This is a genomic window from Mesorhizobium sp. B2-8-9 (genome assembly GCF_006439475.1).
Lineage (GTDB): Bacteria > Pseudomonadota > Alphaproteobacteria > Rhizobiales > Rhizobiaceae > Mesorhizobium.
The window spans coordinates 1-54,855 of record NZ_VFTQ01000002.1 but is presented as its reverse complement, the minus strand read 5'-3'; the positions used below and the strand labels follow the sequence as shown (position 1 = coordinate 54,855).

57 protein-coding genes (1 of these 57 only partly in view) are annotated in these 54,855 nt (G+C 64.1%); 34 read left to right on the top strand and 23 right to left on the bottom strand.

Annotation, left to right across the window (positions count from 1 at the left end):
- Together FJ423_RS34570 and FJ423_RS02615 are read right to left on the bottom strand one after the other, a co-directional pair.
- Positions 1-40 carry the beginning of an alpha/beta fold hydrolase gene (locus FJ423_RS34570; RefSeq protein ID WP_140838963.1) on the bottom strand. 1,769 nt of this gene lie to the left of the window's left edge, so 40 of the gene's 1,809 nt are visible here — the first part of the coding sequence; the start codon lies at positions 38-40; its stop codon lies beyond the left edge, outside the window.
- Positions 33-620: an amino acid synthesis family protein gene (locus FJ423_RS02615; RefSeq protein ID WP_140838961.1), complete on the bottom strand. Its 588-nt coding sequence runs from the start codon at positions 618-620 to the stop codon at positions 33-35. The genes FJ423_RS34570 and FJ423_RS02615 overlap by 8 nt, the downstream gene beginning before the upstream one ends.
- Positions 621-759: 139 nt before the next feature.
- On the opposite strand from FJ423_RS02615, the gene FJ423_RS02610 reads away from it, so the two are divergent.
- Entirely contained in the window at positions 760-1,434 is a 675-nt protein-coding gene (locus FJ423_RS02610; RefSeq protein WP_140838959.1) for a GntR family transcriptional regulator, read from the top strand.
- Between the two features lie 15 nt (positions 1,435-1,449).
- On the opposite strand, the gene FJ423_RS02605 is transcribed toward FJ423_RS02610, so the two are convergent.
- Positions 1,450-2,481, bottom strand: coding sequence for a hydroxyacid dehydrogenase (locus tag FJ423_RS02605; RefSeq protein WP_140838957.1), 1,032 nt, complete (start codon positions 2,479-2,481; stop codon positions 1,450-1,452).
- Positions 2,482-2,625: 144 nt separating this feature from the next.
- On the opposite strand from FJ423_RS02605, the gene FJ423_RS02600 reads away from it, so the two are divergent.
- The 5 genes from FJ423_RS02600 (at position 2,626) to FJ423_RS02580 (ending at position 7,492) form a co-directional block, all read left to right on the top strand.
- A complete protein-coding gene (locus FJ423_RS02600) occupies positions 2,626-3,702 on the top strand; it encodes a LacI family DNA-binding transcriptional regulator (protein WP_140838955.1) in 1,077 nt (358 codons plus the stop codon).
- Between the two features lie 60 nt (positions 3,703-3,762).
- Positions 3,763-4,752: a substrate-binding domain-containing protein gene (locus tag FJ423_RS02595; protein ID WP_140838953.1), complete on the top strand. Its 990-nt coding sequence runs from the start codon at positions 3,763-3,765 to the stop codon at positions 4,750-4,752.
- Positions 4,753-4,876: 124 nt separating this feature from the next.
- Entirely contained in the window at positions 4,877-5,863 is a 987-nt protein-coding gene (locus FJ423_RS02590) for an ABC transporter permease (RefSeq protein WP_140838951.1), read from the top strand.
- Positions 5,860-6,636: an ATP-binding cassette domain-containing protein gene (locus FJ423_RS02585; protein WP_140546490.1), complete on the top strand. Its 777-nt coding sequence runs from the start codon at positions 5,860-5,862 to the stop codon at positions 6,634-6,636. Before FJ423_RS02590 ends, FJ423_RS02585 begins: the two co-directional genes overlap by 4 nt.
- A gap of 1 nt (position 6,637) precedes the next feature.
- Positions 6,638-7,492 (top strand): sugar phosphate isomerase/epimerase family protein, encoded by an 855-nt coding sequence (locus FJ423_RS02580; protein ID WP_140838949.1) that lies wholly within the window; start codon positions 6,638-6,640, stop codon positions 7,490-7,492.
- Between the two features lie 116 nt (positions 7,493-7,608).
- Here the strand turns inward: FJ423_RS02580 and FJ423_RS02575 are convergent, their stop codons facing one another.
- The 3 genes from FJ423_RS02575 to FJ423_RS02565 all read right to left on the bottom strand — a co-directional run bounded on the left by FJ423_RS02575 (position 7,609) and on the right by FJ423_RS02565 (position 9,124).
- Positions 7,609-7,851, bottom strand: coding sequence for a hypothetical protein (locus tag FJ423_RS02575; protein WP_140838947.1), 243 nt, complete (start codon positions 7,849-7,851; stop codon positions 7,609-7,611).
- Between the two features lie 140 nt (positions 7,852-7,991).
- Positions 7,992-8,297 carry a hypothetical protein gene (locus FJ423_RS02570; protein WP_140838945.1) on the bottom strand — a complete coding sequence of 102 codons (306 nt, stop codon included), beginning with the start codon at positions 8,295-8,297 and terminating at the stop codon, positions 7,992-7,994.
- A gap of 29 nt (positions 8,298-8,326) precedes the next feature.
- Positions 8,327-9,124: a hypothetical protein gene (locus FJ423_RS02565; RefSeq protein ID WP_140838943.1), complete on the bottom strand. Its 798-nt coding sequence runs from the start codon at positions 9,122-9,124 to the stop codon at positions 8,327-8,329.
- Between the two features lie 216 nt (positions 9,125-9,340).
- On the opposite strand from FJ423_RS02565, the gene pcaD reads away from it, so the two are divergent.
- Genes pcaD through pobA form a run of 6 tightly spaced genes read left to right on the top strand, consistent with a single transcriptional unit; the run spans position 9,341 to position 14,139 of the window.
- Complete coding sequence (pcaD, locus tag FJ423_RS02560) at positions 9,341-10,153, top strand: 3-oxoadipate enol-lactonase (RefSeq protein WP_140838941.1); 813 nt, start codon at positions 9,341-9,343, stop codon at positions 10,151-10,153.
- Positions 10,146-10,544 carry a 4-carboxymuconolactone decarboxylase gene (gene pcaC / locus FJ423_RS02555; RefSeq protein ID WP_140838939.1) on the top strand — a complete coding sequence of 133 codons (399 nt, stop codon included), beginning with the start codon at positions 10,146-10,148 and terminating at the stop codon, positions 10,542-10,544. The genes pcaD and pcaC overlap by 8 nt, the downstream gene beginning before the upstream one ends.
- A complete protein-coding gene (pcaH, locus tag FJ423_RS02550; RefSeq protein WP_140838937.1) occupies positions 10,537-11,289 on the top strand; it encodes a protocatechuate 3,4-dioxygenase subunit beta in 753 nt (250 codons plus the stop codon). The genes pcaC and pcaH overlap by 8 nt, the downstream gene beginning before the upstream one ends.
- Positions 11,289-11,903, top strand: a complete 615-nt coding sequence (pcaG, locus tag FJ423_RS02545) for a protocatechuate 3,4-dioxygenase subunit alpha (protein ID WP_140838935.1) — start codon at positions 11,289-11,291, stop codon at positions 11,901-11,903. The genes pcaH and pcaG overlap by 1 nt, the downstream gene beginning before the upstream one ends.
- Before the next feature lie 11 nt (positions 11,904-11,914).
- Positions 11,915-12,967 (top strand): 3-carboxy-cis,cis-muconate cycloisomerase, encoded by a 1,053-nt coding sequence (locus FJ423_RS02540; protein ID WP_140838933.1) that lies wholly within the window; start codon positions 11,915-11,917, stop codon positions 12,965-12,967.
- Positions 12,967-14,139 carry a 4-hydroxybenzoate 3-monooxygenase gene (gene pobA, locus FJ423_RS02535; RefSeq protein WP_140838931.1) on the top strand — a complete coding sequence of 391 codons (1,173 nt, stop codon included), beginning with the start codon at positions 12,967-12,969 and terminating at the stop codon, positions 14,137-14,139. The genes FJ423_RS02540 and pobA overlap by 1 nt, the downstream gene beginning before the upstream one ends.
- A 13-nt stretch (positions 14,140-14,152) precedes the next feature.
- Here the strand turns inward: pobA and pcaF are convergent, their stop codons facing one another.
- From pcaF to FJ423_RS02520, 3 genes are read right to left on the bottom strand one after another with little or no spacing between them, the layout of a single operon-like run.
- The gene (pcaF, locus tag FJ423_RS02530) at positions 14,153-15,358 is read right to left on the bottom strand and encodes a 3-oxoadipyl-CoA thiolase (RefSeq protein ID WP_140838929.1); all 1,206 of its coding nucleotides are present in this window, start codon (positions 15,356-15,358) and stop codon (positions 14,153-14,155) included.
- Positions 15,359-16,162 carry a CoA-transferase subunit beta gene (locus FJ423_RS02525; RefSeq protein ID WP_140838927.1) on the bottom strand — a complete coding sequence of 268 codons (804 nt, stop codon included), beginning with the start codon at positions 16,160-16,162 and terminating at the stop codon, positions 15,359-15,361.
- A complete protein-coding gene (locus FJ423_RS02520; RefSeq protein ID WP_140839488.1) occupies positions 16,159-17,016 on the bottom strand; it encodes a CoA transferase subunit A in 858 nt (285 codons plus the stop codon). The genes FJ423_RS02525 and FJ423_RS02520 overlap by 4 nt, the downstream gene beginning before the upstream one ends.
- 102 nt (positions 17,017-17,118) lie before the next feature.
- Between FJ423_RS02520 and FJ423_RS02515 the strand changes: the two genes are divergently transcribed.
- The 13 genes from FJ423_RS02515 (at position 17,119) to FJ423_RS02455 (ending at position 29,039) form a co-directional block, all read left to right on the top strand.
- Entirely contained in the window at positions 17,119-17,889 is a 771-nt protein-coding gene (locus FJ423_RS02515; RefSeq protein WP_140838925.1) for an IclR family transcriptional regulator C-terminal domain-containing protein, read from the top strand.
- Positions 17,890-18,032: 143 nt separating this feature from the next.
- Entirely contained in the window at positions 18,033-18,758 is a 726-nt protein-coding gene (locus FJ423_RS02510) for a GntR family transcriptional regulator (RefSeq protein ID WP_140838923.1), read from the top strand.
- A 2-nt stretch (positions 18,759-18,760) separates the two neighbouring features.
- Positions 18,761-19,789, top strand: a complete 1,029-nt coding sequence (locus FJ423_RS02505; RefSeq protein ID WP_140838921.1) for an ADP-ribosylglycohydrolase family protein — start codon at positions 18,761-18,763, stop codon at positions 19,787-19,789.
- A complete protein-coding gene (locus FJ423_RS02500) occupies positions 19,789-20,763 on the top strand; it encodes a PfkB family carbohydrate kinase (protein WP_140838919.1) in 975 nt (324 codons plus the stop codon). Before FJ423_RS02505 ends, FJ423_RS02500 begins: the two co-directional genes overlap by 1 nt.
- A 39-nt stretch (positions 20,764-20,802) precedes the next feature.
- Positions 20,803-21,867 carry an ABC transporter substrate-binding protein gene (locus FJ423_RS02495; protein ID WP_140838917.1) on the top strand — a complete coding sequence of 355 codons (1,065 nt, stop codon included), beginning with the start codon at positions 20,803-20,805 and terminating at the stop codon, positions 21,865-21,867.
- Between the two features lie 26 nt (positions 21,868-21,893).
- Positions 21,894-22,763 (top strand): ABC transporter permease, encoded by an 870-nt coding sequence (locus FJ423_RS02490; RefSeq protein WP_140838915.1) that lies wholly within the window; start codon positions 21,894-21,896, stop codon positions 22,761-22,763.
- Positions 22,763-23,551, top strand: a complete 789-nt coding sequence (locus FJ423_RS02485; protein WP_140838913.1) for an ABC transporter permease — start codon at positions 22,763-22,765, stop codon at positions 23,549-23,551. Before FJ423_RS02490 ends, FJ423_RS02485 begins: the two co-directional genes overlap by 1 nt.
- The gene (locus FJ423_RS02480) at positions 23,551-24,615 is read left to right on the top strand and encodes an ABC transporter ATP-binding protein (protein ID WP_140838911.1); all 1,065 of its coding nucleotides are present in this window, start codon (positions 23,551-23,553) and stop codon (positions 24,613-24,615) included. Before FJ423_RS02485 ends, FJ423_RS02480 begins: the two co-directional genes overlap by 1 nt.
- Before the next feature lie 77 nt (positions 24,616-24,692).
- Positions 24,693-25,781, top strand: coding sequence for a Gfo/Idh/MocA family oxidoreductase (locus FJ423_RS02475; RefSeq protein ID WP_140838909.1), 1,089 nt, complete (start codon positions 24,693-24,695; stop codon positions 25,779-25,781).
- Between the two features lie 50 nt (positions 25,782-25,831).
- Positions 25,832-26,746 (top strand): sugar phosphate isomerase/epimerase, encoded by a 915-nt coding sequence (locus FJ423_RS02470; protein ID WP_140838907.1) that lies wholly within the window; start codon positions 25,832-25,834, stop codon positions 26,744-26,746.
- 24 nt (positions 26,747-26,770) lie between these two features.
- Entirely contained in the window at positions 26,771-27,862 is a 1,092-nt protein-coding gene (locus FJ423_RS02465) for a fatty acid desaturase family protein (protein ID WP_140839486.1), read from the top strand.
- A 29-nt stretch (positions 27,863-27,891) separates the two neighbouring features.
- Positions 27,892-28,206 carry a MocE family 2Fe-2S type ferredoxin gene (locus FJ423_RS02460; protein ID WP_140838905.1) on the top strand — a complete coding sequence of 105 codons (315 nt, stop codon included), beginning with the start codon at positions 27,892-27,894 and terminating at the stop codon, positions 28,204-28,206.
- Positions 28,207-28,235: 29 nt separating this feature from the next.
- Positions 28,236-29,039, top strand: a complete 804-nt coding sequence (locus FJ423_RS02455) for a 3-methyl-2-oxobutanoate hydroxymethyltransferase (protein WP_140838903.1) — start codon at positions 28,236-28,238, stop codon at positions 29,037-29,039.
- Between the two features lie 18 nt (positions 29,040-29,057).
- Here the strand turns inward: FJ423_RS02455 and hutH are convergent, their stop codons facing one another.
- Together hutH and FJ423_RS02445 are read right to left on the bottom strand one after the other, a co-directional pair.
- Positions 29,058-30,554 carry a histidine ammonia-lyase gene (hutH, locus tag FJ423_RS02450; protein ID WP_140838901.1) on the bottom strand — a complete coding sequence of 499 codons (1,497 nt, stop codon included), beginning with the start codon at positions 30,552-30,554 and terminating at the stop codon, positions 29,058-29,060.
- Entirely contained in the window at positions 30,551-31,552 is a 1,002-nt protein-coding gene (locus FJ423_RS02445; protein WP_140838899.1) for an ornithine cyclodeaminase family protein, read from the bottom strand. The genes hutH and FJ423_RS02445 overlap by 4 nt, the downstream gene beginning before the upstream one ends.
- Before the next feature lie 443 nt (positions 31,553-31,995).
- Between FJ423_RS02445 and FJ423_RS02440 the strand changes: the two genes are divergently transcribed.
- From FJ423_RS02440 to FJ423_RS02415, 6 genes are all read left to right on the top strand, one after another.
- Positions 31,996-32,982 (top strand): ABC transporter permease, encoded by a 987-nt coding sequence (locus tag FJ423_RS02440; RefSeq protein WP_140838897.1) that lies wholly within the window; start codon positions 31,996-31,998, stop codon positions 32,980-32,982.
- A gap of 88 nt (positions 32,983-33,070) precedes the next feature.
- Positions 33,071-34,096, top strand: a complete 1,026-nt coding sequence (locus FJ423_RS02435) for a sugar ABC transporter substrate-binding protein (protein WP_140838895.1) — start codon at positions 33,071-33,073, stop codon at positions 34,094-34,096.
- 81 nt (positions 34,097-34,177) lie between these two features.
- Positions 34,178-36,301, top strand: a complete 2,124-nt coding sequence (locus FJ423_RS02430) for an SMP-30/gluconolactonase/LRE family protein (protein ID WP_140838893.1) — start codon at positions 34,178-34,180, stop codon at positions 36,299-36,301.
- On the top strand, positions 36,298-37,353 hold the full coding sequence (locus FJ423_RS02425) for a hypothetical protein (RefSeq protein ID WP_140838891.1): 1,056 nt from the start codon (positions 36,298-36,300) through the stop codon (positions 37,351-37,353). The genes FJ423_RS02430 and FJ423_RS02425 overlap by 4 nt, the downstream gene beginning before the upstream one ends.
- Positions 37,353-38,849 (top strand): sugar ABC transporter ATP-binding protein, encoded by a 1,497-nt coding sequence (locus FJ423_RS02420; protein ID WP_140838888.1) that lies wholly within the window; start codon positions 37,353-37,355, stop codon positions 38,847-38,849. The genes FJ423_RS02425 and FJ423_RS02420 overlap by 1 nt, the downstream gene beginning before the upstream one ends.
- 379 nt (positions 38,850-39,228) lie before the next feature.
- Complete coding sequence (locus FJ423_RS02415; protein ID WP_140838886.1) at positions 39,229-39,636, top strand: carboxymuconolactone decarboxylase family protein; 408 nt, start codon at positions 39,229-39,231, stop codon at positions 39,634-39,636.
- A gap of 171 nt (positions 39,637-39,807) precedes the next feature.
- On the opposite strand, the gene FJ423_RS02410 is transcribed toward FJ423_RS02415, so the two are convergent.
- The 11 genes from FJ423_RS02410 to FJ423_RS02360 all read right to left on the bottom strand — a co-directional run bounded on the left by FJ423_RS02410 (position 39,808) and on the right by FJ423_RS02360 (position 50,161).
- Positions 39,808-40,695, bottom strand: coding sequence for an amidohydrolase (locus tag FJ423_RS02410; RefSeq protein ID WP_181174698.1), 888 nt, complete (start codon positions 40,693-40,695; stop codon positions 39,808-39,810).
- On the bottom strand, positions 40,695-41,813 hold the full coding sequence (locus FJ423_RS02405) for a VWA domain-containing protein (RefSeq protein ID WP_246680062.1): 1,119 nt from the start codon (positions 41,811-41,813) through the stop codon (positions 40,695-40,697). Before FJ423_RS02405 ends, FJ423_RS02410 begins: the two co-directional genes overlap by 1 nt.
- Positions 41,814-41,962: 149 nt before the next feature.
- On the bottom strand, positions 41,963-42,844 hold the full coding sequence (locus FJ423_RS02400) for a MoxR family ATPase (protein ID WP_140838882.1): 882 nt from the start codon (positions 42,842-42,844) through the stop codon (positions 41,963-41,965).
- A 6-nt stretch (positions 42,845-42,850) separates the two neighbouring features.
- Entirely contained in the window at positions 42,851-43,855 is a 1,005-nt protein-coding gene (locus FJ423_RS34565) for a molybdopterin cofactor-binding domain-containing protein (protein WP_140838880.1), read from the bottom strand.
- Between the two features lies 1 nt (position 43,856).
- On the bottom strand, positions 43,857-45,224 hold the full coding sequence (locus tag FJ423_RS34560) for a xanthine dehydrogenase family protein molybdopterin-binding subunit (RefSeq protein ID WP_140838878.1): 1,368 nt from the start codon (positions 45,222-45,224) through the stop codon (positions 43,857-43,859).
- A gap of 11 nt (positions 45,225-45,235) precedes the next feature.
- Positions 45,236-45,718, bottom strand: coding sequence for a (2Fe-2S)-binding protein (locus tag FJ423_RS02385; protein WP_140838876.1), 483 nt, complete (start codon positions 45,716-45,718; stop codon positions 45,236-45,238).
- 58 nt (positions 45,719-45,776) lie between these two features.
- Positions 45,777-46,571, bottom strand: coding sequence for an FAD binding domain-containing protein (locus FJ423_RS02380; RefSeq protein WP_140838874.1), 795 nt, complete (start codon positions 46,569-46,571; stop codon positions 45,777-45,779).
- 12 nt (positions 46,572-46,583) lie between these two features.
- Positions 46,584-47,027 carry an SRPBCC family protein gene (locus FJ423_RS02375; RefSeq protein WP_140838872.1) on the bottom strand — a complete coding sequence of 148 codons (444 nt, stop codon included), beginning with the start codon at positions 47,025-47,027 and terminating at the stop codon, positions 46,584-46,586.
- 331 nt (positions 47,028-47,358) lie between these two features.
- Complete coding sequence (locus FJ423_RS02370) at positions 47,359-48,186, bottom strand: AraC family transcriptional regulator (RefSeq protein WP_140838870.1); 828 nt, start codon at positions 48,184-48,186, stop codon at positions 47,359-47,361.
- A gap of 190 nt (positions 48,187-48,376) precedes the next feature.
- Complete coding sequence (locus FJ423_RS02365; protein ID WP_140838868.1) at positions 48,377-49,375, bottom strand: ABC transporter permease; 999 nt, start codon at positions 49,373-49,375, stop codon at positions 48,377-48,379.
- Positions 49,376-49,417: 42 nt separating this feature from the next.
- Positions 49,418-50,161, bottom strand: coding sequence for an ATP-binding cassette domain-containing protein (locus FJ423_RS02360; protein ID WP_095768909.1), 744 nt, complete (start codon positions 50,159-50,161; stop codon positions 49,418-49,420).
- A gap of 450 nt (positions 50,162-50,611) precedes the next feature.
- Between FJ423_RS02360 and FJ423_RS02355 the strand changes: the two genes are divergently transcribed.
- Positions 50,612-51,601 (top strand): sugar-binding protein, encoded by a 990-nt coding sequence (locus tag FJ423_RS02355; protein ID WP_140838867.1) that lies wholly within the window; start codon positions 50,612-50,614, stop codon positions 51,599-51,601.
- Between the two features lie 84 nt (positions 51,602-51,685).
- Here the strand turns inward: FJ423_RS02355 and FJ423_RS02350 are convergent, their stop codons facing one another.
- Positions 51,686-52,747 carry an NAD(P)-dependent oxidoreductase gene (locus tag FJ423_RS02350; protein WP_281408942.1) on the bottom strand — a complete coding sequence of 354 codons (1,062 nt, stop codon included), beginning with the start codon at positions 52,745-52,747 and terminating at the stop codon, positions 51,686-51,688.
- 26 nt (positions 52,748-52,773) lie between these two features.
- On the opposite strand from FJ423_RS02350, the gene FJ423_RS02345 reads away from it, so the two are divergent.
- Together FJ423_RS02345 and FJ423_RS02340 are read left to right on the top strand one after the other, a co-directional pair.
- Positions 52,774-53,670, top strand: a complete 897-nt coding sequence (locus FJ423_RS02345) for an NAD(P)-dependent oxidoreductase (RefSeq protein WP_140838863.1) — start codon at positions 52,774-52,776, stop codon at positions 53,668-53,670.
- Between the two features lie 101 nt (positions 53,671-53,771).
- On the top strand, positions 53,772-54,548 hold the full coding sequence (locus FJ423_RS02340) for a FadR/GntR family transcriptional regulator (RefSeq protein ID WP_140838861.1): 777 nt from the start codon (positions 53,772-53,774) through the stop codon (positions 54,546-54,548).
- Positions 54,549-54,855: the final 307 nt, after the last annotated feature.

Sequence of the window (54,855 nt, the reverse complement as noted above, 5' to 3'; positions counted from 1 at the left end):
CGTCGGGCGCCTTGCTGCGGATCGTCGCGGCGTCAGCCATGCAGATCTCCGAGCTCCTTCAGATCCTGGTAGCGGTCGCCGATCCGGTGATGCGGGCGGCCGCCGATGGACGCGCCGAGCGCCACCACCAGCTCGTCCGGCGCGGGCGCGTCGCCGATCTGGAAATGCACGGTCAGGTAATGCGAGCGGCGGCCTTCGTCGTTCTTGTCCATCAGCGGGATCATGATCGGCGTGTTCGGACCGCCACGCAGATTGGTGAAGGCGAGATAGGTCTTGGCGCCGACGGCCCGGCGATAGTGATTGCCGAAATGCAGCGTGTGGATCAGCGCCGACGCATGCTCGACCTCACCCGACGTGCCGCAAATGGCGGCCTTGCCGTAGCCTTCGATGACCTCGCCCGAGCCTGCCGCGCCGATAATCTCATTGGTCAGCGTTTCGCCGAGCACCGGCGCGAAAACGCGGATCTCGGGGGAGAGGTCCTCGATGAAGCCGCGGCCTGCCCATGGGTTGGTGAGCACCGCGGCGACGCCGATCAGACGCAGCGGCCGCGGGGCCGTCTTGCCGCCCTCGATCAGGGTGTTCTCGGTATAGGTGACGATCTTGCGGATGGCCGGCTGCATGAAATTCCTCAGGATGGGAGCCGCTCGGGGCCCATCGATTTCTGTATCGTCTTATGGTATACCATGCTATGGAGTGCCATGCGTCTTGTCAATCGGTCATGGAATCGGTTTTTGTGACGAGGCTAAGGATTCAGGAAAAATGGCTGACACGCTTCGCATAGACCGCTCCGCCAAAACGTTGAGGACGCTGGCGCTGGAGCGCATGCGCGAGGCGATCATGGATTTCCATTTCCAGCCCGGCGAAAGGCTGGTCGAGCGGCCGCTGTGCGACCAGCTCGGGGTCAGCCGTTCGGTCGTGCGCGAGGTGCTGCGGCAGTTGGAGGCCGAAGGCCTGGTGCAGATGATACCTGGACATGGGCCGGCCGTGGCGAAGCCTGATCTTGGCCGGACCGACGAGATCTACGAGTTGCGCGCGCTGCTGGAGGGCATTGCGGCGAAGGCCTGCGCCACATCGGCCACCGACGGTCAGATCGCGCTGCTCGATGCGGCGCTGGCAAAGCTGCTCGAGGCGTGGGCGTCGGGCGTGCCGGCCGAGGTGATGCGGGCGACGGCGAGCTTCTATGAGGTGCTCTTTGAAGCCGCCGACAAGCGCATAGCTTGGGAGATCGTCACCGGTCTCAACGTCCGCATCAACCAGCTGCGTTCGATGACAATCCTGTCGCAGAACCGCCGCGAGCCGGCGATCGCCGAAATGCAGGCGATCATGGATGCGATCCGTTCGCGCAAGCCGGAAGCGGCGGAGGCGGCGGCGCGGCGGCATGTGGAGACGGCCTGGCAAATCGCGCGCGACGCGCTTCGGCTCGGGACGCTTTAGGCAGCCTGCTCGAAACTAATTCCTGTCGACCGGCTTGGAGCGCATGCGCGAAACCGTCTCGCGCTCGGCGCGCTTGGAGCGCAGCGGCGGCAGGCCGCGGTCGATGAGGTCCATGTCCTCCAGCACCATGTCGCCCATGCGCTTGAAGGCGACGTCGAGCGCGCCGGCGCGATGCGCCGAACGCAGGAAGCCGGGCAGGGTGCGGACGGGATGGTCCTTGGCCAGCGGCTCCTCCGGGAAGACGTCGCTCGCGGCGACGATGTGGCCGCTCTTCACCGCTTGCATCAATGCCGGGAAATCGACGACGCCGGCGCGGCTGAGCAGGATGAAGGCCGCTCCCTTGCGCATCCTGGCAAAGGCGTCGGCGCCCAGGAAACCCTCATTCTCGCTGGTGACGGAAGCGACGACGAAGACGAAATCGCTTTGCGACAGCACCTCGTCCAGCGAGGCCGGCTCGACGCCATTGTCGATCAGGATCGATGGCGGCAGCCATGGATCAAAAACTTTCGTGCGGGTGCGGAAGCCGGTCAGCAGGCGGTTGAGTGCGCGGCCGAGATCGCCGAAGCCGATGATGCCCACATCCGCGCCGGAAAGCAGGCGCGCCGCCTGGTTGCCGTCGCCGCCCCACAACTCCTTGCCCTGCCGGAAAGCGAGGTCGGCGTCGACGATGTTTCTGGCGAGGTTCAGCGCCATGGCAAGGCCGAGTTCCGCGACCGGCTCGGCAAAGACCAGGCCGGTGGTGACGACATGGATGCCGCGCGCAAACAGCGTCTCATAAGGCATGTTGTTGAGCAGGTTGGTTTCTACGTTGAAGATGCAGCGCAGCGCCTTCAGCTTCTCCAGCGTCTCAGCTGAAATCGGCGGCTGACCGATGATAAAACGCGCCTCGGCCAGGGTTTCGGCGGGCAGGGCGGCAACGCCTTCCGGGGTGGTCTCGACAATGCGATAGTGTTTGCGCAGGCGCGCCAGCTGCGGCGGCGTGAAGATGAGCTCCAATGTGCGCGGTTCGGGCGCGCTGATGACCAGCGGCAAGGCTTTGTCGGGCATGTTTTTCCTCCGGGCGCGATTGGATCGCGTCAACCACGCATTCAAGTCTTACTCCCGATGAAACGATTTACAAGAACGAAAAATCGATTTATCGATTACGATAGCGAGGCAGAAAATCAGCTGCCTGCCCTCGGGAGGAGGTCAATGGCACAACACCAAACCCGGCAGCGGCGTCCGTCGATCCACGACGTGGCAAGCCATGCCGGCGTGTCCGCGGCCACCGTCTCCAAGGTGCTGGCCGGCGTCACCACGGTCAAGCCGGAAAACGCGCAGCGTGTGTTCGATGCCGTCGAGCATCTGGGCTATCGCGTCGATCCTTTAGCCTCCGATATGCGCAGGGCCAAGCGCCGCATCATCGGCGCCATCATGCCCGAATTCGAGAGCGAGTTCTTCGGCCAGATGGTGACCGAGCTCGAAGGCCTTGCCGAACAGCGCGGCTACACGTTGGTCGCCGCATCGAGCCGTGAATCGGAGGCGCGCGAGAAGGAAATCCTTGCCCGCATGCATGACTGGCGCGTTGCCGGCGTCGTGCTGGCGCCTGTGCGCAACGAGCATGGTCCGGCGGCCGCCTTCATGAAAGCCCACGGCATGACCGGCGTGCTGATCGACCGCGTCTTGTCCGACGACGCGTTCGACACCGTCTCGGCCGACAGCGCCTCCGCCAGCGCCGAAGTGGCGCGGATGCTGGTCGGCAATGGGCACAGTCATATACTGGTCATCGGCCTTGCGGAGCAGGCGGCGACGGTGCGCGCGCGCCTGGAAGGTTTTCGCAGCCAGGCGCTGGCGCTCAACCCATCGGTGCGCATCGACGTCATCACCTCGGAAGTCAGCGTCGAGCCGCTGCGATCCTCGCTGCGCGATTACTTTGCCAGGGGAGAGCGGCCGACCGCCGTCTATTCGCTGCTTTTGAAGGGCACGCTCGTCGCGCTGTCCGAGTTCCGCCGGCGTGGCTGGCATTGCCCGAACGACATCTCGCTGGTCGGCTTCGACGATGCCGAATGGATGCAGGTGACATGGCCGGCCATCGCCGCCGTGGTGCAGCCGGTGCACCGGATCGCCAGCGAGGCGATGAATCTTTTGTTTCGCAGGGTCGAGGGTGATGTGGGACCACCCACGGCGCGGCTCGAGCCCTGCCAAGTGTTGATGCGGGAATCCGTTGGCTCGCCAGGCAGCGGTCCGCATTCCGGGGGAGGAGACCGACAACAGCCCCCATTGTCGTGAGCGGAAGCATGCGCCGGCCCTGGCCGTGGCATCCGGCGCCAAGGATCAACGGAGGATAGAATGATATTGCATTTCCCAAGGATTAATCGATTTACCCTTGCCGTCGGCGTCGCGCTTGCGTTTTCCGCGGTCGGCGTTGCCAAGGCCGAGGACGGCGAATATGGCGTGCTGATGAAGACACTGGCCAACCCGTTCTGGGGCGCGATGGCGCAGGGCGTCGCGGACGGCGCCAAGGAAGCCGGGGTTAAGTACTTCCAGCAGGCGGCCGAGAGCGATCAGGCAGCCGAACCGCAGCTGAACCTCTGCAACACCATGCTCGAGCGCAAGCCGGTGGCAATGATCACCGCCGCCATCAACTCAACCAACCTCCTGCCTTGCCTGAAGTCGGCGCAGGATGCCGGGATCAAGATCGTCGACCTCGACAACAATCTCGACCAGGCGGTGCTCGACAAGGAAGGCGTCAAGGTCACCTTCCATATCGGCTCCGACAACATCGCCGCCGGCGCGCAGGGCGCGGAGTATCTCGCCAACAAGCTCGGCAAGGACGCCAAGGGTCCGGTGCTGGTGATCGAAGGCCTGTCCGGCAACATCACCGGCGAGAAGCGTGCCAAGGGTTTTGCCGACAAGCTGAAGGAGCTGGCGCCCGGCCTCGAAATCGTCGCTTCGCTGCCGGGCGACTGGGACCGCGGCAAGGCCGCTTCGATCGCCACCGACACGCTGACGGCACATCCCGATCTCGTCGCCATCTTCTGCGCCAATGACGGCATGGCGCTAGGTGCAGTGGAATCGGTCTATGCGGCGGGCAAGGGTTCGCAGGTGACGATCATCGGCGTCGACGGCAATGTCGATGCGGTGAAATCGATCAAGGAAGGCCGCCTCAATGCCTCGGTGGCGCAGCTTCCCTATCTGGTCGGCAAGCAGGCGGTGGAGAACGTCAAGAAGGCGCTCGGCGGCGAGAAGGTTCCGGAAAGCATTGCCGTGCCGACTTTGGTGCTGACCAAGGACGTGCTCGACGCCGGCAAGGAACCGATGCTGCAATATGTGAAGTGAGGAAGGAAGGGAGTAGGGGAGTAAGGCAGTAGGGGAGTAGGGGAGCGCGGTTTGTGCTTCGCCCATCTTTCCCTACTCCCCTACTAACCTACTCCCCTACTGCCTTACCCGAAGGGTAGAAAACATGGCTTCTGAACAGCCCGGCTTCTGGGCTCGGGTGCTGCGCGCATCCGTCGAAAGGCTCCACATCCGGCTGGAGTCGCTGGTGGTGCTTCTGGCGCTGAGCACGGCGATGGCGCTCCTGTCGCCCTATTTCCTGTCGCTCAGCAATTTCCTCAACATCCTGCTCGCGACCTCGACGATCGGCGTGCTGGCGATCGCCGCCACTTTCGTCATCGGTGCCGGCGGGCTCGACCTGTCGCTGGGCTCGGTCATGGGGCTTGCGGGCGTCGCAGGCGCTTTCGTGGCGGTCAATCTCGGCTGGCCGTCGGTCTTCGCAGTGATCGCCTGCATCTTGGCCGGCGGGATCGCCGGCTACATCAACGGCCAGCTGGTCACCCGCGCCTTCGTGCCGGCCTTCATCGTCACGCTCGGCATGCTGGGCTTGGCGCGCGGTCTGGCGCTGGTCATCTCGAAGGGCAGGGCGATCTACGGCCTGCCGCCCGAGATCGTCTATATCGGGCAGGGGCGGCCGTTCGGCGTCCCTATGCCGGTGATCATCCTGGTGCTGACGGCCATCGTCGCGCATGCGGTGCTCGCCTATACGCGTTTCGGCCGCCACACGCTGGCGCTGGGCGATAGCGAAGGTGCAGCACGAGCCGCGGGCATCCGCGTCGAGCATCACCGCCGCATCATCTACACGCTGTCGGGCGCGCTCGCCGGGCTTGCCGGCCTGCTGTTCACAGCCCGCGTCAATGCCGGCGATCCGACCGCCGGCATCAATTACGAGCTCACCGCCATCACGGCTGCGATCATCGGCGGCACCAATCTGTTCGGCGGCCGCGCCTCGATCCTCGGCACCATGATCGGCGCGCTGATCATGGGCGTCTTGCAGAACGGGCTGACGCTGCTTGCCGTGCAATCCTATTACCAGCAGATGGCGATCGGCGCGGTGCTGATCCTCGCGGTTTTCATCGACCAGTACCAGGTGCGGAAGGAGTCGCGGGTATGACCCTGCTTTCGCTGCGCGGCATCCGCAAAAGCTTCGGCGCGGTCGACGTGCTGCATGGCGTCGATCTTTCGGTCGCGGCCGGCGAGGTGGTCGGACTGGTCGGCGACAATGGCGCCGGCAAGTCGACGCTGATGAAGACCATCACCGGCATCTACCGTGCCGACACCGGCTCGATCGAGTTCGATGGCAAGGATATCCTGGCGCTGGACCCCGGTCAGCGGCGGCGCCTCGGCATCGAAATGATTTACCAGGATCTGTCTTTGGCCAAGCAACAGGACGTGGCGTCGAATATCTTCCTCGGACGCGAACCGACGAAAAAGTTGCTCGGCCTGTTCCCCGGCTTCGTCGACAAAAGCGAGATGGATCGCCAAGCGTCGAAAATGATCGAGCGGCTGGGCGCGCATCTGCCGTCGATAAACCGGTCGGTCGGTTCGTTCTCCGGCGGCCAGCAGCAGACGGTGGCGATCGCGCGCGCGCTCACCTTCAATCCGAAGCTCGTCATCATGGACGAACCGACTGCGGCGCTTGCCGTGCGCGAGGTGCAGAGCGTGCTCGATCTCATCCGGCGGCTGAAGTCCGAAGGCATCGCCGTCATCCTGATCTCGCACCGGCTGAACGACGTGCTGTCAGTCACCGACCGCATCGTCGTGCTGCGCCACGGCAGGGCGGACGCCGATCTCGTCACCGCCAGGACCAACATGAACGAAGTCGTCAGCCGCATCGTCGGCGGCGGCGATACGGCCGCAGCGGCGGCGCATGAGCAACGAGGCTGACATGAACACCTTCGGACTGCACACTTTCGCCATCGCACCGGTCTGGGACCTTGCCCGCATCGAGCCGCAGATGGACAGGCTCAAGGAATACGGCATCGGGCTGATGGAGATCCCTTTGCTTCGGCCTGAGGAGATCGACACCAAGCGGACGCGCAGCTTTGCCAATCACTATCGTGTTGAACTGGTCCCCTCGCTCGGCCTGCCGCGCGCGCTCGATGTGGTCGAACGGCCGGACGAGGCGCTGGATTTCCTCGAACCGGCTTTCCGGGTCTGCAATGAGGTCGGCGCCGAAGCGCTCGGCGGCGTCACCTACGGCACGATCGGCAAGACCACCGGCCGCGCGCCGACGCAAAGGGAAATCGACGGTATGTGCCGTTTCCTCGAACGCGCGGCGAAGGCGGCGAAGTCGCGCGGCCTGAAGCTCGGCATCGAGCCCTGCAACCGCTATGAGACGCACCTGATCAACCGCGGCATCGACGCGGCAAAGATCATCGAGCGCATCGGCGCGCCCAACATCTTCATTCATCTCGACACCTACCACATGCATATCGAGGAAGAGAGCTTTGCTTCCGGTTTCGAGGCGGCGGCGCCCTATCTCGGCTATGTGCATGTGTCGGAAGCCAACCGCGGCGTGCCGGGGCGTGGCATGCTGAACTGGGCGGCCTGCATGAAGGCCATCGCCGACATCGGCTATCAGGGCGCGATCACGCTCGAAAGCATGAACCATGTCGATGTCGACATCGCCGGCGGGCTCGCCGTGTGGCGGCCGGTGGCCGAGAATCCGCGCGACGTCATCGAGGTCGGACTGCCGTTCTTGCGCGAGGAGGCGAGGAAGGCCGGGCTGACGCTGGGATAGGCGGCAAGCTCCGGCATAGCGTGAACCATAGCGAAGGCGAGTACGTGCGCGGTCAGGTCCACACCAACAACATCGAAGCCTTCTGATCGCACGTTTAAGCGTTCGATGCGCGGGACTTACGTGGCCGTTTCGAAGAAGTGGTGCAGACCTACCTTTGGGTGTTCGAGTTCCGGCAGAACCTGCGGAAGCATCCCACTTGATGCTTGACCTCTTGCTGCAATCGTTCCCGCGCCCTGAACGTTGAGCGGTGGCTTTGCAGCCATCGCCTCCACCAGGCGGTCAAAGCGCTTGTTCGTGTCAGCTATGGCCGTCTCCGATTTCGGACCCGTCGCCAGATTGTCCCGGATGTGATGGCTCATCCAGGGATGTCAACATGTAAACCGATATGTATATATCATAAAGGATCGCTAAGTTTACTACAAGAATTACGATTGCAATTGCATGTGTCGTCGCAATCCAAAAGACATATGCTGGCTCAAGGCTACCTTTAAAAAGTAGATCAACCAGCAATATGCAAAATGACCCAAATAGGTACCAAGCGTTTTCGGACAATTCTCTCCTGGCGCCAGCTATCTGTTTGCTGATGTCCACTCCCTTGTCCATCAATGACTTTTTTAGCCTGCCTAACGAAAGATGAATGTTTGCAACTGAAGCCCATAGTTACGGTGAGAATGACGATGAGTATCGAGACAAGTTCATATGAAACAAGGTTTGCCAAGAACGTATTCTTAGCAAGCCATTCTGGCTTCAGTACTGCGACTGAAAATGACGAAAGTGTTACGATCGCGACTATCGGCCACTTCATTTTTTCTGCTCGTAAAGACGATCAACCATTTAGTTGATGGCCGCATCGTCTTTCTGTTGTGGAACTTCCGCCGTTGGAATATCGGCAGTTTTTCGGTTCTTTTCTGATGAGAATACAGTTTTCCTCCCAGACTTTAGTGATACAGACCCGGCCCCTTCTGATGTGGCCTTGAGAGCCGCCTCCACGTACTCACCCTTTGGGTCTAGCGCGCCGCTTTGGTTGGTGTGGGTAAACTTTGTCTTCTCGGAACCGACACCCTTAGCAGCTTCGACGATGGCCTTGATTTTCTCCTCAAGCCCCAAAGCGTTCGGCGGGACGAACGTAAACTCAAGGCGGGTGAGTTTGCCTCGGTTTTGTTCGACAACCCTCCAGAATTCCTTCGCGTCTGAGACGTATTCGATGAATGCCTCATACTCGCGAGCAGGCAGACTGCTTTGGATGCGTTCGAAAAGCGCTTGAAGAAGGTTTTTGGAGGAGGCGATACCAGTTTGGATGGCTATCAGTTGCGAGTCGCTTGAAAGGTCAAGCAATAGCCATACTGGCCTCCAGCCATCAACTGTATCGATGGCGAAGCCTTGCTCCGGTCCACGATGATAAGGCTCTATTACCTGCTTTCCAACGCGACCGACAAAGATATTTCCGTAAATGCCGTCCCTCAAGAGGGTGTAGTGGCTGCCTCGGTATTCAAAATCCAAACTTGATGGCGAAAGAACCCGTTCAAGATATTCCCGGCGAGTGATTTCCCTCGCCGGCCCACCATCGGAACCGATCAATGAACTCTGGTCTGGCCTGATCAGAGACAGCCTTAGATATTCGAATATTGCCATAACCCCCTCCCATGCACCCTTTGCACATAGAAGCAGGCTAAAGCTCCAAAGTGGAGTCTGATTCGAACTGAGCAAATCTTCGGCCGTCGCGAACATGGCCAACTATGCCATAGATCGCGATTTCGATTCACATGTTCGAAGGGGATGCGTCCCGCCGATGGTTTCGATTTACCGAACCAAACCGCTGGTGCAATGTGGCTTTGGAGGATCGAAATCGTGCCATTCGTCAGCATAGGCGGCGTGACGCTGTATCACCGCTACATCGAGGCGACGGGCACGTCGCGTCCGATCATCTTCATCAATTCGCTGGGCACCGATTTCCGGATCTGGGACGACGTCGTCGCGCGGCTTGCCGGCGAAATACCGATGCTCGTCTACGACAAGCGCGGGCATGGGTTGTCGGATATCGGCGGCGGCGTGCGCTCGATCGAGGACCATGTCGACGACCTGCTGGGCCTCATCGATCATTTCGGCTTCGGGAAGGTCGTGCTGTGCGGCCTGTCGGTCGGCGGCCTGATCGCGCAGCGCCTCTATACCCGCCATCCCAAACGCGTGGAGGCGCTGATCCTCAGCGACACCGCGCACAAGATCGGCACGGATGAGAGCTGGAACACGCGCATCGCGACCGTCGAGCGCGACGGCATAGAGGCGATCGCCGACGGCGTGCTGAAAGTGTGGTTCACCCCGGATTTCCATGCAGCGCGCGCCGCCGAGCTGGCCGGCTGCCGCAACATGCTGACCAGGCAGGCGCTGCCTGGTTATATCGGGACATGCGCGGCGGTGCGCGATGCCGATCTTACCGACGCGGCGCGGCGTATCACTGCGCCGACGCTCTGCATCGTCGGCGATCAGGACGGCTCGACGCCACCCGACCTTGTTCGCTCGCTGGCGGATCTGATCCCAGGCGCCCGCTTCGAAATGATCCGCGATGCCGCGCACATCCCGTGCATCGAGCAGCCCGACGCGCTCGTCACCTTGATCCGCGATTTCGCCGCCTCATTGCCTGAGGAAACGTCTGCCCATGGATGATGTCACGAAGAACCGCTACCGGACGGGTCTCGAGGTCCGCCGCTCCGTGCTTGGCGATCCCCACGTCGACCGTGCCGAGGATGCCGCGACCGATTTCGACCGGCCGTTCCAGCAGTTGATCACCGAGGCCGCCTGGGGAACGGTATGGGCGCGGCCGGGCTGGTCGAAGCGCGAGCGTTCGATCGTGACGCTGGCCCTGCTTGCCGCGCTCGGCCATGACGACGAGGTGGCCATGCATGTGCGCGCCACCGCCAATACAGGCGCCACGCGGGACGACATCTGCGAGGCCTTCCTGCACGTCGCCGTCTATGCCGGCGTGCCGGCAGCCAACCGCGCCTTCAAGATTGCCAAGGAGGTGTTCGCGCAGATGGACGGAGCCGCCCATGGCTGAGCGAGGCTCGAACCGTTCACCCGAGACCGGCGCCTTCTTCCAGCGCGACCGCCAGTGGCATCCGGCCGCCTTCACGCCGAACTACAAGAGCTCGGTGCTGCGCTCGCCGCAACGGGCATTGGTGGCATTCGACAACACGCTGTCGGAACTGACCGGACCGGTCTTCGGGCACGCGATGCTCGGCGAGCTCGACAACGACCTGATCCACAATTTCGCCAGGCCTGGCGAGAGCGCCCTCGGCGAGCGCATCATCGTCCATGGACGCGTGCTCGACGAGCGGGGCAAGGGCGTGCCTGGCGTGCTGCTCGAATTCTGGCAGGCCAATGCCGGCGGCCGCTACCGTCACAAGAAGGACGCCTATCTCGCCCCTCTCGATCCTAATTTCGGCGGCTGCGGCCGCACGATCACCGGCGAAGACGGCAGCTACGCCTTTCGCACGGTCAGGCCCGGGCCCTATCCGTGGCCGAATGGGCCGAACGACTGGCGGCCGGCGCATATCCATTTTTCCGTGTTCGGCCATGGCTTCGCGCAGCGGCTGATCACACAGATGTATTTCGAGGGCGATCCGCTGATCTGGCGTTGTCCGATCGTCGGCGGCATTTCCAACAGGGAAGCTATCGAGGCGCTGATCGCCGCGCTCGACATGCAGTCGACCATCCCGATGGATGCGCTCGCCTACAAGTTCGACATCGTGCTGCGCGGGCGCCGCTCGACATTGTTCGAGAACAGGCCGGAGGGCAATTGATGGCGCAGTCGCTCGACCGGTTGAAGGAAAGCCCTTCGCAGACCGCCGGCCCTTACGTGCATATCGGGCTGACGCCCAATTTCTGCGGCATCGGCGGCGTCTATGCGAACGACCTTGGCTCGACGATGCTCAACGGCGAGACCAAGGGCGAGCGCATCGAGCTGCGCATCCGCGTGTTCGACGGCACCGGCACGCCGCTCAAGGATGCGCTGATCGAGATCTGGCAGGCGGATGCCAACGGGCTCTACAATTCGCCGTCGGAATTGCGCGGCGCCGCCGATCCGAATTTCCCTGGATGGGGCCGGCAGCCGACCGACATGGAAACGGGCGTCTGCCTGTTCCGGACGATCAAGCCGGGCCGCGTGCCGTTTCGCGACGGCCGGCTGATGGCGCCGCACATCACGCTGTGGATCGTGGCGCGCGGCATCAATGTCGGCCTGCACACCAGGCTCTATTTTTCCGACGAGGAAAAGGCCAATGCCGAGGACCCGATCCTCGCCCGCATCGAGCATCGCCTGCGTGTGCCGACGCTGATCGCCGAGCGCCGGGGCGATACTTACGTCTTCGACATCCACCTGCAGGGCGAAAAGGAGACGGTCTTCTTCGACAGCTGACCGGGGCCGCCATGACCGTTTCGCCCTTTGATCACCCGCTGCTTTCTGGCCTGCTCGGCGACGAAGAGGCGGCCAGACATTTTTCCGTCGAAGCCGACATCGCCGCGATGCTCAGCTTCGAACGGGCGCTGGCCGAGGCGGAGGCCGAGTGCGGCGCGATTTCCCGCGATGCGGCGACGGCGATCTCGAAGGCGCTGGCGGCGTTCCGGCCGGATACGGCGAAGCTGCGCGCCGGCGTCGCCGCCGACGGCGTCGTGGTGCCGGAACTGGTGCGACAGATCAAGGCTGCTGTTGGCGTGCCGCACGATGCATTCGTTCATTTCGGCGCCACCAGCCAGGATGTGATCGATACATCGCTGGTGCTGCGCCTGAGCGGGGCGGTCGAGCATGTCGGGCTGCTGCTCAGCGAGAACGTCGTGCGGCTCGCCGGACTCGAACAGGATTTCGAGGGCAGGGCGATGATGGCGGTGACGCGCATGCAGCCGGCGATACCGATCGTCGTGACCGACCGGATCGCTTCCTGGCGAGCGCCGCTCCAGCGTCACCAGGAACGGTTGAAGGAGCTCTCCGGCCGACTGCTTATCGTGCAGTTCGGCGGCGCCGCCGGCACGCTGGAAAAGCTCGGCGACAAGGCCGCCGCAGTGCGCGCCGCGCTTGCCGCGAAGCTTGGCCTCGCTGACGCGCCGCAATGGCACAATCAGCGCGACGCGCTCGCCGAGTTCGCCGGCTGGCTGTCGCTGGTGACCGGCAGCCTCGGCAAGTTCGGGAAGGACGTTGCGCTGATGGCGCAGGCGGGCACTGACATCAAGCTGTCCGGCGGCGGCGGTTCATCTACCATGCCGCACAAGCAGAATCCCGTGAAGGCGGAAGCCTTGGTGGCGCTCGCCCGCTTCAATGCCGTCCAGCTTTCCGGCATGCACCAGGCGCTGGTGCATGAGCAGGAGCGCTCGGGTTCGGCCTGGACGCTGGAATGGCTCATCCTGCCGCAAATGGTCGTGGCGACGGCGGCCGCGCTCAGGCTTGCAGCCGAGTTGGCCAGACAGATCGAGAGCCTCGGTCATTGATGCGCACGCAAGTCGCCATCATTGGCTCGGGGCCGTCCGGGCTGCTGCTCGGCCAATTGCTTGCCACGATTGGCGTCGAGACGATCATACTCGAGCGGTCGAGCCGCGAGCATGTGCTTGGCCGGGTACGCGCGGGCGTGCTCGAGCAGGGCACGGTGGACCTGCTCGGCGAAGCGGGCGCGGCGGAGAGGCTCTATGAACAGGGCCTGCCGCATGAAGGCATTTCGCTCGCCTTCGACGGCCGCGCGCACCGCATCGACATGACCGCGCTCACCGGCGGCAAGCATGTCACTGTCTATGGCCAGACCGAGGTGACGCTCGATCTGATGCGGAAGCGCGAGGCGGCGGACTTGGTGACTTTCTTCGAAACGTCGAATGTCGCGCTGCATGGTTTCGATGGCACGTCGCCCTTCGTCACCTACGAGAAGGACGGCGTCACGCACCGCATCGATTGCGACTTCATCGCCGGCTGCGACGGCTATCACGGCGTCAGCCGCAGATCAGTGCCGGAAAACGCCTTGAAGACGTTCGAGCGCCACTATCCGTTCGGCTGGCTGGGCGTGCTGGCCGAGGTGCCGCCGGCCGACCATGAGCTGGTCTATGCCAATCACGAGCGCGGCTTCGCGCTCTGTTCGATGCGCTCGCCGCAGCGCAGCCGCTACTATGTGCAGGTTCCCGCCGACGAGCGCGTCGAGGCCTGGTCGGACGACCGCTTCTGGGACGAGTTGCGCCGCCGCCTGCCGCCGGCGACGGCTGCCGCAGTCACCACCGGCCCATCGTTCGAGAAGTCGATCGCGCCGCTGCGCTCCTTCGTCGCCGAGCCGATGCGCTTCGGCCGGCTGTTCCTGGTCGGTGACGCCGCCCATATCGTGCCGCCGACCGGCGCCAAGGGCCTCAACCTCGCGGCCAGCGACGTGCGCTATCTGTTTGCCGGGCTTCGTGAATTCTACCGCGAAAAGTCAGACGCCGGGCTCGACGCCTATTCGGCCAAGGCGCTGGCGCGGGTGTGGAAAGCGGTGCGCTTTTCCTGGTGGATGACGACGATGCTGCACCGTTTTCCGGAGACGGGAGAGTTCGGCCAACGCATCCAGGAAGCCGAGCTCGACTATCTCGTGCATTCGAGAGCCGCATCGACCGCGCTCGCCGAAAACTACGTCGGCTTGCCCTATTGATCTGCCTGACTGGTCAAACCCGCTCCAGCGCGAGGGCGATGCCCTGGCCGACGCCGATGCACATGGTGGCTAAAGCCAGCTTGCCGCCGCGCTCGCGAAGCTCGAGCGCCGCCGTGCCGGTGATGCGCGCGCCCGACATGCCGAGCGGGTGACCGAGCGCGATCGCGCCGCCATTCGGATTGACGTGCGCGGCATCCTCGGCGATGCCAAGCTGGCGGAGTACGGCAATGCCTTGCGAGGCGAAAGCTTCGTTCAATTCGACGACGTCGAACTGTTCGGGCGTCAGGCCAAGGCGGGCGCAAAGCTTCTCGGTGGCCGGGGCCGGACCGATGCCCATGATGCGCGGCGCCACACCGGCGACGGCGCCGCCGAGGATGCGGGCGATCGGCGTCAGGCCATACTTCTTCGCCGCCGCTTCCGACGCGATGATGAGGGCCGCCGCACCGTCATTGACGCCGGAAGCGTTGCCGGCGGTGACGCTGCCGCCCTGGCGGAATGGCGCCGGCAGTTTGGCCAGGGTCTCGACGGTGGTGCCGGCGCGTGGATGCTCGTCCTTCGAGACGACGACCGGATCGCCTTTCTTCTGCGGGATCGTCACGGACGTGATCTCTTTCGCCAGCCGGCCGCTGCCTTGAGCGGCAACGGCCTTGTCCTGGCTGCGCACCGCGAAGGCGTCCTGGTCCGCGCGGGAAACGGAAAAATCCTCGGCGACGTTCTCCCCGGTCTCCGGCATGGACTCGACGCCATATTGCTTCTTCATCAGCGGGTTGACGAAGCGCCAGCCGATGGTGGTGTCATAGATCTCGGCGTTGCGCGAAAAGGCGGCGTCGGCCTTCGGCATGACGAAAGGCGCGCGGCTCATCGATTCGACGCCGCCGGCAATTATCAGCTCGGCCTCGCCCGATTTGATGGCGCGTGCGGCGATGGTGACGGCATCCATGCCCGAGCCGCACAGGCGGTTGACTGTCGAACCGGGGATGTCCTGCGGCAGGCCGGCAAGCAGCAGCGCCATGCGCGCTACATTGCGATTGTCCTCGCCGGCCTGGTTGGCGCAGCCATAGACGACATCATCGACGGCCGCCCAGTCGACGCCCTGATTGCGCTCGACCAAGGCCCTCAACGGGATGGCGCCGAGGTCGTCGGCGCGGACGGAGGACAACGAGCCGCCGAAGCGGCCGATGGGCGTGCGGATGTAGTCGCAAATGAAGGCTTCAGTCATCTAGGCAGCTTTCCCCTCGGCGATCCCCTGATGCGCCGCCTTGGTGCGGACATGCAGGTCGCGCAATGTCTTCAGCTCGAGTTCCGTCGGCGCCGGCGTCTCGTCAAGAGCCTCCGCGAACTTGACCGTCCAGCCACAGGTCTCCTGTACCTGCTCGCGCGTGACGCCGGGGTGCAGCGACACCACTGTGAATTCCTTGGTCACAGGGTCCGGCTTCCAGATGGCGAGGTCCGTGATCAAAAGCGTTGGCCCGGCGGTATCGATGCCGAGCCGCTTGCGATGATCGCCGCCATCGCCATGGCCGAAGGAGGTGAAGAAGTCGACCTTTTCGACCATGCCGCGCTTCGACTGCGCCATGGTGATGTAGACCTGCTTTGACGAAGTGGCGATCTCCGGCGCGCCGCCGCCGCCGGGCAGGCGGGTCTTGGGATGCGCATAGTCGCCGATGACGGTGGTGTTGATATTGCCGAATTTGTCGAGCTGGGCGGCGCCCAGAAAGCCGATCGAGATGCGGCCGCCCTGCAGCCAATAGCGGAACATCTCCGGCACCGCGACGGTGGTGACCGCCGTCTCGCACAATTCGCCGTCGCCGATCGACAGCGGCAGCACGTCGGGCGCCGTGCCGATGGTGCCGCTCTCATAGATCAAGGTGATATCCGGCGCATGCGTCAGCCGCGCGACGTTGCAGGCGGCCGACGGCGCGCCGATGCCGACGAAGCAGACATCGTCGCTCTTCAAGGCGCGGCTGGCGGCGATCGTCATCATCTCGTTCGGGGTGAAACCAATCTCCTTCGCGTCGCTCATGCGGCTTTCCTCAGATGTTCGATGCGGCCGGCAAAGTCATCCGGGCTGCTCTCGATGACGTTCTGCTGCATCCACGCCTGGAAGCGACCGCGGTCGGCGGCGATCTCGTCCCATTCGAGATAGGCGGCGTTGTCGCGCTCGTAATAGCCATGCGTGTAGGAGGGATGCGAGCCACCGGGCACGACCGAAATCGCAGCGATCGTCCAGCTGGGCAGCACGGTGAGATTGGGGTGGAGTTCGTCGAAGCTGTCGACCATTTCCTCGACCGTCACCACTGCGCGCTTTGCGGCAAGAACAGCCTCCTTCTGGATGCCGATAATGCCCTCGACCAGCACGTTGCCTTTGCGGTCCGCCTTCTGCGCGTGGATGAAGGTGACGTCCGGCCTTATCGCCGGAACGGCCGCCAACACCTCGCCCGTGAAAGGGCAGGTGACGGATTTGATGTTTGGATTGACCACGGCAAGACCGGCGCCGCGATAGCCGCGGAACACCGCACAAGGCAGGCCGGCGGCGCCCGCCTCATAGGCATTGGCCATGCCGGCGTGGCTGTGCTCCTCGATCTCGATGGCGCGGGGAAAGCCGTTCTCGATGGCGTCGCGGGCGCGTCTGAGCAGGCCGACGCCGGGATTGCCGATATAGGAGAAGACGATTTTCCTAGCCATGCCCATGCCGATCATCTGGTCATAGATCAGGTCGGGCGTCATGCGGATCAGCGTCAGGTCGCGAAAGCCCTGGCGGATCGCCTCATGCGCGGCGGCGGTCGGGATCAGATGAGTGAAGCCCTCGAAGGCGACCGTATCGCCGTCATGCAGGTTTTCCGCGACCGCCTCTTTCAGCGGCAGGAACTTGACCATCTCCAGACCCCACGAAAAAGTTCGCATTGCGAACATCTGTTTTGTATGACATATTTCTAACTCCGAGCTCTGCATTGAGTCAACGCCGGCATGGAGGCGCTCGTGGGAGAGGAAGTAATTTCGCGCGACCACGTCGGCTCGCTGGAACGCGGCCTGGCAGTGATGGAAATCCTTGCGCGCCATCCGGCCGGCATGACGCTGACCGAGATGGCCGAAGAGGCCGACCTCACCCGCGCGGGCGCCCGCCGCTTTCTGCTGACATTGGTCGCCACGGGCTATGCGACGCAGTCCGGCCGGCTGTTCTCGCTGTCGCCGCGCCTTTTGACCGTCGCGCGGACCTGGCTCGGCGGCGCATCGCTTTGGACGTTCGCGGCGCCGATCATGCGCGAGGTGGCGGGCAAATTCGACGAGGCCTGCAACGCGGCGGTGCTATCGGGTGAGGACGTCGTCTATGTTGCGCGCATCCCCGGACGGCGGATCTTAAGCGTCGCGCTCGATGTAGGCACGCGGCTGCCGGCCTATTGCACCTCGATGGGGCGGGTGCTGCTTTCCGGTCTGGAGGCGGACGACTTGAAGACCTTCCTGGCGCAAGCGACCATCGAGCGGCGGACGCCGAAGACGATCACCGGCCGCAACGCGCTCGGCAAGGCCATCGACAAGGCGAGGGCGGAGGGCTTCGCCATCGTCGACGAGGAACTGGAACTCGGCCTGCGCTCGATCGCGGTGCCGATCGTCGATCGCGCCGGCCGCACCGTCGCCGCCATCAACGTCTCGACGCAGTCGGCGCGTTTCTCGGTCGAGGCGATGGAGCGCGACATCCTGCCGGTGCTGCGCCAGGCCAAGCAGCGCGTCGAGGAGTTCTTCTTCGCTTGAGCGGCGCGTCTCCGGTTGCCGCCGCACGTTCATTCTGCGCCCGGTCCTCCTTCCGTTCTTGAATGGTGATGAAGGTTCGTTGACGGGGGAATTCAAATCCGATATTGAACAGGATTATACAGGTTCACTGAACAGGTATCGATATGGCCCGTCGCGCGACGCAGATCACTCCCGGCACGGGCAAGCCCGAGCAGATCGCGACGGTTCTGGAGCATGAGATACGCTCCGGCCTGCTCGGCTTCGGCGACCGCCTGCAGAGCGAAAACGAGCTCGTCCAGCGCTTTTCCGTCAGCCGCAACACGGTCCGCAAGGGGCTCGAGGAACTGTCGAGCCGCGGGCTGATCACCACCAAGGTCGGCATCGGCTCATTCGTCACCTTCGACGGCATGCCGGTCGACGACGCGATCGGCTGGTCGCGCGCGCTTGCCAATGCGGGCGCCAATGCCGAGACACGCACGTTGCGGCTCGAGATCATCGAGGACGCCGAACTGGCGGCCAGGCTCGGCGTCGAGAGCTCGTCCTTCATCGCCGTCGATCGTGCCCGCACCAACGCCGACGACGGCCATGCCATCTCGATCGAGCGCAGCCGGCTGCCGCTGTCGCCGGAGTTGGAAGACATACCGCTGCGCGGCCTGCGCGAAGGCTCGCTGCACCAGACGCTGCGCGGGGCAGGGCTTGTTCCCGATCACGGCGAGGAATGGGTCGACATCGAGATGCTGAGCGCTTCCGACGCAGCCATCCTCGCCTGCGCGCCCGGCACGCCGTTCCTGCGCACACGCCGCCTGACACGCGCCGCCGATGGGCGCGCCATCGAATTCGTCACCAGCCTGCTCAACCCGGCGCATTTCGCGCTGCACCTGGAGTTCTGAGCATGGCGGCCGACGCGATGGACCGGGCTATGGGCGCGCTGATCGGCGGGGCGCTGGGCGATGCGCTGGGCATGCCGACGCAGCTTCTGTCGCCGGCCCGTATCGCCGAGCTCTACGGCCATGTCGAGGATTTCGTCGCGCCTGCCGCCGATCACCCGGTGTCGAAAGGGCTGCCCGCCGGCGCGATCACCGACGATACGGAACAAGCGCTGCTGCTTGGCCGCATCCTCGTCGAATCCGGCGAGCGTTTCGATCATGCGCGCTGGGTCAACGCGCTGCTCGACTGGGAGCGCGAGGTCAAGGCGCGCGGCAGCTACGACCTGCTTGGGCCGTCGACCAAGCGCGCTATCGATGCCATCAACAGCGGCGTGCCCGCGGAGGAGGCCGGCCGCGGCGGCGACACCAATGGCGCTGCGATGCGCATCGCGCCGGTCGGTATCATGATGCCGCCGGAGCCGCTCGACGTTCTGGTTTCCAAGGTGGCGGAAACCTGCCGGGCCACGCACAACACCTCGATCGCCATCGCATCGGCTGCGGCGGTCGCAGCCGCCATCAGCCTCGGTGTCTCGGGCGGCGACTGGCGTGGCGCTTCCGGCCATGCGGTCGCCGCCGCAAGGCTAGGTGCTGCGCTCGGCCATTGGGTCACCGGCGGCGACATCGCCGCGCGCATCGTCTGGGCGCAGGAGCTTGTCCGCGGCAAGGCGGAGAAGCAAGCCATCAAGCTGATCGTTGACCTGGTCGGCACCGGCGTCGCCAGCCAGGAATCGGTGCCGGCGGCCTTCGCCGTGCTGGAGGTCGCGCAAGGCGATCCGTGGCGGGCAGCCGTCATCGGCGCCAATCTCGGTGGCGACACCGACACGATCGGGGCGATTGCCGCCGGCATGGCGGGCGCCTGCGCCGGCCTGTCGAGGCTGCCGCAGGACCGCATCGCCCAACTGCATGGCATCGACATCGCGGACGTCCGTGCGCTGGCTGGCGACCTGGTCGCCGCACGCGGCTCCAAGGCCGACCCAGGCAAGGAGGTTGCCTGATGAGCGGGCGCCTCGTTCATGTCGGCAGCGCCGTGGTCGACTATGTCTACCGCATCGACGCCCTGCCGGCGGCCGGCACGGAAAAGACCGCGTCAGCTTACGCGCGGGTCGCCGGCGGCGGCTTCAACATGATGGTGGCGGCGAGCCGCACCGGCATGAAGGTGGTGTTCGGCGGCCAGCTCGGCACCGGGCCGGACGGAGACTTCCTGCGCAAAGCCTTCGCGGCCGAAGGCATCGAGACGCTGACGCCGCCATCGCCTTCGATGGACAGCGGCAATTGCGTCGCGATGATCAGCGGCGACGCGGAGCGCACCTTCGTTTCGTGGCCGGGCGCCGAGAGCCGGCTCACGCCGGACATGATGAAGCTAGTGCAAGTCGTTGCGGGTGATTGGGTTTCTACTTCCGGCTATACGTTGAGCTATCCCGGCAGCCGCGACGCGCTTGCCGATTGGATCGAGGCGCTTCCGGCCGGCATTCCTTTCGTCTTCGATCCGACACCGGTGATCGCCGACATTCCACGGCCGATCCTGGACAGGGTTCTGGCGCGTACGACCTGGTTGAGCTGCAACACCAATGAGGCTGCCGAGATTGCCGGCGCCGGCGATGCCCAGACCGTCGCGATCCGATTGCTCGCCGAGCATTGCCCCAGGGCCGAAGGCGTCGTCATCCGCGCCGGCGCGCATGGCTGCTTGGTGCGCATGGCCGATGGCGGCACCCGCGCGGTGCCGGGTTTCAAGGTCGAAGCCGTCGACACCAACGGGGCCGGCGACACGCATATCGGCGCCTTCGTCAGCGGCCTTTCGCGCGGCATGGGCGCTTGCGAGGCGGCACGCTATGCCAATGCGGCGGCCGCGCTTTCGGTCACCCGCCATGGCGGATCTTCGGCGCCCACCGACACGGAAATCCGGGAGTTCCTGACCGAGCGCGGCGAAACGACGACCGCGCTCGGCCGGGCGGAAGCGACTGCAACTTAACAAGCCCGTCAATCGGGCAAACAATGAGAGGAAAAGAACATGCGCATGCCCAGACTGACCGCTTTCCTGACGGCCACCGCCGTCTTTGCCTCCGCCTTTACGCTGGCCGCCCAGGCCGCCGAGGAAGTGCATGTGCTCAACTGGAAGGGCTATGGCGCCGACGAGCCGTGGGCGGTCGCCAATTTCGAGAAGGCGACCGGCTTCAAGGTGGTCAACGACTTCTTCAACTCCGAACAGGAGATGCTGACCAAGATCCGCACCAATCCCGGCCTCTACGACGTCGTCATGATCAACGCCGCCTTCAACGACCAGGCGATGGCCGGCAAGCTGATCCAGCCGATCGACATCTCGAAGCTCTCCAACTATGCCGATATCGCCAAGGACAAGGCCAGCTCGCCGATGCTCAACCATGACGGCAAGGTCTATGGCGTGCCGTGGGTGTGGGGCCTGACGGCTCTGGCGATCAACGACAAGTCCTTCGACAAGCCGCCGACGAGCATCGCCGAGATGTGGAACCCGGCGCATAAGGGCCGCGTCATCATCCGCGACGATGCCGTCGAGGCGGTGCAGTTCGGCGCGATTGCGTCGGGTCAGGACATCAACGACATCAAGGATATGGGCGCGGTCAAGGCGAAGCTCACCTCGCTGATGCCGCAGATCAAGACCTTCTGGAGCTCGGAGAACGACTGGAACCAGATGGTCGCCTCCAACCAGATCGACATCGGCACCTATTGGAGCGGCTCGGCCGACCGCGCCAAGACCCATTTCAAGCTGCCGGTCTCGCTGGTCATCCCGCAGGAAGGCGCCGTCGCCTGGCTCGACGCCTTTTCGATCCCGGTCGGCTCGAGGAATGTCGCGGGCGCCGAGGCCTTCATCAACTATATGATCGACCCGAAATTCTACGTCGAATGGGTCACCAAGGTTGGCGCGCCGGTTTCGGCCAACACCAAGGCTGTCGACGCGCTGCCCGAGGACGCCTTCAACCGCAAGGTCATGGGCAGCCCCGAGGTCGCAAAGCGCATCCAGTTCCAGGCGCCGATCACCGACGCGCAGCGCGAGAAATACCTGGCGCTGTGGCAGGAGCTGAAGGTCAACGTGAAGTAATCACGTCTTTCGGTGAGGAGAGGCAGATGGCTGACCAGCTTGCGATCGGTTCGCGCCGCGGACTGAGGCCGGCCTTGCCGCTTCTCCTTCCGGCCTATCTGTGGCTGACGGTGGCGATCTTCCTGCCGCTGTCGGCCATGGTGTTCTTCTCCTTCATGACCGACCTGCCGCTGGCCGGAAAGGAATGGTCGTTCACGCTCGGCAACTATGCAGCTTTCTTCTCGCAGAGCCTCTATTCGACGCTGTTGTTTTCATCGCTGCGGCTCGGGCTGGAGGTGACGCTGTGGTGCGTCGTCATCGGCTACCCGGCGGCCTATGTGCTTGCGAAGGTGCTGAAAGGGCGCAGCCGCGAGGCGATCTTCCTGCTCGTTATCCTGCCCTTCTGGTCGAACGGGCTGGTGCGCATCTTCTCCTGGGCGATGGTGCTGCGCGAAGGCGGCATCCTCGACACCGCGCTCAATGCGTTGCTGCCGTTCAAGATCAACATTGATCTCATGTATTCCTACCCAGCCGTCATCATCGGCCTGGTGCACTCCTATGTGCCCTATATGGTGCTGACCTGCTATCTCACGCTGCAGGCCATCGATGATTCGCTGATCGAGGCGGGCCGCTCGCTTGGCGCATCGCGGCGGCAGGTGCTGTGGCGGGTGATCATCCCGCTGTCGATGCCGGGCCTGATCGCGGGTGCCGCGCTGATCTTCGTACCGGTAGTCGGCTCCTTCATGGAGCCGCGCATCCTCGGCGGCCGCACCGGTACCTTCTACGGCACCATCATCGAGGACCAGTTCGTCGCCGTCTTCAACTGGCCGCTGGGCGCGGCACTCTCCTTTATCCTGCTCGCGGTCGTGCTGATCATCCTGGCGCTGGCCGCGCCTGTCCTGCGGAGGGCTGCGTGATGGCGACGACGCGCGTCCTCGAATGGCTCGGGCGCTTCTACATCGTGCTTTTGCTCGGCTTCCTCTACCTGCCGATCATCATCATGGCGGCGATGTCCTTCGACGCTTCGCCCTTCTACCAATTGCCGTTCGAATGGACGACGGACTGGTATTCATCGCTCTGGCAGAACGACCAGTTGATCGCGGCGACCTGGAACAGCATCGAGATCGCCGTCATCACCACTTTGATCTCGACGGTGCTGGGCTCGATGGCCTCGCTGGCGCTCTACCGTTACGACTTCCGCGGCAAGAAAGTCCTGCAGGCGCTGCTCTTCCCACCGATCGCCATCCCGTGGCTGATCACCGGCACGGCAATGCTGATCTTCTTCTTCGGCGTCGGCATCGGCCGCGGGCTGGTGGCAATCCTGCTCGGCCATGTCGCGCTGGCGCTGCCTTATGTGATCGTCGTCGTGTCGGCCCGGCTGCAGACCTTCGCGCCAGAGCTGGAGGAAGCGGCGCGCTCGCTCGGCGCCAACCAGTGGCAGATGACCATGCGGGTTACTTTGCCGTGGATCATGCCTGGGGTGATCGCCGGCGGGCTGTTCGCCTTCGCCGTGTCGTTCGACCAGTTCGTGGTCTCGTATTTCCTGTCGACGCCCGGCCAGACGACATTGCCGGTCGAAATCTATGCCGCGATCCGCAAGGGTTTCACGCCCGAGATCAACGCGGTCTCGACGATCATCATTGTCGTGTCGATGGCGCTGATGCTGCTCACGGCGCGCTTCTTCAAGTTTGGTGGAGAGAAATAATGGCTGGCGTCCAGGTCGCGAACGTCTCGCGCAGCTTCGGCGCGCACAAGGCGCTGGACGATGTCTCGATCGATTTTGCCGATGGCGGCTTCTACGCGCTGCTCGGACCTTCGGGCAGCGGGAAGACCACGCTGCTCCGCCAGATCGCCGGCTTCGATTTTCCGGATTCCGGCCGCATTGCGATCGGCGGCGAGAGCGTCGAGCGCGTGCCGGTCGAAAAGCGGCGCATCGGCATGGTGTTCCAGAACTATGCGCTGTTTCCCAATATGAGCGTCGCCGACAATATCGCCTTCGGCCTGTCGGTGCGCGGCGAGGCGAAAGCGACAATCGCTGCGGAAGTGCAACGCGCGCTCGATCTCGTACAGCTCGGCAAGCTCGGCGGGCGAAAGCCGCACCAGCTCTCCGGCGGCCAGCGCCAGCGCGTGGCGCTGGCGCGGGCCATCGTTACCAAGCCGCGCGTGCTCTTGCTCGACGAGCCGCTCGGCGCGCTCGACAAGGCATTGCGCGTCGACATGCAGATCGAGCTGAAGCGCATCCAGCGCGAGATCGGCATCACGACCATTTTCGTCACCCACGACCAGGAAGAGGCGCTGACGATGAGCGACCGCATCGGCATATTGCGCGACGGCAGGCTGGTGCAGGAAGGACCGCCGGAAGAGATCTACGACAGGCCGCAAAGCGAGTTCGCCGCGACTTTCCTCGGCGACGCCAATATCTTTCACGGCAACGCGACCGGCTCAGGGATCAGGCTGCCCGACGGCACGACGATCGCGGCTTCGACAGGCGCATCGGTGCCGGCCGGCGCCAAGGCGAGCTGCGCCGTTCGGCCCGAGCGCATCCGGATTTCGCCCGGCGCGGCAAAGCCCGATCCAGCCAATGTCAACACGCTCACGGGGCAGGTCTCAAAGCGCATCTTCGCCGGCAACAACAGCACCTATTTCGTCAACCGCGGCGGCCAGACTTTGAAGGTGATCGTCCAGAACACCGGTGCCGAACGCCTCGCAGAGGATCAGCCCGTCGTACTCAGCTGGTCGCCGGACAGCACGGTGCTGATTGCCGCCTGACTGATGGGAAATGATGGCGCGGGCCTTGGCTGAGGTCCGGACCATGGCGTTATATCCATCCTCCAAGGGAGGAATGGATGGCGAGTATAGGCTTCGAACCGGACGTGACAGTTCGGGTCAGGGAATATCGGATCGGCTGCATCGGCGCCGGCATGATCATGGCCGAATGCCATCTCGCCGCCTATCACGAAGCCGGTTTTCCGGTGGTCGCCATAGCATCGCGCACCAAGGCCAATGCGCAGAAGGTCGCCGATCGCTGGAATATTGCGACCGTCCACGAGACGCCGGAGCAATTGATCGAGGACAGCCAGGTCGAGATCGTCGATCTGGCCTTTCCGCCCGATCAGCAACCGGCTTTGATCCGCCATGCGTTGAAGCAGCCGCACATCAAAGCGATCTTGGCGCAGAAGCCGCTGGCGCTTTCGGTCGAGGAAGCTGTGAAGCTGCGCGACGAAGCGGCTGCCTCCGGCAAGATCCTCTCGGTCAATCAGAACATGCGCTATGATCAGTCGATGCGCGTCTTGAAGCAGATCATAGACAGCGGCGCGCTTGGCGACATCGTCTTTGCCGAGATCGACATGCACGCGATCCCGCACTGGCAGACCTTCCTTGCCGATTACGACCGACTGACGCTCGCCAATATGAGCGTGCATCACCTCGACGTGCTGCGTTTCCTTTTTGGCGAACCGGAGGAGATAACCACGCTGACGCGCAAGGATCCGCGCACGGCGTTCGAGCACTCGGACGGCATCACCGTGTCGACGCTGCGCTTCCCCTCGGGCGTGCTTGCCGTTTCGCTGGAGGACGTCTGGTCCGGCCCGCGCCAGGAGGGTTACGAGGACGATCAGCACATCAATTGGCGGGTCGACGGCATCAAGGGCGTCGCCAAGGGCACGATTGGATGGCCGAAGGGCGTCGCGTCGACGTTGACCCATGCCTCGAGCGAAACGACGGGCGGCAAATGGGTCAGCCCAAGCTGGGAGACGATGTGGTTTCCGCATGCATTCATCGGCGTCATGGAGCAGTTGCAATACGCGCTGAAGACCGGCACGCCGCCGGCGCTGTCGGTCGCCGACAACGTCAAGACCATGGCGCTGGTCGAGGCCGGCTACCGTTCGATGGCGGAAGGTCGCACGATCAGGCTGTCCGAAATCTCTGTCGACTAGGCGACTAAAAGGCAGGGCAACTGAATCGCTTACCCAGAGGACTTCACCTCATGATGCAGGCAGGTATCTTCACAGGCTATTTTCCCTACGAGCTGGAAGAGTCCGCCAGGCGCATCCGTGCGCTCGGCTTCAACACCGTGCAGCTCGACCTGCATTTCAAGGATATCGACCTGTCGGCCGGGCAGATCTCCACGGAAAAGGCGCGGAAAGTGCGCGACACTTTTCGCGATCATAACCTGCCAGTCTGCTGCGTGTCCGGCTACACCAACATCATTCATCCGGACAAGACCGAGCGCGACAGGCGACTGGCGTATCTGAAGGAGATTATCCGCAATGCGCGCCATTTCGGCTCGCCTTACGTGATCTCGGAAACCGGCACCTACAACACCGAGTCCGACTGGGTGCATCACCCGAAGAACAAGACCGAGGAGGGGTTCGAGGAATGCCGCAAAGTGATTTCCGACCTTGCCCGGACGGCTTACGACCACGGCGCCGTGTTTCTGCTTGAGACCTATGTCAACAACGTCGTCGGTTCGGTCGAGGAGACGGTCAGGATGTTCGCACAGGTCGACCACCCCGGTCTCGGCCTGTTGATGGATCCGACCAATTACTTCGAGGCGCACAACATCGACCGCATGGACCATGTGCTGAACCAGGTGTTCGACACGCTGAGCGACAAGATCAGGATCGCGCATGCCAAGGACGTCAAGCGCTCGGGCGACGACAAGTCCGAGAAGCATGCCGATATCGGCGATGCGGACGCGCATGAGGGGCTTACCTTCCGCGGCGTCGGCGAGATCGAGCTGCCGGCGCCGGGCCTCGGCGCGCTGAACTACGACCTCTATCTGAAGCGGCTCAGCGAGAAGCATCCGAACATCCCGGTGATCATCGAGCACCTGACCGAGGACGACGTGCCGCGCGCGAAAAAATTCCTCGATGAGAAATTCTGCGCCAACGGAGTTTGACGGCTGGGGAATATGACGATGGCGATGGCCGGCAGCACCAAGCGCGACTACAGCCTTGTCGGCGAAAGCACTCGGCTTGCGATCGAGACCGGGCTCGCCTCGGCCGAGTGGTACCATACCGACGTGCCGCGCAAGACCATGAAGGAATTGATGCAGCGCTCCGATGGGCCGGCGATCCGCGACACCATCATCTGGATCGTCGCGATCCTGGGCTCGGCGGCCGGCATCGTCTGGTTCTGGGGCACGTGGTGGGTGGTGCCGTTCCTGTTCGTCTACGGCGTGCTCTACGGCTCGTCGAGCGACTCGCGCTGGCACGAATGCGGCCACGGCACCGCCTTCCGCGCGCGCTGGATGAACGATGTCGTCTATCAGATCGCCTCGTTCATGCTGATGCGCAACCCGGTGCAGTGGCGCTGGAGCCATGCGCGCCACCACACCGACACGATCATCGTCGGCCGCGACGCCGAGATCGCGGTGATGCGGCCGCCCGATCTTATCAAGGCGGCTTTGGCCTTCACCGGCATCCTCGACTTCCGTTATTCGCTGCCGACGCTGGTGCGCCAGGCCTTCGGCAGATTGTCGGACGAGGAGAAGAGCTACATTCCTGAGATGGAGCAGCACAAGGCGGTGACCGCGGCGCGCTGGCACATGGTCGTGTATGCCGCGACGATTGCTGTCGCGATCGCGCTTGGATCATGGATACCGCTCGTATTGATCGGCCTGCCGCGGCTCTACGGCACCTGGCACATGGTGCTGACGGGGCTGTTGCAGCATATCGGGCTGGCCGACAACGTCACCGATCACCGGCTGAACACGCGCACCGTCTACATGAACCCGGTCAGCCGCTTCATCTACTGGAACATGAACTACCATGTGGAGCACCACATGTTCCCGATGGTGCCGTACCACGCCCTGCCGAAACTGCATGAGCTCATCAAGCACGATCTGCCGGTGCCGAACCCGTCGATGTGGCACGCCTATCGCGAGGTCTGGCCGGTGCTGCTCAGGCAGCTGAAATACGAGGACTATTATCTCAAGCGCGAATTGCCGCCGACGGCCAAGCCTTATCGCGGCGAGTTCCACGATCTCGACATAACGGCCGCGGCCGCCGAATAGGAGCAGCTTAGGCAAATTGGAGAAAGACGATGGCGGAGTGGGTCGAAGCATGCGCGGTGGATGATGTGGACGAGGAGGATGTGATCCGCTTCGACCATGGCGGCCGCACCTTCGCGATCTACCGCTCGCCGGAAGACGCGTTCTTTGCCACGGACGGCTTCTGCACGCATGAAAAGGCCCATCTCGCCGATGGGCTGGTGATGGACGACATCATCGAATGCCCCAAGCACAATGGCCGCTTCAATTACAAGACCGGCCAGGCCAAGGGCGCGCCGGTCTGCGTCGACCTCAAGACCTATCCGGTCAAGGTCGAGGCCGGTAAGGTGATGATCGATATCGGCTGAAAGCCGCCAGACAAAACAGGATGTAACCGATGAGCCGGAAGAGACCGACCGTTGCCGATTTGCGCGCCATGAAGGGCAAGCGGCAATTGACCATGCTGCGCGTGCTGACGCTGGAGGAAGCCGAGGCTGCCGAGCGGGCAGGGGTCGACATCGTCTCGGTGCCGCCGGACCTGGTTCTCAACCCGCAATATCGCGACGCCGCGCCCAGCCTCTTCACCATGCCGGGCGACAATTTCTTCGAGATCGGCACGGCCGACGATTTCGTGCGCTGGTCGTTCCGGCTCTACAAGGCCGGCGCCGACGCGGTCTATTGCAGCGCCGGCTACGCCACGATCAAGCGCATGGCCGACGACGCCATCCCGGTCATCGGCCATGTCGGCCTGATCCCGTCGCGCGCGACCTGGACCGGCGGCTTCAAGGCGGTCGGCAAGACCGCCGATACCGCCATGCAGGTGTTCGAGGCGGTCAAGCAGTTGGAGGCGGCCGGCGCGATCGGCGCCGAGATCGAGGTGGTGCCGGTGGAAGTGGCGAAGGCGATCTCGGAACGTACTTCGCTGATCATGCTGTCGATGGGCGCCGGCACCGGCTGCGACGCGCAATATCTGTTCGCCGAGGATATCCTCGGCACCAATCGCGGCCACATGCCGCGCCACTCGAAAGTCTATCGCAACTTCGCCGCCGAATATGACCGGCTTCAGCAGGAGCGCATTGCGGCGTTTTCCGAATATGTCGCCGACGTCAACAGCGGCGCCTATCCTGAAGACAGGCATGTCGTGCACATGGATCCGGACGAGCTCACCCTCTTCATGAAGAAGGTGGACGCAAAGCCCTGAACCAAGAATCGAAAAGCGTCAGCCCGTGGCCGGAGGGCCTTGCCAGATTCCGCTGACGAGAGCGGCATAGAGCGCTTCAGCGTCGATGCCGAGCGGCCTGTCTTCCTTGAGCGTCGCCACATGCGAACGCACGGCCGCGTGGATCGCGCCGGTGGCCGGCGCCAGCGCCATGCCCTCGCGCAAGTCGACGGCCTGCGCTGCAGCCATCAGTTCCAAGGCGATCAGTCGCCGCCACAGCACGATCATCTCGGCGCATTTGGCGACGGCGAGCGGCGTCTGCGTGGCGTGGTCCTCGACGCCCTCGGACACGGGCAGGAAATCGAGCATCACCGGATTGGCCTTGTGGCGGATCGCGGCCAGGATCGCCGTCACCGTCTTCTGCAGCGGCACGAAGCCGGCAGAGGCACCGCCGACTGGCGAGAGGTATTTCGGCAGGCCGTGGCGGGTCGAGCCGGTGAGCTGGACGAAGCGCGCGGCGGACGCTGCCGCGCATTGCGCGATCGCCAGGCCAAGCGTCTCGAAGGCGAGCGACAGCGACGCGGTGTGGAAGTTGCCGGTCGACATGACCAGCTCATCCTCGGCAAGCACCAGCGGATTGTCGGCGGCGGCGTTGATCTCGATCTCGACAGCAAGCCTGGCATGGTCGATCGCCTGGATCAGCGCGCCGTGGATCGAGGGCATGCAGCGGATCGACAACGGATCCTGGATGGTGGTCGGCGCCGGCGCCTCATCGCGCGCCAAGAGGTCGCGCAGCGCCTTGGCCGCAAGCTGCTGGCAGGCGCCCGGGCGTGCCTGATGCTGGCGCGGATCGAGAATGGTGCGGTTGGCGCCGATGCCTTCCATCGTCAGCGCGCCGGCCTGCTGCTGCTGGTCGAGCGCCGACAGCGCATCGGTCAGCGCCAGCGCTCCGATCCCGGTGGAAACGGCCGAGGCGTTGATCAGGGAAAGACCGTCCTTCGGCGAGAGAGTGACCGGTGCAAGCCGCGCCATCATCAGCGCCTTGGCGGCAGGCATGCGGCGGCCCTGATATTCGGCTTCGCCATCGCCAATCAGTACGCGGGCAACCGCCGTCATCAGCAGAAGATCGCCGGCGCCGATCGAACCCAGCGACGGCATCACCGGATGCACGCCGGCATTGAGCGCTTCGACCAGCGCGGTGAAGACGCGCGGCGACAGGCCCGAGCCGCCGGCGGCGAGCATCGCAAGACGGGCGAACATCGCCGCCCGCACCACCGGAACCGGCAGAGCATCGCCGACGGCGGCGCTGCGGCCTTCGATCAGCTGGCGCTGGAAGGCGCCGGCGTCGCCTACGACAGCCGTGACGAGATTGGCGCCGAGCCCGGTGTTCAGCCCGTAGATCTGCTGGCCGCCGGCCGCGGCGGCATCGAGAACCTGGCGAGCCTTGTCGAGCTTTTCCAGGACGGCAGGCGTGATCTCGACCTTGCAGGCGTTGCGCGCGGCGGCAACCACATCCTCGATGCTGACGCCGGCGCCGGTGAGAACGAGCGGGCTCATGCGAAGCGCAGCCTCTGGCCGATGCCGTTTTCGCCGGCCTTGGCGAGCATGGCCTTGCCGAGCGCGATGTCCGACAGCGAGAGGCCGCGATGCCAGAACAGGATCGTCTCGCCATCGCTTTGCCGGCCGGCTTTGAGGCCGGCCGCGATCTGGCCGAGCTCGGCATGCAGCGTCGCCTCGCTCAGCCGTCCTGTCTCGACATGGGCGCGCAGCGAGCCGAACTTGCCGCCCTTGCACTGGCCCCAGTCATCGACGACGATCTTCTGCATGATATCGGTCAATGACAGCTCGACCGCGCTCATCGTGCCATAGGGCACGACCAACGCGCCGCGCTTGATCCATTCGGTCTTGAGCAGCGGCTGCGGTTCCGGCAGCCGCGAGGCTTCGACGACGATGTCGGCGCCTTCGACGCAGCTTTTCCAGTCAGCCACGGCCATGACCGGCTTGCCGAGGTCGGCCGCCAGCCTGGCGACAAAGCTATCGCGGCTTTCGGGGCGGCGTGAGTGGACGCGGATCTCGTCGAAGTCGAAGAGATGGTCGAGCAGGCGCACGTTCCAATAGGCGGTGCCGCGCGCGCCGATATGGCCGAGCACCTTGGACGACTTCTTCGCCAGATGCTTGGCGCCGATGGCGGTGACCGCGCCGGTGCGCATGTCGGTGATGACGGTGGCGTCGAGGATGGCGCGCGGCGTGCCGGTGCGCGGATCGAAAAGGTTGAGGATGCCGAATTCCGACGGCAGGCCGTGCCTGTAGTTTTCGACATAGTCGCCGACGATCTTCACGCCGGCGGCATCGAGCGGCGCCACATAGCCGCGCAGCACGTTGAAGTGGCCGTGGAAGGAGGGATCCGGCTCGAGATGGACGCGCGGCTCGATCACCGTCTGGCCGTTGCCCTGCGCGACGAGCCCGGCTTCGACGGCGCCGATGATCTCGGCGTCCGTCATGGCAAGCGCTTCGATATCGAGAGCATTGAGGTAGTCGATATAAATCGGCTTCATGCGTTTTCCTCGGCCCACCCCCGGGCTCATCCATAACAGGCGAGACGGCGACACGGAAGTTTGTTGGATAAGCTCTGGACTGGGCCGGCGCCGCGGCGGTGTGTGCATGCTCCTGCCGGCCAATGCCGGCGCAGAGGTTTCGGGCCATTCAGCGAAGAATTGACGTCGTGCCGGGCGCATTTTGCGGACTCGAATTGCGCCGGTCCCGCGGGGTCCGAACAGGTTCTTTCGCGCGCCGTGCGATCACGGCAACGAACTGCCAAAAGCCCAAGAGTTTCCGCCAATTGCGCCAGTTACGGCAATCGATGCGTCCACTCGGAAAATAGTCGGAGAGGCGCGGTTCTTGAACGCGGATTCATTTGACGAGCCGCTGTTGAGCCGATTAGCTTTCGTGCGGGGTGCAGGCCGGCAAGGCCTTGCCCTCGGGGCGAAAGACACAAGCGATGAATGCGACCGGCTGGCCGAACTGGAGGCGCCTTAATCAGGAAGGCATCGTCTTTGCCATCGCCATCCTGTTGTCCGCCGCCGCTGCGCTGGGTCTGCCCGGTTTCCTGACCGCCGACAATTTGGTGGCCATCGTCCGCTCGGTCTCGGTGCTCGGCATTCTGGCGCTTGGCATGGCGGTCGTCATCATCGGCCGCGGCATCGACCTGTCGGCGGTGGCGATCATGGCGATGTCGGTCGCCTGGTACCTGCAACTGCTCAACACCGGAACTTCGGACGGACTCGCCTTCGTCTATGTGCTGGCGGGCGTTTTAGCCATCGGCCTGCTCAACGGCTTTCTCGTCGCCTATGCCGACGTGCCGGCGATCTTCGTGACCTTGGCCACCGGCTCCTTCGTGTTCGGCTATGTGCGCTCGCAACTGATCACGCAGGATGCCGTGCCGGTGCCCGGCGGACACTGGGTCGAGTTGCTCGGCGGCGTCCGCTTCCTCGATATTCCGGTCGAGGTGTTCGTCTTCGCCGGTTTGGCTTTCCTGGTGTTCCTGTTCCTGCGCTACACCAAATGGGGCCGCTTCATCTATTTCGCCGGCGACAATCCGGTCGCTGCCCGCAACATCGGCGTTCCGGTACGGCCCATGCTGGTGCTGCGCTACGTGCTCTCGGCCTTCGTGGCGCTGATCGCCGGGCTTTTGACGGCAGCCAGCCTGCATTCGATCAACACCCGCATCGTCAACTCGACGCTGCTCTACGACATCGTGCTTGTGGCGGTGATCGGCGGCATCGGGCTTTCGGGCGGCAGAGGCGGGGTGCGCAACGTGCTGGTGGGGGCGGCGCTGATCGGCATCCTGCTCAACGCCATGACCATCATCGACATTCCGCTGCTCTACCAGAACCTGATCAAGGCGGCGATCCTGCTCGGGGCCATCATCGTCGACGGCATCATCAATCCGCGCGACGAACAGACGGCGCAACAGGGCGACATTTAGAGCGGATGGGCCAGCCCATCTTGCTCTGGGGTACCCCGGAGCGATCGCGACGATCGCCCGGCAACGAAAACCGAACCAGAGGTGTGACATGAGACTGCTCAGAACATTGATGGCCGCCGCCACGGCGCTCGCCGTTACCGCCTTCGCGGCGCCGAGTCTTGCCGCGGACGATCCCGGCCCGGCCGCCTATGCCAAGGCGCTCAACGGCAAGCGCGTCATGCTCGTGCCGCTGGCGATGGGCTTCGACCTGGCGCAGGGTTGGGCGCACTACCTGAAGAAGGAAGTCGAGGCCTGGGGCGGCACGTTCGAGACCCGCGACCCGAACTGGGTGGTCGATGCCGGCGCGCAGGCGATCACCGACGCCATCGCTTCGGACACGCGGCCGGACGTGCTGATCATTCATGCGCCCGACCTCAACTCCTACTCGAAGCTGATGAAGAAGGCGCAGGCCGCCGGCACCTATGTGCTGCTGGTCGACAATCCGGCGAACTTCCCGGCCGACGCCTTCGTCGGCAGCGACTGGGACAAGCTCGGCCAGCTCGAAGCCGAAGCGGCGATCAAAGGCTGCGGCGAGAATTCGTCCAAGAAGATCGGGTTGGTGCAGGGCGACCAGGCGAACTCGTCGAGCCTCTACCAGTATGCCGGCATCATGAAGGTGCTGGAGAAGCATCCCGACTTCCAGGTGGTGGCAAAGCCCGACTCGAACTGGGACGCGACCACGTCGCGCAACGTGACGACGACGATGCTGCAGCAGCACCCGGACATCTGCTCGATCATCGACTTCTGGGACGGCGACGCCACCGGCGCCTCGGCCGCGATCCGCGACGCCAAGCTCGACGGCAAGGTGTTCCTGGTCACCACCGGCGGCGGCGAGAAGGCGGCCGATTGCGACAAGCTGAACGACGGCACCTATGGCGCCGTGGTGATGACCGATCTTGCCCGCCAGTCGGGCGACATGAACGCCATCATCAAGTTCCTGCTGCAGAGCGGCCAGCCGGCCGGCACCTCGCACACCTACATCTACACGCTGGAGAAGGCGACGACCAAGGCCGACCTCAAGCCCGACAGCTGCTGGGACCTGAAGGCGCTGCAGGCCGAAGCGGCGGCGAAATAAGCCGCGCAGCCGTAAAAGCATCCACGGGTGGCCGGATCGTTCCGGCCGCCTCTTTCCCGTTTTTAATGACAGCGGCAGCCGATGAATTTCCGTGAACGCCTCCAGGCCTGGCGCTACAATCTCGTGCCCGACCATCTGATCGGCGAGATCCTGACCAAGCGCTGGACCGACAACGCCATACCTTTCCTGGCGCTGGTGGCGACGCTCGGGGTGTTCGGCTCGATCATTCCGGGCTTCTTCAAGCTCACCTCGCTGCAGGAATCCGCTCGACAGCTCGGCGAGTTCTCGCTGGTCGTCATCGGCATGACCGTGGTGATGTTGGGCGGCGGCATCGATCTTTCGGTGGGCTCAATCTTCGCGCTGTCCTGCTTTTCCGCCGTCTACGTCTTCTTCATTCTCGAACAGTCGATCTGGCTGGCCTTGGCCGCGGCACTTTGCACGGGGCTCGCCTTCGGCGCCATCAACGGCTACCTCGTCGGCTATCTCAGGCTGCGTGCCTTCCTGACAACGCTGGTCACCTTCATTTTCGGGCGGGCGCTGTTCGACATCCTCGTCACCACCTATGCCGCCGACGTGCAGCTTTCCCAGGCAAGCTCCGATGTGCTCGACTTCATCGGCGACGGCACGTTCTGGGGCCTGTCGGTCTCGGTCTGGCTGGCCATCATCCTTGCCGTCATCACGCATATCGCGCTGACGCGCTCGCGCCCAGGCTGGCATGTGCTGGCGGTGGGCGGCTCCCGTCGTTCGGCGCATAATGCCGGCATCCGGGTGCGGCGCACCGTGTTCATGACCTACGTCTTTTCCGGCTTCTGCGCCTCGATCGGCGGCTTCCTGATCGCCTGCCGGTTGAGCGGGGCGGGGCCGGGCACCGGCCTCAATCTCGAGATCATGGCGCTGACGGCGGCGGTGGTCGGCGGCGTCAGCCTTGGCGGCGGACGCGGCTCGGTGGTCAAGGGCCTGATGGGCGCCATCATCGTTCTGACCATGACCAACGGGCTGATCCGGCTCGGCTACGGCACCGGCACCAACCAGATGGTGCTCGGCATCCTGCTTGCGGTTGCCGTCACCATCGACATCCGCTGGCTGAAGAACCGCCACAAGGTGCTGAACGAGGTCTATGTCGCGCCGGTCTACCTCAAGATGGGCGAGACCCAATCGGCCGCGCCCGGTTCCGGCACGTCCTACGAACTCGACAACCGGCTCTCGGCCGCGGACCATATCGGGCTCGGCGAGCTGGAAGGACCCGAGGACGTCATCCTCGACCGCCACGACCATCTCTATTGCGGCACCCGCCACGGCGAGATCGTCCGCTTCTTCGCACCGGACTATGTGAAGTCGGAAGTCTTTGCCCATATAGGCGGCTTTCCGCTGGGGCTCGCCTTCGACCGGGACGGCAATCTGATCAGCTGCGTCGGTGCCATGGGGCTCTATTCGGTCTCGCCGGACCGGGAGGTGAAGCGCCTCTCGGCAGAGACGGCGCGCTCCTGGACCTCGATCGTGGACGATGCGCGTCTGCGCGACCCGAACGATTGCGACATCGCGCCGGACGGCCGCATCTATTTTACGGATTCGACCAAGCGCTATGACGCCCATGATTGGGCGCTGGACTCGATCGAGAACCGCGCCACGGGCCGCCTTTTGGCCTACGATCCGAAGGACGGATCGACCAAGACGCTGCTCGACGGCTACCGCTACACCAACGGCGTGTGCATGGCGCATGACGGCAAGTCGCTGTTCTTTGCCGAAAGCTGGGCCTGCCGCGTGCATCGCTATTGGCTGGAAGGACCGAAGGCCGGCACCGCCGAATGCGTCATCCGCGACATGCCGGGCTATCCCGACAACATCAACCGTGCCTCGGACGGCAATTACTGGATGGCGTGGCTCGGCATGCGCACGCCGAGCTTCGACCTGTCGCTGCGCCACCCCGACATGCGCAAGCGCATGACCCGGCGCCTGCCGCAGGATGAATGGCTGTTTCCCAACATCAACACCGGCGGCGTGGTGAAGTTCAACGAGAAAGGCGGCATCGTCGAGACGCTCGGCGATCTTTCCGGCAATGCGCATCCGATGGTGACCTCGATGCGCGAGCACAAGGGCTACCTGTTCGTCGGCGGCATCCTCAACAACCGCATCGGGCGCTACAAGATCAGTGATGCGGACCCGAACTGGACGAGCCCCGCTTCCTATTGGGGAGGCAAGCCATGATCCTCGATCCGATCCTGGATGTCTTTCGCGGCAAGGCGGTCACCATTCCGCCGCTCGACGGCGCCTTCCGTCCCAACACGCGGCTGGACGACGCGCCGGCCTTCGCCGAACTGAGCGAGCCGGACAATCTGCTGGTGTCTGACGGGCGGCTGCTTGTCTCCAGCGGCAACGCTCTCCTGGCGGTTGCGGCTGGTTCCGAGCCCGTCGCTGTCGAAACCTTTCAATCCCCTATCACCGCGCTGGCGCTGTCGCCATCGGGCGAACTGACGGTCGGGCTGGAGAGCGGCAGACTGCTGATCGCCGGCAAGGAGGTTTCGCTGCCGGCCGAAATCCGTTGCATCACCGCGCTCGCCTATGCGGACGACGGCACGTTGTGGCTGGCCAACGGCTCCGGCGCGCATGCTCCTTCGCAATGGGCGGCCGACCTGATGAAGAAGGGCGCATCCGGTTCGCTGTGGCGGTGCGGGGCGGGTGGCATCGGTTTTCAGAAGATCGCCGGAGACATCGCCTTTCCCTATGGACTTCACCCGGTCGGCGCCAACGTGCTGGTGAGCGAAAGCTGGCGCCACCAGCTCGTGCGCTTTGACGGCGCGAACGGAAGCCGCTTGACGGTGCTGACGCATCTGCCCGGCTATCCGGCGCGGCTGGTGCCTGCCGACGATGGCGGCGCGTGGCTGACCCTTTTTGCGCCGCGCAACCGACTGATCGAATTCGTGCTGCAGGAAACGCATTATCGCCGCGACATGATCGACCAGGTGCCGCCGGCCTACTGGATTGCGCCGGCGCTGGCCTCCAATCGCAGCTTCCTCGAGCCGCTGCAATGCGGCGGCATCCGTACCATGGGCATCCACAAGCCGTGGTCGCCCAGCCGCTCCTATGGGCTCGTCGTGAAACTCGACCGGACCATGCAGCCGCAATTCAGTTTGCACAGCCGCGCCAACGGCACGCGGCACGGCATCTGCAGCGTGGCGGAAAAGGACGGTTGCCTGTTCGTCGCCTCGAAGGGCGGCGATTGCGTGCTGGCGCTCGACGCGGTCACGGGAGGTTTCTGATGGAGCCGATCGTCCGTCTGGAAAACGTCACCAAGACCTATCGCGGCGTGCCGGCCGTGAAGAATGTCAGCTTCGATCTGAGGAAGGGCGAGATCCATGCGCTGCTTGGCGAGAATGGCGCCGGCAAGTCGACGCTGACCAAGATCATCGCCGGCGTCGTCGACGCGACTTCGGGCAAGATGTTCCACCAGGGCGTCGAGACGGCTTATGCCTCGCCGCACGCCGCGCTGGAAGCGGGCATCGCCATGGTATTCCAGGAGACCAGCCTGGTGCCGTCGATGACGGTGGCGCAGAACCTTTATCTCGGCACCGAGAAATTCCTCAACCGGCTGCGCGGCACCTACATCTCGGCGCAGCAATTCCTGCAGTCGCTGAATTTTCCGGTCGATCCCAATGCGATGGTGGCGACGCTGGGCGCGGCCAAGCGGCAGATGGTCGAGATCGCGCGCGCCGTCCACCACAATGCCGAGATCATCATCTTCGACGAACCCACCGCCACGCTGACGCCGGAGGAGAAACGCCATTTCTTCGCGCTGATCCGGAGGCTCAAAGCGCGCGGCGTGTCGATCGTCTTCATCAGCCACGCGCTGGAAGAGGCGCTGATGATTGCCGACCGCATCACCATCCTGCGCGACGGCGAACTGGTGATCACCGACCAGACATCGGCTTTCGACCGCGACAAGATCGTCGCGGCCATGGTGGGCCGCTCGCTGTCGGGGCAGATCTATCGCCAGCGCGACGAGACGAAATTGCGCAAGGCCGGCAAGAAAGTGCTCTCGGTGCAGGACATCTCGATGAGCAACATCGTGCGCAACAATTCCTTCTCGATCTTCGAAGGCCAGATCACCGGCGTATTCGGGCTGATCGGCTCCGGCCGCACCGAGACGTTCAAGATCGTGTCGGGCATCTACAAGCGCGACTTCCTGCGCGGCGGCGCGATCGAGCTGGATGACAGGCCGGTGCGCTACCTCGTGCCGAGCGAAGCGGTGGCCGACGGCATCGTCTATGTCACCGAGGACCGCAAGAGCGAGGGCATCTTCGAGACCATGGGCATCGCCGAGAACCTTTTCGGCGGCCTGCTTGCCGCCGGCCGCGAAAAGGCCTGGGTGATCAACCAGCAGGAGATGCGGCAGCTTTCGGCCGAATGGACCAAGACGCTCAACATCAAGGCGATCAACGACAACGCCCGCGTGGTCGAGCTTTCCGGCGGCAACCAGCAGAAGGTGGTGATCGGCAAGGGGCTGGTGCAGCAGCCGCGCATCGTCATTTTCGACGAGCCGACACGCGGCGTCGATGTCGGCGCCATCGCCGAGATCCACCAGATCATCAACCGACTGGCCGACGAAGGCCTCGCCGTCGTCGTCATCTCGTCCTACCTGCCGGAGATCATGAACCTGTCCGATCGTATCCTGGTCTGCCGACAGGGCCGTATCGTCGAGGAGTTCTCGCCGGCGGAGGCGACGGAGGAGAAGATCATGTACGCGGCGGTGCACTAGGGTAGCGAGGCGACGGCGGATGATCGCACCGTTGGAGACTGGCCGAGGCGCCTGTCATTTCGTCATCCACGGGCGGAGCAAGGAGCGAAGCGACGCGCGCAGACCCGAGGATCCATGCCGCGGCTTTCAGGCGCCGCTACGGTGCAGAATTCTGCTTCGCCGCACCCTTCGCGCGAGGTCACGGAATGGATTCCAGGGTCTGCGCGCGTCGCTTCGCTCCTTGCTCCGCCCTGGAATGACTATGCTGAGGTGCTTCGGTCAATGTCCGCGGCGGCGAACGGTTCCGAGCCAAAAACTGAATCGGACAAACACGTTAGCTGTCTATGCGCAACCCTTGGTTCAACGACCTCGACCGGCGATTCAAACGAAAGGAAACACCATGGCCACCACAAAACTCCTCAGCGATGCCGAGGTCGAAAAGATCCCGGCGGTGAAGGCCGTGTTCGACGATATCCGGGCGACGCGAAAATCCGACTTCGTCAACAATTTCTGGCGCGGGCTGGCCAATGATCCGGCGGCGCTGAAGCGGGTGTGGGAGCAGCTCAAGGCGGTGATGGTCGCCGACGGCGCGATCGATCCGCTGACCAAGGAGATGATCTATATCGCGGTCTCGACTGCCAATGGCTGCTCCTATTGCGTCCACTCGCACACGGCCGCCGCCCGCGCCAAGGGCATGACCGACGCGCAGCATGGCGAGCTTGTGTCGATCATCGGGCTTGCGGGACAGACCAACCATCTGGTGACGGCAATGCAGATCCCGCTCGATCCGCAATTCGAGGTCAAGTGAAGCGCCAGCTTCTCCTTTTCCCCTTGTGGGAGAAGGTGGCCGAGCGAAGCTCGGACGGATGAGGGGTGTTCCAGGGAATGCCAACGGCTCACTCCGATGGAGCACCCCTCATCCGTCTCGGCGCTTCGCGCCGATCCACCTTCTCCCACAAGGGGAGAAGGTAAAGCCGCGCTACACCGGCCGGTAAACCTTCTCCGCCGTGTTCCAGAAGATATCCGCTTGCGCCGCCGCGCCATGCTTCGCCACCGCTGCCCGGTGCGCTTGGATCAGCTCGGCATGGCTGGTCCAGAGCTTCTCGATCGGGAAGTTCGAGCCGAACATCAGCCGGTCGCTGCCGAGGATTTCGACCGCGTTGTCGACGATGTAGGCGATGAGCTCCGGGTTGTTGCGGTGGACGAAGGTGCCGAGCCCCGAAAGCTTGGCGTAGAAATTGGGCGCTGCCGAAAGCGTGCGCAGACCCGCCTTCCATGCTTCGGTGGTTTCCGGCTCCATGCCGGTCAGCATGCCGGCATGGGTGAGGATGAAATTCGTCTGAGGGTTTTCGCCGACTAGTGTCAGCCCGTCCTTCATCTGCGCGGGAAAGAGCTGCAGGTCAAAGGAGAGGCCGTAATCCTTCAAACGCGCCACGTTCTTCCGCACTTTCGGATCGATCACCTGGTCGGCCGAAGCGGCGAAGCGGAAGGCCGGCGTCTCATGCCAGTGGAGCTGCATGCGCACGCCGCGCAGCAGCGGATACTTTTTCAATCGGTCGATCTGCGGGCGGACGTCGTCGACCGTCATGTCGGCATAGCCGACGATGGCATGCGGCCAGCCGGTTTCTTGCGCCGTCTTCTGCAGGAACGCGACCTCCTTTTCGAAATCCTCCTTGGCCCAGTTGGTCTGGACATAGACGGCCTTCTCGACGCCCGAGCCTTTCTGGTCCTCGAGAAACTCGGTGATCGGATAGTCGCGGCGGATCGGCTCGTAGGGGCCGAAGATGCGCGGCACCATCGGTCCGACCAGCCAGGGCTGGTCCTTCTGGCGCCAGATGTGGAAATGCGCGTCGATGGCTTTCTGCATCACGATATCCTTTTCCAGACGACTGAAGCCGCGGGCGCAGGATGGGCGAGCGACAGGATGAAATCGGTGAGGCTTCTCAGCGACGAGCCGTCGACGAGATCGTCGAGCATCGGCAGGATGGCGCCAAGCGCCGAAGTTGCGGGGCGAAAACGCGGATCGCCGGCGAGCGGGCTCGCCAGCGACAGCCGGAAGGCGCGGGCGCTGAACCGCCGCATCGCGATCTCCAGCTCGGCATGGCTGCCGCGTTCCAGCCCGTCCGACAGCATGACGACGCAGGCGCCGCGCGCGAAGGCGGAGAAGCGTGGCACCGACAGGAAGGCGAGCAAGGTCGGCCCCATGCGCGTGCCGCCGTCCCAATCCTCGACGAGTGCTGCGGCGCGGGCGAGCGCCTGCTCGCGGTCAAGAATGCGTAGCGCCGAGGTGATGCGGGTGAGCCGCGTGCCAAAGGTGAAGACTTCGGCGCGGTCGGCGCCTTGCACCGCCGCGTGCGCCAGCTTGAGATAATCGGCGGTGTGCAGCTTCATCGAGCCGGAGACATCGATGAGCAGAAGCAGTTTGCGCGATACGGCCTGCCGGCGGCGCAGCAGCGGCGAGGGGATGTCGCCATCGGCGCTGACGATTTCACTGAGCGAGCGCCTGAGGTCGAGCGTGCCGCGCGAAGGCGTGCGCATGGTGCGGAAAGAACGGCGCGCGGGGAGGGCGGAGGCGAGCTTGCGGCGGAACTGGCCGAGACCATCGGGATCGCGCTGGAAATCGCGGCTGCTCAATTGCTCGAGCGCCGAGGACAGCTCACCGCCTTTCTCCTGGCGGATGGTTTGCTTCTCTTCCTCGCGCGTGCCGCGATCGTCCTTGACGCGGGTCTCGTCGTCCTCCTCGCCTTCGATCGGAGGCTTGGCGTCGCCGTAGAAATAGGCGCGGAAATGCGCTTCGAATTCGTCGCGGCGATCAGGCGAGGGCGCAAGCGTCGCGAGCGCTGCTTCGCGGATGTCATTCATCGAGCGCGGGCCGAGCAGGGTCACGGCCTGCATGAAGCTGGTGACCTGTTGCGGCGCGATGGCGAAGGCGTGATGGCGCAGCAAGCGGGCGAAGCCGAGGAACGGCGCGGCGGGACGAGGCAAGCTCTCCTCTCCCCGTTCATGGGGAGAGGATGCCGGCAGGCAGGTGAGGGGCAGCGCTACCTTCTGCCCAGTGTGGCGCTGCCCCTCATCCGCCCCTTCGGGGCACCTTCTCCCCGTAAACGGGGCGAAGGGGTTGTCGAGGTCGCGGCTCACCCCAGCGCCTCCTCGACAATCCTCCCAAGCTCCGGCGTGATTATCGACAGATCCTCCTCGTCCTTGATCAGCACGCCGATGGCCCGCCGAAAGGCCTCCGGCCACGGGCTGCCGCCTTTTTCGAGGATGGTCGCGGCATTCGCCCATTCGACCGCTTCGGCGATGCCGGGCGGCTTGGCCAGTGGCCGCGCCCGGATCTCCTGCACGGCGTTGGCCACGGCACGTGCGGTGGCTCCCGCGACGTCGCCTGAGCGCAGCATGATGATCTCGGCCTCGCGCTGGGCGTCGGGATAGCCAATCCAATGATAGACGCAGCGGCGGCGCAGCGCCTCGGCCAGCTCGCGCGTGCGGTTGGAGGTGAGGATGACGATCGGCTGCGTCGCGGCACGGATCGTGCCGCGCTCCGGGATGCTGATCTGGAAGTCTGAGAGGAATTCGAGCAGCAGCGCCTCGAACTCGTGATCCGAGCGGTCGATCTCGTCGACCAGCAGCACGCGCTCAACGGGTGCCCGCAGCACCTGCAGCAGCGGCCGCGCGATGAGGAAACGGTCGTCATAGATGTCGATCTCGTGCTCGCCGGCATGGCGGATGGCGAGCAACTGCCGCTGGTAGTTCCACTCGTAAAGCGCATGCCCGGCGTCGATGCCTTCATAGCATTGCAGCCGCACCAGCTCGCGGCCAAGCAGTTCGGCCACCGCCTTGGCGGCCTCGGTCTTGCCGACGCCCGGCGCGCCTTCGAGCAGCAGCGGCTTGCCCAGGCGGATCGCGAGGAAGATCGCCGTCGCAAGGCTGTCGTCGGCCAGGTAGCGCGAAGCGGCAAGGCGCGCGGCGATCGCCTCCGGCGAAGCCGCGACCGCAACGGCGTCGGCGCTGTTCATCTCCCCTCAGCCCGCGGCCTGCGCCTTCAGAGCGCGCAGGATGCGCTCGGGCGTGATCGGAAGCGTGTCGATGCGCACGCCGACGGCGTCGAAGACGGCATTGGCGACGGCCGGGATCTGCGGGTTGGCGCACATCTCGCCCGGCCCCTTGGCGCCGAACGGTCCATCGGCGGAAGGCCGCTCCAAGACGATGATCTCGGTCTCTGCCAGATCGCCGGGACCCGGCATCAGATACTGGTTGAAGTCGGTGCCGCCATGGTCGCGGTTCGGGTAATAGGGCTCGGTCGTCTCATAGAGCGCATGGCTGATGCCCATCCAGGAGCCGCCGACCAGTTGCTGCTCGACCATCTTCGGGTTGAGCGCACGGCCGATCTCGAAGACGTTCTTGACACTGAGCACCGTCACTTCGCCGGTCTCGTCGTCGACCTCGACCTCGGCCACCGTGCAGGCATGCGCGTAGCAGGTGGACGGCTTCATAGCACCGGTCTCCTTCTCCGGATAGGAGCGCGGGATCAGGAACATGCCGCGTCCGGAGATCGAGCGGCCGCGCTTGAAATGCGCCGACAGCGCGACATCGAAGATCGAGATCGATTTCTGCGGCGCGCCCTTCACCTGGATGTTGCCCCGGCCGTCGGTCTCAAGGTCGGAGGCGTTCACCTCCAACTCTTCGGCGGCCACTTCCAGCATCACCTGGCGGGCTTCCTTGGCCGCCTGGATGACCGCGTTGCCGGCGCGGTGCGTGCCGCGCGAGGCGAAAGTGCCCATGCAGTGCGGGCCGGTGTCGGTGTCGGCGGTATCGATGACGACGCGGTCGGTCGGTACGCCGATCGTCTCGGCGCAGATCTGCGCCATGATCTGCTTCATGCCCTGGCCCAGATCGACACTGGACAACGTCACCATGAAGTTGCCGGTCGGGGTCGAATGGACCAGCGCCTGGGTCGGGTCGCCGCCGAGATTCATGCCGGTCGGATAGTTGATCGCGGCGACGCCGCGTCCACGCCGGATCGCCATCTCAGGCTTCCTTCCTGTAGGAGGACATCGTCATGTATTTTTCCGCGACCGGCCAGTTGGCGGCGCGCGAGGCTTCCTGCATGCATTCGATCAGCGCCGCACCGTCGGTCGGCTGGCGATGCGCCTTCATGTCGCCGTCGCGATACGCGTTGACGAAGCGGAATTCGAGCGGATCCATGCCGATCAGCCGCGCCAGCTTGTCCATCTGCACCTCCAGCGCGAAGTCGCCGATGGTGACGCCGAAGCCGCGCATGGCCGACGAAGGGGTGCGGTTGGTGTAGACGCAATAGGTGTCGATCCAGACATTCGGGATCGTATAGGGGCCTGGATAGTGCGCCGCGCCCTTCTGCGCGCCATAGGGCGAGTGGCGCGAATAGGCGCCGGCGTCGGTATAACCGGTCACCTTGCGCGCGACGATGCGGCCGTCCTTCATGACGCCGTCCTTGATGATCACCTTCTCGGCGGCGCGCGGCGAGGAGATCTGCATTTCCTCCTCGCGGCTGTAGATAAAACAGACCGGGCGTCCGGTTAGCTTGGCCGCGAGGATAGCGATCGGCTCGACGATGACGTCGACCTTGCCGCCGAAGCCACCGCCAACGGTGCCGCCGACGAAATGCAGCTTCGAGCCCGGGATCTGCAGGATGATCGAGGCGTTGTCGAGGGTGAAGAACATCGCCTGCGTGTTGGTGTAGCAGGTGAAGCGGTCGTTGCCTTCCGGCGCCACCACGCAGCCCGTGGTCTCGGTCGGCGCGTGCTCGATCGGCGAGGACTGGTAGGACTGTTCGAGGATGTGGTCGGCCTGGGCAAAGCCTGCCTCGACATCGCCGAAGCGCACCTTGCGGCACTCGCCGCTGTCATAGAGGTAGTAATTCTGGCCGTGATATTCGTTGACCAAAGGCGCGCCGGGCTTCAGCGCTTCCTCCATGTCGAAGACGGCCGGCAACACCTCATAGTCGACCTTGACCTTGGCGGCGGCTTCCTGCGCGGCGCGCTCGGTCTCGGCCAGCACCGCCACCACGGCCTCACCCTTCCAGCGCACCTTGCCGTCGGCGAGCACGGTTTCGTCCTCGGGCCCGATCTGGATCAGGATCAGGATGGTGTAGACATTGTGCGGCACATCCTTGGCGGTCAGCACGCGCACCACGCCCGGATGTTTCTCCGCTTCCGACGTATCGATCGAGCGGATGCGGGCATGGTGGTGCGGGCTGCGCACCATCTTCAGATGCAGCATGCCCGGGAAGTTTCGGTCGGCGAAATAAACGGTCTTGCCGGTGACATGTCCCGGCGAGTCGAGCCGCGGGCGACCCTGGCCGATCTCATGCAGGCCGTCCTTGCGGACATCGGCAAAATAGTCCTTGCGCAGTTCCATGGCTCGTTCCCTCAGGCGGCGTTCTGCGAGTTGGCGCGCGCCGCAAGCAGCACCGCCTGGATGATCGGCTCGTAGCCGGTGCAGCGGCAGATGTTGCCGGACAGCGCCTCGACCACATCCTCGCGGCTTGGGTTGGGCGTGCGGTCGAGCAGAACCTTCGCGGCCATGATCATGCCCGGCGTGCAGAAGCCGCATTGCGTGGCGAAGGCATCGAGGAAGGCGCGCTGCAGCGGATGCAGCACACCGCCTTCGGCAAGGCCGGCGGTGGTCCTGACGTCGGCACCGCCGCAGGTTTCGGCCAGCGTCAGGCAGGAGAGCCTGAGTTCTCCGTCGATGATGACCGAGCAGGCGCCGCAGGTGCCTTGGTGGCAACCCCCCTTGGGTGAGGTGTCGCCGATCTTGTCGCGCAGCACATTGAGCAGCGTCGTGCCGCTTTCGACGAACTCGGCTTTCTCCGAGCCGTTGAGCGTGAATTGAACCGGGACCTTCGCCATTTTTCCTCCCTGCGCGCCTGCCCGGATCGGCCGGACAGACGCGCGTCCCCCACGGATATTAGTCAAGCAGCAGCCGGCCGAGATGGACCGGCAGAACCTCGGCGCGATACCAGGCGCTGGCGATCGGGTCGGTGATCGGCGCTATGCCTTCGCTCGCAGCGGTCAGGGCCGGCGCGATCTCCTGCGGGGTGAGCTTGCAGCTGAGCAGCGTCTTTTCGGCCGCTAAAGCGCGCATTGGACGATCGGCCATGCAGCCCAGGGCGATGCGCGCCGAGGTCACCGTGCCGTCCGACGCGAGCTCCAGAAGCGCGGCGATGCTCAGCACGGACACACCCTTGGGCTTGACCCGCGATACTTTCAGGAAGCGGAAGCTCTCGGCTTTAGGCAATGCAATATCCACCGCGGTCAGTATGGCGCGGCTGGTGTCGCGATCGGCCAAAAAAGTCTCGATCGGCACTTCGCCGGCTTGGGTGACGACGGTCGCGTCCAGCGCCAGCAGCGCCACCGCGAAATCCCCGTAAGGGGCAGGGGCAAACAGATTGCCGCCGACGGTCGCCATGTTGCGGATCGCCGGTCCGCCGACGGCGCGCGCGGCCGGCGCAAGCGCGGCGAGCTCGGGATGGCGGGCAATCGCGGCCATGGTGACCGAAGCGCCGAGCCGGACCTTGCCGCCGGAAACCGCGATCTGCGAGAAGCCGGGATCGTTGACGCGGATCAGGTTGGAGACGGCAACATCGCCTTCATTGGCCGCGCGGACGACAAGCGTGCCGCCACCGAGATAACGTGTCCCAGCGGCCTGCAACGCGGCGTTGGCGTCTTTCACGCTCGAAAAAGTCTGCAGCGCAAGCGACATGGCGCGCTCCCGTCAGCTCTGGCCGGCGAAATGGGCCTTCAGGGCATTGAAGCCGCCCTGAAAGACATTGGCGCCCATGCCCTCGGCCAGCTTGTCGGCCTCTTCGGGCGCGGCGTCGAAGCTCGCTGTCCATTCGGCATAGGTGCGGTTGCCGTCGGTGACGCGCCGCAACTGCAGCGTCGCCTTGTGATTGGTGAGCGGCTGCGGCGTCTCGAGGATCGAATAGCTGACCAGGAAATTCTCATCCGAGAAATCGAGCAGCTTCTCGCGCAGCCGCGCGCCACTGACCAATTGGAAGTTGCGCACGCAGCCGATCGCGGTGGCGTCCTTGCCGTCCTCGATATGGCTTTCCACCATGCGCGGATGCCAACTGGGCAAACCATTGAAGTCGCGGATGCGCGCCCAGACCTGCTCGACCGGCGCGTCGATGACGCTGGAGATGGTGACTTTCGCCATAGACTGGTTCCCTTGCAAAGATCGGGAGCATGCTAGGGCGGCCGGCGGGCCGGCGCTTATCAATGCGTCTTGAGCGCATATCAACCAGTCGGAAAAACCGGCGCGTCGATATTCAGGTGATGCCGGCCTGCAAATGGCGGCTTCCTGCGCTTCCGGTGCTCACGTAGCTAAAGTACGCTCCGCTCCGGCCTTCGCCGGCCGAAGCCCTCGTAAGTGTCTTGGCTCTATGAAGGCTACGGCCGGCGTAGGCCGGTTCTCGGAAGCCATCCGGTTTGTCGCTTCGCGCCCGTCTTCGACTCCGGCTCGGCCCTGACCTGAATCTCAAAGCGCCTTACGCTGTCGCCCGCGCGGCTTCGCGGTAGAGCGTCGGCGGCACGCCGACATGGTCGCGGAAAAAGCGCGAGAAATTACCCTGGGTGGTGAAGCCGAGATTGCAGGCGACCGAGATCAGCGGTTCCTGCGACCACTGCAGTTGCCGCACGGCTTCCTCCATGCGCAGCGTGTTCCAGTAGACGTTCGGCGTCAGATTGGTCTGTTCCTTGAACAGCGCGAAGAAATGCGGTCGGGAGAGCCCGACCGAACGGGCGACGTCGTCGAAGGAGATGCGTTCGCAGACATTGGCCTTCATCAACTGGATCGCCTTGCGGACACGGAAATCGAGCATCGTGTTGATGCGCGCGCGGGCTATCTGTGGCGCGGATGTGTCGGCCGCATCGAGAACGCTGTCTATGAAACGCTCGATCTCGTAATTGGCGACGTCGTCGATGCTCTCATTGTCGGCCAGATGATCGAGCAGGTTCGCCGCCGCCTGGTGCAGCCAAGGCTCCAGCGTGATCGCCGCTTGCGCGAACAGCGGCGCGGAGGAGGGCAGGTCGCGGCGCCGGCGCGCCCAATCCGGGTCGATGTAGAAGGCGAGGAACAGGCCGGGCTTACCGTCGCGGGAAAGGGCGTGGCTGTGCGGCTGGAACGAGTTGATGCCGGCCGCGGTGCCAGGCCCAAGCCGCACCGTCTCGCGGCCGATCGTCATTTCGCCTGCCGTGCCTTCCAGCCAGATGATGAGATGAGCCTCGCCATGGGCATGGGTGACGAAGTCGTTGGCGACATTCAGCACGGAAACATGTCCGAACCGGCCCCAATAGAGCCTGATCGCGTCCGTCATGGGTATCGTTCCTCCCGCAGGCGACTGGCCTCCCTTCGCCTGCCGGGCAATAGTGCGGCTGAGTTTGCGGTTGCGTCAAGGCGCGCAATGATGACAGACGTTTGGAGGCGGCCGTCGGGGCGGATTTTCAGACTGGGCGATAGGAGCGCGTTCCCTTCTCCCACAAGGGGAGAAGGCGAGGCGGCGCGCTTCAGTCACTACGCCTGAAATTGCGGATCCGGTCGAACAGGACCGCCAGGATGATCGCGCCGCCGATGAAGGTGCCTTGCCAGAAGGCGTTGATGCCGAGCAGGCCGAGGCTGTTGCGGATCACCTCGATGAGGGCGGCGCCGACGATGGCGCCGAGCGCGGTGCCGACGCCGCCGGCGAGATTGGCGCCGCCGATGACGGTGGCGGCAATCACCTGCAGCTCCATTCCGTTGCCGAGATTGGTGGTGACGGCGCCCAGCCATCCGGTCTGGATGATGCCGGCAAGCCCTGCCGACAGCGCCGAGATCATGTAGACGACGACCTTGATCTGCTTGACGGGAACGCCGGTCAGCGTCGCCGCATGCTCATTGCCGCCGATGGCGAAGATGTGCCGGCCGAATTTGGTCCAGCGCAGGATGAAGCCGGTGATCGCCGCCAGGAGGATCATGTAGAGCACCGGATTGGCGATGCCGAAAAGCCAGGCGCCGCCGCCCAATGACAAAAGCTTCTGGTGGTCCGGCCCGAACTGGAACACCACGGTGTTGTTCGAGGCGACCATGGCAAGGCTGCGCGCCACCGACAGCATGCCGAGCGTGACCACGAAAGGCGGGAAGCCGAGATAGGCGATGAGCAGGCCGTTGAAGGCGCCGATCGCAAGCGCGGTGCCGATCGAGGCCAGGATGCCCACCTCGATCGAATAGCCGGCATGCATGGTGACGGCGAGCACCATCGAGGATAGGCAAAGCACCGAGCCGACCGAAAGGTCGATGCCGCCGGTAATGATGACGAAGGTCATGCCGAGCGCGACGATGGCGACGAAGGTGATATTGCGCGTGATGTTGAAGATGTTCTTCGACGTGGCGAAGGAATCGGTGGCGACGGACAGGAACAGGCAGGCGAGGATGACCGCGATCACCACCCAGAAAGTCTGGTTGGCAAAAAGCCGCGACAGGAAGGTGTGCTGCTTCTGCGCGATCGTCTGGTCAAGTGTGACTGCCATTATCGACCTTTCCTGAGAGGCGGGGCGCGGGGTTACGCGCGACTACGCAACCTGTTCGATGGCGCCGGTGATCAGCCCGGTGACTTCCTCGGGCGAGCTCGAGGCGATTTTCTTGTCGGCCACCTTGCGGCCGCGCCGCATGACGATAACACGGTCGGCGACGTCGAACACGTCGGGCATGCGGTGGCTGATCAGCACCACGGCGATGCCCTGATCGCGCAGGTGGCGGATGAGATTGAGCACTTCGGCGACCTGCCTGACCGAAATCGCCGCCGTCGGCTCATCCATCAGCACGATCTTGGCCTGCGACAGCATGGTGCGGGCAATCGCCACCGCCTGGCGCTGGCCGCCCGACATCTGCTTGACGAGGTCGCGCGGCCGCGTCTCGGATTTCAGCTCGGCAAAAAGCTGGCCGGCGCGCTTGTACATCGCGCCATAGTCGAGAATACGCAGCGGACCGAAGCCGCGGCGCAGCTCGCGGCCGAGATAGACGTTGGCCGCGGCCGTCAGATTGTTGCAGAGCGCAAGGTCCTGGTGGACGATCTCGATGCCGTGCTGGCGCGCATCCGCCGGCTTGTGCATGACAAGGTCCTTGCCCTCCAGCCGCATGGTGCCGTGGCTCGGGTGGAAATTGCCAGCGATCATCTTCACCAGCGTCGACTTGCCGGCACCGTTGTCGCCCATCAGGCCGACGACCTCACCAGCTTCCAGCGAAAACGATACATCGTTGACCGCCTGGATGGCGCCGAAATGCTTCGAGATGTTGGCGAGTTCCAGAACCGACACCAGCCTTAAGCCTCCCCATGTTGGCGCAACTGGCCACCGAACCCGGCGGCGCCGCTTGCGTCCTTATCCCGTCCATTTCCTCCGGAACGGTGCATCCACGCATTTAGGCAAAAGCGGACTGGGCGTCAATCAATTGTCTGACGATTAATTTCGAGACTCGACGAAAAATCGGTTTTGTAGGACAAATAGCAATTGACGCTGGCGAAAAGCCGATATTAGCTAAGCCTCGGAACAACACTTTGCCAATCGTCCGTCTACCCGGCGGAGGCAGGCAGATGGTTTGAGGGTAAAGGATTCGGCTGCATCGGTATTCGGGCGGACGGATCGGCAAATGCTTATCAGCCCGGCGCGGGGCGCGAACATCATGAGATGCTCGTCGTGGTTCTTGTGTATCCGGGTTGATCAGTGTGGCGGGCACGCGGTGTCCGTCTGTTTCAAGGGAGGACTGATATGAGGAAAACACTTTTGCTTGCCGCCGTCGCCGCAATGGCGTTGGGCGCCGGGCCGGCTTTGGCCAAGAAACAGCTCGTCATCGTTGTGAAGGGTCTCGACAATCCGTTCTTCGAAGCCATCCATCAGGGCTGCGAGAAGTGGAACAAGGAAAACGCCAGCTCGGAATATGAATGCTTCTACACCGGCCCGGCATCGACTTCCGACGAGGCCGGCGAGGCGCAGATCGTGCAGGATATGCTGAGCAAGCCAGACACGGTGGCGATGGCGATCTCGCCGTCGAACGCGCCGCTGATCGCGCAGACGATCAAGAGCGCCAATCCGTCGATCCCGATCATGACGGTCGACGCCGACCTTGCCAAGGAAGACGCCGCCCTTCGCAAGACCTATCTCGGCACCGACAACTACCTGATGGGCAAGAAGATCGGCGAGTACATCAAGAAGGCCAAGCCGAATGGCGGCACGATCTGCACGATCGAGGGCAATCCGGCGGCCGACAACATCCTGCGTCGCGCGCAAGGCATGCGCGATGCGCTGACCGGGAAGGAAGGTCTTGCAGCACTTGCCGGCGAAGGTGGCTGGACCGAAGCTCCCGGCTGCCCGGTGTTCACCAATGACGACGGCGCCAAAGGCGTGCAGGCGATGACCGACATCCTCGCCGCCAACCCGAAGCTCGACGCCTTCGGCATCATGGGTGGCTGGCCGCTGTTCGGCGCGCCGCAGCCTTATCGCGACCTGTTCAAGCCGATGGCCGACAAGATCGCCAAGAACGAGTTCGTCATCGGCGCCGCCGACACGATCGGCGACGAGGTGGCGATCGCCAAGGAAGGCTTGGTGACCGCGCTGGTCGGCCAGCGGCCGTTCGAAATGGGCTACAAGGCGCCGGCAGTGATGCTCGACCTCATCGGTGGCAAGAAGGTCGACGATCCGGTCTTCACCGGCCTCGACGAATGCACCAAGGAAACGGCCGACACCTGCATCCAGAAGTAGGCGCTGGTCGCATCCATAACCAATGCAACAGGGGCGCCGCGAGGCGCCCCTGACTTTTGTGCTCTTGATGAAGGCGCTTTCGTCTCAGATCTTCTGCTTCACGCCGTCCTTCGAAGGCATCAGGTCGACGCCGTTGAGCTTGCCGATATGTGTGGCGAGCATCGGCACATACTGTTCCGCGGGGCCGGTGGCGAAGGCGGTCGCAAAGGAATTCTTGGTCGCGTTGCCCAGAGGGTTGGCGATGCCGGCCGCGCCCGCCATCGATTCCAGATAGGTCAGATCCTTGAAGGCATTGGCGATGGTGAATTTGTGCGCGTCGCGGTCGCCCTCCAGCGTCCAGCGCATGAAGGTCTGGTAGAAGCCGCAATCCATGCGGCCGTTGCGAATGACGCTGTCGAAGCGCGGCGGCGAAATACCGACCTTCTCGGCCAGCGCCAGCGCCTCGGAATAGATCGCGGCGTAGCCCAGCGAGATGAAGTTGTTGAGCAGCTTCATGCGGTGGCCGTCGCCGGTATCGCCGATATGCACGATGCGGCCGGCCCAGGTCTCAAGCACCGGCTTCAGCCTGGCGAAGACGGCGTCCGGCGCGCCGACCATGGCGTCGAGCGTGCCTTCCCAAGCCTCCTTCGGCGTGCGGCTGAGCGGCGCATCGACATAGTCGACGCCGAGCGCCTTGAGTTCGGCGGCCAGGGCCACGGTCGAGACCGGATCGGAGGTCGAGCAATCGACGACGACCGAGCCTTGCTTCAGGCCCTCCTTCAGCCCGGACGGGCCGCGGATGATCGCCTCCACCTCGCGCGAGCCGGTGACGCAGATGAAGACGATGTCGGAGGCCGCGGCCACCTCCTTGGACGTGGCAGCCTCCGTGGCGCCGCGTCCGGCCAAGTCTTCCGCCGGCTTGCGGTTCTTGCGACCGAGGAAAGTCAGCGGGTAGCCCTTGTCGACGATGTTCTTGGCGATGCCGTGCCCCATCAGGCCAAGGCCGATGAAGCCGATGTTCTCGCGGGCAGCGGTGGTGCTCATGTCGTCTCTTCCCTGTCTTTCATGGTGGTGGGCGGCCCGCGCGGCGGGCGATTGTCCAGAAGGTTTCCGCGGATCGCGGGTGGCGGGCGATCGCGGAATGTCATATTGTCTGACAATACACATAATTACCTAGCATTGTGGAGAGCAAAATGACGAAGCGGATCATGTTCACCGGCGGCAGCGGCAAGGCTGGCCGGCATGTCGTGGAATATCTGGTCGAACATGGCTGCCAGGTGCTCAACATCGACACCAAGCCGCTCGATAATCCGAAGGTGCGCACTTTGGTCACCGACATCACCGACAGCGGCCAGGTTTTCAACGCGCTGTCGAGCTATATGGGTCTGCACGAGTTCGACCCGTCGTTGAGATCGCAGCCGGTCGACGCCGTGGTGCATTTCGCGGCGATCCCGCGCATCATGATCACGCCGGACAACGAGGTGTTCCGCATCAACGCGATGGGCACCTACAATGTCATCGAGGCGGCGGTGAAGCTCGGCATCCGCAAGGTTATCATCGCTTCCAGCGAGACGACCTACGGTCTTGTCTTCGCCAACGAGCCTCGCAATCCGACGCATTTCCCGCTCGACGAGGATTATGACGTCGACCCGATGGACTCCTATGCGCTGTCGAAGATCGTCAACGAGAAGACCGCGCGGGCTTTCGCGTTGCGCAGCGGCTTCGACATCTATGCGCTGCGCATCGGCAATGTCATCGAGCCGCATGAATATTCGCTATTCCCGAAATGGTTCGCTGATCCGGGCTTCCGTAAGCGCATCGCCTGGAGCTATATCGATGCGCGCGATCTCGGCCAGATCACCTTGCGCGCCATCGAGAAGGACGGCCTGGGCTATCAGGTGTTCAACGCGGCCAACGACGACACCTCGTCGGACCTGCCGACGGCGGAGCTGTTGAAGCGCTTTTATCCGGGCGTGCCGGTCAAGGCCGAGCTTGGCGAATATGAGACGCTGCTTTCGAACCGCAAGGCGCGCGATGTGCTTGGCTTTCAGCCCGAGCACAGCTGGCGCAAATACGTCAAGACGGCGTGAGCCGGCGGCAAATGCCGGTTGATCTGTGCACATCCTCGCGCATTGCGGCAAAGCGGGCTTGCCCTGCTTGACAGCTTCTGAAAACGGGATTTTGTGGAACCATGCGGGACGCTAAGCCGAACAACGAAAAGAGGCCGACAAAAATGGCAGCGGCAGAGCGTCCGTCCGGCGTTCGCCGGGCCAACGCGTCACGCATCCCGGGTGCCAGCGTGCATGCTTCGCTTGCGAGCGAGATCGGCCTTCGGATCGTGCGCGGCGACTATCCGCCGGGCACCATCCTGCCCAATGAGGCCAAATGGTCGGAGACCTTCGACGTCAGCCGCTCGGCGGTGCGCGAGGCGATCAAGATGCTGATGGCAAAGAGCCTTCTGGCCTCGCGACCGAAGATCGGCAGCTGGGTCGAACCGAAGGAACGCTGGAACCTTCTCGACCGCGACGTGCTCGCCTGGTACGCGACCTCGCCGGACCGCGAGGTGTTCCTCAAGACCGTGCAGGAGTTCCGCCACATCATCGAGCCGGAGGCGACGGCCTTCGCGGCGATGCGGCGCACCCGCGAGCAGATGGCCGAGATCAGCCAGGCCTGTCGCGAGATGGGCGAGGCGACCAACCTGCAGGAGCGCACCCGGGCCGACACGCGCTTCCACCTTGCCATCCTGAGGGCTTCAGGCAACGACCTGCTGGTGCCGCTGGGCGTCTTGATCGAATCTGCCTTCGACCATCTCTTCACCTATACGACGCGCGAGCTCGACAATCTGCAGCACGCCCAGAAACTGCATGAGGCGATCGAACGCAGTATCCGCCTGCAAAGGCCGGACGCGGCGCGCAATGCGGTGCGCAAGCTGCTGGCCAATACCGACGAAGTGATCCGGTCGCGCTAGGGTCTTGTACCGGACCAGTTCGCCAGCACAGAAACTTTGACCGCTGCCCGTGCGTGCGTTGGCAGATCCCATGCCTTGGCGATTGGCCCAGACGCCTATCGCGGTCGTCATCCACGGGCGGAGCAAGGAGCGAAGCGACGCGCGCAGACCCGAGGATCCATGCCGTGACTTGGAAGCGCCGCGGCGGTTCAGAATTCTGCACCGTTGCACACTTCGGTCGATGTAACGGCATGGCAACTGTGTTCACGCGAATGCGGTTTTGTCGCGAATGATAGCGTTGAGGACGACCAGGAGCTTCCTTGCGACG

What these genes read in the sequence shown, in the direction of transcription:
- FJ423_RS02615 (WP_140838961.1), bottom strand. Translation starts at nt 620, where the DNA reads ATGCAGCCGGCCATCCGCAAGATCGTCACCTATACCGAGAACACCCTG.
- FJ423_RS02610 (WP_140838959.1), top strand. Translation starts at nt 760, where the DNA reads ATGGCTGACACGCTTCGCATAGACCGCTCCGCCAAAACGTTGAGGACG.
- FJ423_RS02605 (WP_140838957.1), bottom strand. Translation starts at nt 2,481, where the DNA reads ATGCCCGACAAAGCCTTGCCGCTGGTCATCAGCGCGCCCGAACCGCGC.
- FJ423_RS02600 (WP_140838955.1), top strand. Translation starts at nt 2,626, where the DNA reads ATGGCACAACACCAAACCCGGCAGCGGCGTCCGTCGATCCACGACGTG.
- FJ423_RS02595 (WP_140838953.1), top strand. Translation starts at nt 3,763, where the DNA reads ATGATATTGCATTTCCCAAGGATTAATCGATTTACCCTTGCCGTCGGC.
- FJ423_RS02590 (WP_140838951.1), top strand. Translation starts at nt 4,877, where the DNA reads ATGGCTTCTGAACAGCCCGGCTTCTGGGCTCGGGTGCTGCGCGCATCC.
- FJ423_RS02585 (WP_140546490.1), top strand. Translation starts at nt 5,860, where the DNA reads ATGACCCTGCTTTCGCTGCGCGGCATCCGCAAAAGCTTCGGCGCGGTC.
- FJ423_RS02580 (WP_140838949.1), top strand. Translation starts at nt 6,638, where the DNA reads ATGAACACCTTCGGACTGCACACTTTCGCCATCGCACCGGTCTGGGAC.
- FJ423_RS02575 (WP_140838947.1), bottom strand. Translation starts at nt 7,851, where the DNA reads ATGAGCCATCACATCCGGGACAATCTGGCGACGGGTCCGAAATCGGAG.
- FJ423_RS02570 (WP_140838945.1), bottom strand. Translation starts at nt 8,297, where the DNA reads ATGAAGTGGCCGATAGTCGCGATCGTAACACTTTCGTCATTTTCAGTC.
- FJ423_RS02565 (WP_140838943.1), bottom strand. Translation starts at nt 9,124, where the DNA reads ATGGCAATATTCGAATATCTAAGGCTGTCTCTGATCAGGCCAGACCAG.
- pcaC (WP_140838939.1), top strand. Translation starts at nt 10,146, where the DNA reads ATGGATGATGTCACGAAGAACCGCTACCGGACGGGTCTCGAGGTCCGC.
- pcaH (WP_140838937.1), top strand. Translation starts at nt 10,537, where the DNA reads ATGGCTGAGCGAGGCTCGAACCGTTCACCCGAGACCGGCGCCTTCTTC.
- pcaG (WP_140838935.1), top strand. Translation starts at nt 11,289, where the DNA reads ATGGCGCAGTCGCTCGACCGGTTGAAGGAAAGCCCTTCGCAGACCGCC.
- FJ423_RS02540 (WP_140838933.1), top strand. Translation starts at nt 11,915, where the DNA reads ATGACCGTTTCGCCCTTTGATCACCCGCTGCTTTCTGGCCTGCTCGGC.
- pobA (WP_140838931.1), top strand. Translation starts at nt 12,967, where the DNA reads ATGCGCACGCAAGTCGCCATCATTGGCTCGGGGCCGTCCGGGCTGCTG.
- pcaF (WP_140838929.1), bottom strand. Translation starts at nt 15,358, where the DNA reads ATGACTGAAGCCTTCATTTGCGACTACATCCGCACGCCCATCGGCCGC.
- FJ423_RS02525 (WP_140838927.1), bottom strand. Translation starts at nt 16,162, where the DNA reads ATGAGCGACGCGAAGGAGATTGGTTTCACCCCGAACGAGATGATGACG.
- FJ423_RS02520 (WP_140839488.1), bottom strand. Translation starts at nt 17,016, where the DNA reads ATGGTCAAGTTCCTGCCGCTGAAAGAGGCGGTCGCGGAAAACCTGCAT.
- FJ423_RS02510 (WP_140838923.1), top strand. Translation starts at nt 18,033, where the DNA reads ATGGCCCGTCGCGCGACGCAGATCACTCCCGGCACGGGCAAGCCCGAG.
- FJ423_RS02505 (WP_140838921.1), top strand. Translation starts at nt 18,761, where the DNA reads ATGGCGGCCGACGCGATGGACCGGGCTATGGGCGCGCTGATCGGCGGG.
- FJ423_RS02500 (WP_140838919.1), top strand. Translation starts at nt 19,789, where the DNA reads ATGAGCGGGCGCCTCGTTCATGTCGGCAGCGCCGTGGTCGACTATGTC.
- FJ423_RS02495 (WP_140838917.1), top strand. Translation starts at nt 20,803, where the DNA reads ATGCGCATGCCCAGACTGACCGCTTTCCTGACGGCCACCGCCGTCTTT.
- FJ423_RS02490 (WP_140838915.1), top strand. Translation starts at nt 21,894, where the DNA reads ATGGCTGACCAGCTTGCGATCGGTTCGCGCCGCGGACTGAGGCCGGCC.
- FJ423_RS02485 (WP_140838913.1), top strand. Translation starts at nt 22,763, where the DNA reads ATGGCGACGACGCGCGTCCTCGAATGGCTCGGGCGCTTCTACATCGTG.
- FJ423_RS02480 (WP_140838911.1), top strand. Translation starts at nt 23,551, where the DNA reads ATGGCTGGCGTCCAGGTCGCGAACGTCTCGCGCAGCTTCGGCGCGCAC.
- FJ423_RS02475 (WP_140838909.1), top strand. Translation starts at nt 24,693, where the DNA reads ATGGCGAGTATAGGCTTCGAACCGGACGTGACAGTTCGGGTCAGGGAA.
- FJ423_RS02470 (WP_140838907.1), top strand. Translation starts at nt 25,832, where the DNA reads ATGATGCAGGCAGGTATCTTCACAGGCTATTTTCCCTACGAGCTGGAA.
- FJ423_RS02465 (WP_140839486.1), top strand. Translation starts at nt 26,771, where the DNA reads ATGGCCGGCAGCACCAAGCGCGACTACAGCCTTGTCGGCGAAAGCACT.
- FJ423_RS02460 (WP_140838905.1), top strand. Translation starts at nt 27,892, where the DNA reads ATGGCGGAGTGGGTCGAAGCATGCGCGGTGGATGATGTGGACGAGGAG.
- FJ423_RS02455 (WP_140838903.1), top strand. Translation starts at nt 28,236, where the DNA reads ATGAGCCGGAAGAGACCGACCGTTGCCGATTTGCGCGCCATGAAGGGC.
- hutH (WP_140838901.1), bottom strand. Translation starts at nt 30,554, where the DNA reads ATGAGCCCGCTCGTTCTCACCGGCGCCGGCGTCAGCATCGAGGATGTG.
- FJ423_RS02445 (WP_140838899.1), bottom strand. Translation starts at nt 31,552, where the DNA reads ATGAAGCCGATTTATATCGACTACCTCAATGCTCTCGATATCGAAGCG.
- FJ423_RS02440 (WP_140838897.1), top strand. Translation starts at nt 31,996, where the DNA reads ATGAATGCGACCGGCTGGCCGAACTGGAGGCGCCTTAATCAGGAAGGC.
- FJ423_RS02435 (WP_140838895.1), top strand. Translation starts at nt 33,071, where the DNA reads ATGAGACTGCTCAGAACATTGATGGCCGCCGCCACGGCGCTCGCCGTT.
- FJ423_RS02430 (WP_140838893.1), top strand. Translation starts at nt 34,178, where the DNA reads ATGAATTTCCGTGAACGCCTCCAGGCCTGGCGCTACAATCTCGTGCCC.
- FJ423_RS02425 (WP_140838891.1), top strand. Translation starts at nt 36,298, where the DNA reads ATGATCCTCGATCCGATCCTGGATGTCTTTCGCGGCAAGGCGGTCACC.
- FJ423_RS02420 (WP_140838888.1), top strand. Translation starts at nt 37,353, where the DNA reads ATGGAGCCGATCGTCCGTCTGGAAAACGTCACCAAGACCTATCGCGGC.
- FJ423_RS02415 (WP_140838886.1), top strand. Translation starts at nt 39,229, where the DNA reads ATGGCCACCACAAAACTCCTCAGCGATGCCGAGGTCGAAAAGATCCCG.
- FJ423_RS02410 (WP_181174698.1), bottom strand. Translation starts at nt 40,695, where the DNA reads ATGCAGAAAGCCATCGACGCGCATTTCCACATCTGGCGCCAGAAGGAC.
- FJ423_RS02400 (WP_140838882.1), bottom strand. Translation starts at nt 42,844, where the DNA reads ATGAACAGCGCCGACGCCGTTGCGGTCGCGGCTTCGCCGGAGGCGATC.
- FJ423_RS34565 (WP_140838880.1), bottom strand. Translation starts at nt 43,855, where the DNA reads ATGGCGATCCGGCGTGGACGCGGCGTCGCCGCGATCAACTATCCGACC.
- FJ423_RS34560 (WP_140838878.1), bottom strand. Translation starts at nt 45,224, where the DNA reads ATGGAACTGCGCAAGGACTATTTTGCCGATGTCCGCAAGGACGGCCTG.
- FJ423_RS02385 (WP_140838876.1), bottom strand. Translation starts at nt 45,718, where the DNA reads ATGGCGAAGGTCCCGGTTCAATTCACGCTCAACGGCTCGGAGAAAGCC.
- FJ423_RS02380 (WP_140838874.1), bottom strand. Translation starts at nt 46,571, where the DNA reads ATGTCGCTTGCGCTGCAGACTTTTTCGAGCGTGAAAGACGCCAACGCC.
- FJ423_RS02375 (WP_140838872.1), bottom strand. Translation starts at nt 47,027, where the DNA reads ATGGCGAAAGTCACCATCTCCAGCGTCATCGACGCGCCGGTCGAGCAG.
- FJ423_RS02370 (WP_140838870.1), bottom strand. Translation starts at nt 48,186, where the DNA reads ATGACGGACGCGATCAGGCTCTATTGGGGCCGGTTCGGACATGTTTCC.
- FJ423_RS02365 (WP_140838868.1), bottom strand. Translation starts at nt 49,375, where the DNA reads ATGGCAGTCACACTTGACCAGACGATCGCGCAGAAGCAGCACACCTTC.
- FJ423_RS02355 (WP_140838867.1), top strand. Translation starts at nt 50,612, where the DNA reads ATGAGGAAAACACTTTTGCTTGCCGCCGTCGCCGCAATGGCGTTGGGC.
- FJ423_RS02350 (WP_281408942.1), bottom strand. Translation starts at nt 52,747, where the DNA reads ATGTGTATTGTCAGACAATATGACATTCCGCGATCGCCCGCCACCCGC.
- FJ423_RS02345 (WP_140838863.1), top strand. Translation starts at nt 52,774, where the DNA reads ATGACGAAGCGGATCATGTTCACCGGCGGCAGCGGCAAGGCTGGCCGG.
- FJ423_RS02340 (WP_140838861.1), top strand. Translation starts at nt 53,772, where the DNA reads ATGCGGGACGCTAAGCCGAACAACGAAAAGAGGCCGACAAAAATGGCA.